General features: G+C 63.0%; 54 protein-coding genes and 2 pseudogenes (1 of these 56 cut by a window edge). 27 read left to right on the top strand and 29 right to left on the bottom strand.

Annotated elements, in window-relative coordinates:
- Positions 1-5: 5 nt before the first annotated feature.
- Entirely contained in the window at positions 6-158 is a 153-nt protein-coding gene (locus tag EJ076_RS07385; protein WP_010913078.1) for a lasso peptide, read from the bottom strand.
- Positions 159-678: 520 nt separating this feature from the next.
- Here EJ076_RS07385 and EJ076_RS07390 point away from each other — a divergent pair.
- From EJ076_RS07390 to EJ076_RS07425, 8 genes are all read left to right on the top strand, one after another.
- On the top strand, positions 679-1,809 hold the full coding sequence (locus EJ076_RS07390; protein WP_126067447.1) for a nucleotidyltransferase family protein: 1,131 nt from the start codon (positions 679-681) through the stop codon (positions 1,807-1,809).
- A 95-nt stretch (positions 1,810-1,904) separates the two neighbouring features.
- On the top strand, positions 1,905-2,927 hold the full coding sequence (locus tag EJ076_RS07395; RefSeq protein WP_126067448.1) for a glycosyltransferase: 1,023 nt from the start codon (positions 1,905-1,907) through the stop codon (positions 2,925-2,927).
- Positions 2,928-3,217: 290 nt separating this feature from the next.
- Positions 3,218-3,613, top strand: a complete 396-nt coding sequence (locus EJ076_RS07400) for a hypothetical protein (protein ID WP_109665949.1) — start codon at positions 3,218-3,220, stop codon at positions 3,611-3,613.
- Between the two features lie 152 nt (positions 3,614-3,765).
- The gene (locus EJ076_RS07405; RefSeq protein ID WP_109665951.1) at positions 3,766-4,629 is read left to right on the top strand and encodes a family 16 glycosylhydrolase; all 864 of its coding nucleotides are present in this window, start codon (positions 3,766-3,768) and stop codon (positions 4,627-4,629) included.
- 67 nt (positions 4,630-4,696) lie between these two features.
- Complete coding sequence (locus tag EJ076_RS07410; protein ID WP_109665954.1) at positions 4,697-6,028, top strand: UDP-glucose/GDP-mannose dehydrogenase family protein; 1,332 nt, start codon at positions 4,697-4,699, stop codon at positions 6,026-6,028.
- A 92-nt stretch (positions 6,029-6,120) separates the two neighbouring features.
- On the top strand, positions 6,121-7,563 hold the full coding sequence (locus EJ076_RS07415) for a GMC family oxidoreductase (protein ID WP_126067449.1): 1,443 nt from the start codon (positions 6,121-6,123) through the stop codon (positions 7,561-7,563).
- 13 nt (positions 7,564-7,576) lie between these two features.
- The gene (locus tag EJ076_RS07420) at positions 7,577-8,026 is read left to right on the top strand and encodes a hypothetical protein (RefSeq protein WP_126067450.1); all 450 of its coding nucleotides are present in this window, start codon (positions 7,577-7,579) and stop codon (positions 8,024-8,026) included.
- A 77-nt stretch (positions 8,027-8,103) separates the two neighbouring features.
- The gene (locus tag EJ076_RS07425) at positions 8,104-9,183 is read left to right on the top strand and encodes a glycosyltransferase (RefSeq protein ID WP_126067451.1); all 1,080 of its coding nucleotides are present in this window, start codon (positions 8,104-8,106) and stop codon (positions 9,181-9,183) included.
- 142 nt (positions 9,184-9,325) lie between these two features.
- Here EJ076_RS07425 and EJ076_RS07430 read toward each other — a convergent pair whose 3' ends face one another.
- Both EJ076_RS07430 and EJ076_RS07435 read right to left on the bottom strand, forming a co-directional pair.
- Complete coding sequence (locus tag EJ076_RS07430) at positions 9,326-10,348, bottom strand: phosphoribosyltransferase family protein (RefSeq protein ID WP_126067452.1); 1,023 nt, start codon at positions 10,346-10,348, stop codon at positions 9,326-9,328.
- Positions 10,349-10,400: 52 nt separating this feature from the next.
- Positions 10,401-11,897: a lipopolysaccharide biosynthesis protein gene (locus EJ076_RS07435; protein WP_109665965.1), complete on the bottom strand. Its 1,497-nt coding sequence runs from the start codon at positions 11,895-11,897 to the stop codon at positions 10,401-10,403.
- Between the two features lie 184 nt (positions 11,898-12,081).
- Here EJ076_RS07435 and EJ076_RS07440 point away from each other — a divergent pair, with 184 nt between their 5' ends.
- The 8 genes and pseudogenes from EJ076_RS07440 (at position 12,082) to EJ076_RS07475 (ending at position 20,882) form a co-directional block, all read left to right on the top strand.
- A complete protein-coding gene (locus EJ076_RS07440; RefSeq protein ID WP_126067453.1) occupies positions 12,082-13,254 on the top strand; it encodes a glycosyltransferase in 1,173 nt (390 codons plus the stop codon).
- Positions 13,255-13,279: 25 nt separating this feature from the next.
- A complete protein-coding gene (locus EJ076_RS07445; protein WP_126067454.1) occupies positions 13,280-14,275 on the top strand; it encodes a glycosyltransferase family 2 protein in 996 nt (331 codons plus the stop codon).
- Positions 14,275-15,225 (top strand): glycosyltransferase family 2 protein, encoded by a 951-nt coding sequence (locus EJ076_RS07450; protein ID WP_126067455.1) that lies wholly within the window; start codon positions 14,275-14,277, stop codon positions 15,223-15,225. The genes EJ076_RS07445 and EJ076_RS07450 overlap by 1 nt, the downstream gene beginning before the upstream one ends.
- Positions 15,182-16,165 (top strand): glycosyltransferase family 2 protein, encoded by a 984-nt coding sequence (locus tag EJ076_RS07455; RefSeq protein WP_126067456.1) that lies wholly within the window; start codon positions 15,182-15,184, stop codon positions 16,163-16,165. Before EJ076_RS07450 ends, EJ076_RS07455 begins: the two co-directional genes overlap by 44 nt.
- Positions 16,166-16,239: 74 nt before the next feature.
- Entirely contained in the window at positions 16,240-17,136 is an 897-nt protein-coding gene (locus EJ076_RS07460; protein ID WP_109665975.1) for a UTP--glucose-1-phosphate uridylyltransferase, read from the top strand.
- Positions 17,137-17,372: 236 nt separating this feature from the next.
- Positions 17,373-19,759, top strand: a pseudogene (locus EJ076_RS07465) (polysaccharide biosynthesis tyrosine autokinase).
- 437 nt (positions 19,760-20,196) lie between these two features.
- Complete coding sequence (locus EJ076_RS07470; RefSeq protein ID WP_126067457.1) at positions 20,197-20,526, top strand: PadR family transcriptional regulator; 330 nt, start codon at positions 20,197-20,199, stop codon at positions 20,524-20,526.
- A gap of 2 nt (positions 20,527-20,528) precedes the next feature.
- A complete protein-coding gene (locus tag EJ076_RS07475; RefSeq protein WP_126067458.1) occupies positions 20,529-20,882 on the top strand; it encodes a DUF1048 domain-containing protein in 354 nt (117 codons plus the stop codon).
- A 47-nt stretch (positions 20,883-20,929) separates the two neighbouring features.
- Here the strand turns inward: EJ076_RS07475 and EJ076_RS07480 are convergent, their stop codons facing one another.
- Together EJ076_RS07480 and EJ076_RS07485 are read right to left on the bottom strand one after the other, a co-directional pair.
- A complete protein-coding gene (locus EJ076_RS07480; protein ID WP_126067459.1) occupies positions 20,930-22,012 on the bottom strand; it encodes an acyltransferase in 1,083 nt (360 codons plus the stop codon).
- Positions 22,013-22,127: 115 nt separating this feature from the next.
- Positions 22,128-24,035 carry a propionyl-CoA synthetase gene (locus EJ076_RS07485; RefSeq protein WP_126067460.1) on the bottom strand — a complete coding sequence of 636 codons (1,908 nt, stop codon included), beginning with the start codon at positions 24,033-24,035 and terminating at the stop codon, positions 22,128-22,130.
- A 62-nt stretch (positions 24,036-24,097) separates the two neighbouring features.
- On the opposite strand from EJ076_RS07485, the gene EJ076_RS07490 reads away from it, so the two are divergent.
- From EJ076_RS07490 to EJ076_RS07505, 4 genes are all read left to right on the top strand, one after another.
- Complete coding sequence (locus tag EJ076_RS07490; protein ID WP_281039071.1) at positions 24,098-24,385, top strand: DUF2259 domain-containing protein; 288 nt, start codon at positions 24,098-24,100, stop codon at positions 24,383-24,385.
- A 452-nt stretch (positions 24,386-24,837) separates the two neighbouring features.
- Positions 24,838-25,122 carry a PqqD family protein gene (locus EJ076_RS07495; RefSeq protein WP_126067461.1) on the top strand — a complete coding sequence of 95 codons (285 nt, stop codon included), beginning with the start codon at positions 24,838-24,840 and terminating at the stop codon, positions 25,120-25,122.
- Positions 25,123-25,141: 19 nt separating this feature from the next.
- Complete coding sequence (locus EJ076_RS07500) at positions 25,142-25,576, top strand: lasso peptide biosynthesis B2 protein (RefSeq protein ID WP_109665988.1); 435 nt, start codon at positions 25,142-25,144, stop codon at positions 25,574-25,576.
- A complete protein-coding gene (locus EJ076_RS07505; protein WP_126067462.1) occupies positions 25,573-26,550 on the top strand; it encodes a serine kinase in 978 nt (325 codons plus the stop codon). Before EJ076_RS07500 ends, EJ076_RS07505 begins: the two co-directional genes overlap by 4 nt.
- A gap of 7 nt (positions 26,551-26,557) precedes the next feature.
- On the opposite strand, the gene EJ076_RS07510 is transcribed toward EJ076_RS07505, so the two are convergent.
- The 15 genes from EJ076_RS07510 to EJ076_RS07580 form a co-directional block, all read right to left on the bottom strand.
- A complete protein-coding gene (locus tag EJ076_RS07510) occupies positions 26,558-27,580 on the bottom strand; it encodes a nucleotidyltransferase family protein (RefSeq protein WP_126067463.1) in 1,023 nt (340 codons plus the stop codon).
- Positions 27,581-27,650: 70 nt separating this feature from the next.
- Positions 27,651-28,637: a dihydroxyacetone kinase subunit DhaK gene (dhaK, locus tag EJ076_RS07515; RefSeq protein ID WP_126067464.1), complete on the bottom strand. Its 987-nt coding sequence runs from the start codon at positions 28,635-28,637 to the stop codon at positions 27,651-27,653.
- Between the two features lie 95 nt (positions 28,638-28,732).
- Positions 28,733-29,155, bottom strand: a complete 423-nt coding sequence (locus EJ076_RS07520) for a hypothetical protein (RefSeq protein ID WP_126067465.1) — start codon at positions 29,153-29,155, stop codon at positions 28,733-28,735.
- A gap of 11 nt (positions 29,156-29,166) precedes the next feature.
- The gene (gene ptsP / locus EJ076_RS07525) at positions 29,167-30,753 is read right to left on the bottom strand and encodes a phosphoenolpyruvate--protein phosphotransferase (RefSeq protein WP_126067466.1); all 1,587 of its coding nucleotides are present in this window, start codon (positions 30,751-30,753) and stop codon (positions 29,167-29,169) included.
- Positions 30,737-31,039: an HPr family phosphocarrier protein gene (locus EJ076_RS07530; protein WP_109666002.1), complete on the bottom strand. Its 303-nt coding sequence runs from the start codon at positions 31,037-31,039 to the stop codon at positions 30,737-30,739. Before EJ076_RS07530 ends, ptsP begins: the two co-directional genes overlap by 17 nt.
- A gap of 21 nt (positions 31,040-31,060) precedes the next feature.
- Positions 31,061-31,450 carry a dihydroxyacetone kinase phosphoryl donor subunit DhaM gene (dhaM, locus tag EJ076_RS07535; RefSeq protein ID WP_013528085.1) on the bottom strand — a complete coding sequence of 130 codons (390 nt, stop codon included), beginning with the start codon at positions 31,448-31,450 and terminating at the stop codon, positions 31,061-31,063.
- On the bottom strand, positions 31,447-32,049 hold the full coding sequence (gene dhaL, locus EJ076_RS07540) for a dihydroxyacetone kinase subunit DhaL (protein ID WP_126067467.1): 603 nt from the start codon (positions 32,047-32,049) through the stop codon (positions 31,447-31,449). The genes dhaM and dhaL overlap by 4 nt, the downstream gene beginning before the upstream one ends.
- Positions 32,050-32,121: 72 nt before the next feature.
- Positions 32,122-33,765: a dihydroxyacetone kinase subunit DhaK gene (locus EJ076_RS07545; RefSeq protein WP_126067468.1), complete on the bottom strand. Its 1,644-nt coding sequence runs from the start codon at positions 33,763-33,765 to the stop codon at positions 32,122-32,124.
- Between the two features lie 90 nt (positions 33,766-33,855).
- Positions 33,856-34,869, bottom strand: a complete 1,014-nt coding sequence (locus EJ076_RS07550) for an ABC transporter ATP-binding protein (protein WP_126067469.1) — start codon at positions 34,867-34,869, stop codon at positions 33,856-33,858.
- Complete coding sequence (locus tag EJ076_RS07555) at positions 34,862-35,974, bottom strand: ABC transporter ATP-binding protein (RefSeq protein WP_126067470.1); 1,113 nt, start codon at positions 35,972-35,974, stop codon at positions 34,862-34,864. Before EJ076_RS07555 ends, EJ076_RS07550 begins: the two co-directional genes overlap by 8 nt.
- Positions 35,975-35,976: 2 nt before the next feature.
- Entirely contained in the window at positions 35,977-36,183 is a 207-nt protein-coding gene (locus EJ076_RS07560; RefSeq protein ID WP_126067471.1) for a hypothetical protein, read from the bottom strand.
- Positions 36,180-37,130, bottom strand: coding sequence for a carbohydrate ABC transporter permease (locus EJ076_RS07565; RefSeq protein ID WP_109666015.1), 951 nt, complete (start codon positions 37,128-37,130; stop codon positions 36,180-36,182). The genes EJ076_RS07560 and EJ076_RS07565 overlap by 4 nt, the downstream gene beginning before the upstream one ends.
- Positions 37,127-38,074 carry a sugar ABC transporter permease gene (locus EJ076_RS07570; protein ID WP_032901495.1) on the bottom strand — a complete coding sequence of 316 codons (948 nt, stop codon included), beginning with the start codon at positions 38,072-38,074 and terminating at the stop codon, positions 37,127-37,129. Before EJ076_RS07570 ends, EJ076_RS07565 begins: the two co-directional genes overlap by 4 nt.
- A gap of 110 nt (positions 38,075-38,184) precedes the next feature.
- Complete coding sequence (locus tag EJ076_RS07575) at positions 38,185-39,516, bottom strand: ABC transporter substrate-binding protein (protein ID WP_109666017.1); 1,332 nt, start codon at positions 39,514-39,516, stop codon at positions 38,185-38,187.
- A gap of 286 nt (positions 39,517-39,802) precedes the next feature.
- The gene (locus EJ076_RS07580; protein WP_109666019.1) at positions 39,803-40,492 is read right to left on the bottom strand and encodes a PIG-L deacetylase family protein; all 690 of its coding nucleotides are present in this window, start codon (positions 40,490-40,492) and stop codon (positions 39,803-39,805) included.
- A gap of 28 nt (positions 40,493-40,520) precedes the next feature.
- On the opposite strand from EJ076_RS07580, the pseudogene EJ076_RS07585 reads away from it, so the two are divergent.
- From EJ076_RS07585 to nhaA, 5 genes and pseudogenes are all read left to right on the top strand, one after another.
- Positions 40,521-41,411: pseudogene (locus EJ076_RS07585) on the top strand (DMT family transporter).
- A gap of 95 nt (positions 41,412-41,506) precedes the next feature.
- Positions 41,507-43,969: an ATP-dependent helicase HrpB gene (gene hrpB, locus EJ076_RS07590; RefSeq protein ID WP_126067472.1), complete on the top strand. Its 2,463-nt coding sequence runs from the start codon at positions 41,507-41,509 to the stop codon at positions 43,967-43,969.
- Positions 43,970-43,995: 26 nt separating this feature from the next.
- The gene (locus EJ076_RS07595) at positions 43,996-45,327 is read left to right on the top strand and encodes an ActS/PrrB/RegB family redox-sensitive histidine kinase (protein WP_109666025.1); all 1,332 of its coding nucleotides are present in this window, start codon (positions 43,996-43,998) and stop codon (positions 45,325-45,327) included.
- Between the two features lie 85 nt (positions 45,328-45,412).
- Positions 45,413-45,976, top strand: coding sequence for an ActR/PrrA/RegA family redox response regulator transcription factor (locus EJ076_RS07600; RefSeq protein ID WP_023762754.1), 564 nt, complete (start codon positions 45,413-45,415; stop codon positions 45,974-45,976).
- A 60-nt stretch (positions 45,977-46,036) separates the two neighbouring features.
- A complete protein-coding gene (gene nhaA / locus EJ076_RS07605; protein WP_126067473.1) occupies positions 46,037-47,233 on the top strand; it encodes a Na+/H+ antiporter NhaA in 1,197 nt (398 codons plus the stop codon).
- Between the two features lie 31 nt (positions 47,234-47,264).
- On the opposite strand, the gene EJ076_RS07610 is transcribed toward nhaA, so the two are convergent.
- Positions 47,265-47,765 (bottom strand): MmcB family DNA repair protein, encoded by a 501-nt coding sequence (locus EJ076_RS07610; RefSeq protein WP_050580417.1) that lies wholly within the window; start codon positions 47,763-47,765, stop codon positions 47,265-47,267.
- A gap of 124 nt (positions 47,766-47,889) precedes the next feature.
- On the opposite strand from EJ076_RS07610, the gene EJ076_RS07615 reads away from it, so the two are divergent.
- Entirely contained in the window at positions 47,890-48,093 is a 204-nt protein-coding gene (locus tag EJ076_RS07615) for a hypothetical protein (protein WP_126067474.1), read from the top strand.
- 613 nt (positions 48,094-48,706) lie between these two features.
- Here the strand turns inward: EJ076_RS07615 and EJ076_RS07620 are convergent.
- From EJ076_RS07620 to cueR, 3 genes are all read right to left on the bottom strand, one after another.
- A complete protein-coding gene (locus EJ076_RS07620) occupies positions 48,707-49,039 on the bottom strand; it encodes an SMR family transporter (RefSeq protein ID WP_109666031.1) in 333 nt (110 codons plus the stop codon).
- 587 nt (positions 49,040-49,626) lie between these two features.
- On the bottom strand, positions 49,627-49,935 hold the full coding sequence (locus EJ076_RS07625) for a protamine-2 (modular protein) (RefSeq protein WP_109666726.1): 309 nt from the start codon (positions 49,933-49,935) through the stop codon (positions 49,627-49,629).
- A 381-nt stretch (positions 49,936-50,316) separates the two neighbouring features.
- Positions 50,317-50,739, bottom strand: a complete 423-nt coding sequence (gene cueR / locus EJ076_RS07630; RefSeq protein ID WP_109666033.1) for a Cu(I)-responsive transcriptional regulator — start codon at positions 50,737-50,739, stop codon at positions 50,317-50,319.
- Between the two features lie 227 nt (positions 50,740-50,966).
- Between cueR and EJ076_RS07635 the strand changes: the two genes are divergently transcribed.
- Positions 50,967-51,584 carry a L,D-transpeptidase gene (locus EJ076_RS07635; RefSeq protein WP_109666035.1) on the top strand — a complete coding sequence of 206 codons (618 nt, stop codon included), beginning with the start codon at positions 50,967-50,969 and terminating at the stop codon, positions 51,582-51,584.
- A 170-nt stretch (positions 51,585-51,754) separates the two neighbouring features.
- On the opposite strand, the gene EJ076_RS07640 is transcribed toward EJ076_RS07635, so the two are convergent.
- The 5 genes from EJ076_RS07640 to EJ076_RS07660 form a co-directional block, all read right to left on the bottom strand.
- Positions 51,755-52,324 carry a NifU family protein gene (locus EJ076_RS07640; protein WP_015314175.1) on the bottom strand — a complete coding sequence of 190 codons (570 nt, stop codon included), beginning with the start codon at positions 52,322-52,324 and terminating at the stop codon, positions 51,755-51,757.
- 144 nt (positions 52,325-52,468) lie between these two features.
- Entirely contained in the window at positions 52,469-52,960 is a 492-nt protein-coding gene (locus EJ076_RS07645; RefSeq protein ID WP_056590042.1) for a universal stress protein, read from the bottom strand.
- Between the two features lie 104 nt (positions 52,961-53,064).
- A complete protein-coding gene (trpS, locus tag EJ076_RS07650; RefSeq protein ID WP_109666728.1) occupies positions 53,065-54,132 on the bottom strand; it encodes a tryptophan--tRNA ligase in 1,068 nt (355 codons plus the stop codon).
- A 117-nt stretch (positions 54,133-54,249) separates the two neighbouring features.
- Entirely contained in the window at positions 54,250-55,857 is a 1,608-nt protein-coding gene (gene murJ, locus EJ076_RS07655; protein WP_109666038.1) for a murein biosynthesis integral membrane protein MurJ, read from the bottom strand.
- A 46-nt stretch (positions 55,858-55,903) separates the two neighbouring features.
- Positions 55,904-55,925 carry the 3' end of a [protein-PII] uridylyltransferase gene (locus tag EJ076_RS07660; protein ID WP_109666040.1) on the bottom strand. The gene runs 2,783 nt beyond the window's last position, so the window shows 22 of its 2,805 coding nt (coding positions 2,784-2,805); the start codon falls outside the window, past its right edge; it ends in the stop codon at positions 55,904-55,906.

Here is a 55,925-nt window from a genome sequence, read left to right on the forward strand (position 1 = left end):
TTGGCTCAGGAGAACGTCAGGTCGCCGATCGGCGTGTGCGCGGGGAACGATGCGTCGATCGCCGTGCTGCCGCCGCCGCCCTGGGTGATGGTTTCAATCGAACCATGCACCGTCAGGCTTGGCGTTTCGTATTCATGCTTTTCAACATTCTGTTCCATTTTACTCTCCGATAAGGACTGGAAACGGCCTGTCGAGTGCCGTCAGCACGTACATGCTGCAGCGCAATAGCTGCATGGCAGCATTTATGAGTCAAGCCTGATTTACCAAGCGTTAATCAATTACGGGTTGCGGGCGTCACCATATGTGTGAGCCATGCCCAAACCCCGACTTCTTTCGAGCCGATTCCTTGTGCACAAGGGCCATGTCGACGTCTATTCTTTAAGCGATTGATTTTGCTTGCATAAAGTGTCCGCTTAGGTGCCTCTTTTTTAGGCATCTCTAATGCGGTAAATCTTGTTTGGAAAATCCTTGCTGAAGATCGGCTGAAACGCCCTGGTAAGGGGGTGTTTCAACTGTGGTTTTCGCCACCCCTTAGCCGATGTCGCTAAACGCGATGGTTGCAAAATTTCGCACTGCAAAAGGAAAAGCTTTACGGCATCAAGGTTTTTGGTGATGCTTGCTTCGCACCTGCAGCATAAGCGTCGCGCAAACCGCTTTCTTTGGGAGACTGTGCGCTAAATGGCCTTGCCGGATGGTTCATACGAACGATTGCGCGCCGCCGACTGTGCCGACGAGGTGGCCTATGTGCGGGCCTGCCTGCGGTTGTATTTCGCCGGGCCGCGTGCCGCCGCCGGCGACGTGTCGATGCCTGGCCTTGCGGGTGCCAACGTTGCCGACATTGCCAGGCTGAACAAGGTCGCGACCTTTGTCCTCAAGGCCCTGTCGCGCGCACCCGCGCATGAAAGGCCGCCCGAGCTTTTCCAGTGGCTCGACACCTACCGCAGGAGAACGGTTTCAATGAACGCGTCCTGCATCATGGATTCGATGGCGATCCATGATGTGCTGCGCGCCAACGAGATCGATTTCGTCTTTCTGAAGGGCCCGTTCCAGCAGCAACTGCTCTATGACGACCACTTCATGAAGCCCTCGGGCGATGTCGACATCCTGGTTTCGCCGGTCGGGTTTTTCAGGGCGCGTGGTGCGCTTCGCACGATCGGCTATGAGGTCGCAGGCAAGTCGCGCTCCGTCTGGTGGGTCCGCTTCCTCGGCGAACAGCACATGACCCGCGGCGACGGCCCGAAACCATCCACGGTCGATCTTCATTACCGCCTCCAGCAACCCGGCTCCCCGAGCCCGCGTGATGCGGACGGGTTTCTGCGGCGCAAGCGACAGGTCGAAATCGCCGGTGCGACCGTACCGTTCACCTCGGTTGCCGATACTTTGCTTTTGTCCTGCATCAGCGTCGCCAAGGCGCTTTTCAACCGGGAACCCTGTGCGGGTTACGTCTGCGATATCAGAGCCAGCGCCAGCCGCCTCGACGAGGCGGATCAGCAACGTGTGCTCGATGCCGCAGCCGCGCAGGGACTGGATGACACGCTGCTGCTTGGCCTGCGCGCCGCCGATGTGCTACTTGGCGCCGCCGGCACGCTGCTGTCGGAGCGCGCAACCCGGATCCTGTCGCGCATCGGCAATGAGGATCTGCTCAGCATGGTCATCGCGCCGTGGCTGCCGTCGCTGCGGTGGCCGCAGCGGCGAACGGTGCTGTGGGAACTGTGCGGCCGCGCGCCGGTTCGCTATCTGGCCGAAGCCGGCTGGGCGGCGTCCGCCGACATAAGCCGCCGCATCTTTGAGCGGCCAGGCAGTCGCTGAATGAAGACAGATTGGACGCTGATGGCAATTCTATAGGGCATTGAACGAGTACGGGGCGAGGGCAAATCGATATCACCTGTACGAGAGGCAAATCCATGTCGATGACGAAATCCGAGGTCTGCGTGATCATCGCGGCAAAAAACGCGGCAGCGACAATCGCTGTCGCCATCGCGTCCGCGTTGCGCGAGCCGGAAGTGGCGGAGGTCGTCGTCGTCGATGACGCCTCCACCGACGACACCGCTGATGTCGCGCGAACCGCCGACGATGGCAGCGGGCGGCTCACCGTGATGCGCCTCGACGTCAATCGCGGCCCCTCCTTTGCCCGCAATGCAGCGATCGCCGACTCGAAATCGCCGTTCATCAGCATTCTCGATGCCGACGATTTTTTCCTCGAAGGCCGGTTTAGCAGCCTGTTTGCTGGCGCCGATTGGGATTTCGCGGCGGACAACATCATGCTGATCAGGGACGATGCGACCGGCGATGCCACGAAAATCGTCGCGCCTAAATTTGCCGCCGATCCGGAATTCCTCGATTTCGAGCGCTTCGTCGAAGGCAACATCTCCAGGCGGCGCGTGCAGAGGGGTGAGCTGGGCTTTTTGAAGCCGGTGATCAGCCGTGCCTTTCTCGACCGCCATGGGTTGCGCTACGACGAGAGCCTGCGGCTGGGCGAGGACTACGAGCTCTACGCCCGCGCGGTCGCCCGCGGGGCGCGGTTCAAGGTCATTCGCTCCTGCGGCTACGGCGCCATCGTCCGCGCCGATTCGCTGAGCGGCCGCCACAAGACGCAGGACCTGAAGCGTCTGGCCGATGCGGATCTGGCGCTGCTGGCGATCGACAGTCTGCCGGAAGGCTCGAAAGCGGTGCTGCGGCGGCACGAGCGGCACGTGCGTGACAAGTATCGGCTGCGCAATTTCCTCGACGTCAAGGCCGAGCGGGGGCTGGCATCGGCCGCGGCTTACGCTTTCGCCAGCCAATCCAACCTCGTCCCCATCGTCCAGGGCGTAGCTTCCGACAAGCTCGAGGCGCTGTTTCGCCGTGTCGGCCTTGTGTCAAGGCAAAAGCATGTGCCGCCGCTGCGTTTTCTGATGGCCGGAACCAGCACGAGCAAGGAACGTTGAGAGCGGTGCCAGGCGCCTGCGGTTTGTCCGCAAAGGCACATTCATCACGCAAACCATTTCGGCCGGATTTATGAGTTTACGAATTGGGTGGTTGCCTCGCGGCTCCGACGATGGCAGTCTATGTTGCGGTGCAGCATATTGGACGACCAGCCGAACTGGCCCCCGATCGGATGGTCTGATGTCTCTCCTTGAGAGGAGCAGGACAATACAACACGAGTTTTTTGAGCCCCGGCTGCGGGGATCGGCCAGAAGCCCGGCCCACAAGCCGGCGATGACAGGAATCTGAGTTCATGGCCTCGATATTCGGTTTCAGATCAAGGGATCCGGCCCGCGACCGGCAGGCCGATGTTTCACGTCTCGATCGTCTGGCAAAGCTGTTCGAGCAGATCGCGTCCGAGATCGAGGCCGAGAGGGTCGGGCTTGAGAATCGCTACCGGACGACGTCGACCAACGCCGCCTTCCTGGTCGAAGCGATGGAAAACGGCTCCGCCTCCGACCGTCGGTCATCCGAAGTCAGCGCACTGACGACGTCGATCCTGAATTGCGAACGCCGCATCGCGGCGCTGTCGCGCCAGGACGGCATGATGAAAGAGCTCCGTCATTCGCTGGATATGGTCTTCGACGAGAAGGCCTCCTCGGCCGCCACGGCCGAATTCGCCCGGCCGGCAGGCACCGGCAGAGGTTGAAAGTGGAGGCCATCGACTGTTGCAACGGATTTGATGCGAGGCAGGAAAAGCAATTCGAGAGGGTCACAGAGGAGGTCAAGGTTGGCCCCGTTCAGGAGCGGTTCGAATGTCGACTTTGGGTTGGGGACGCACGGCGCAAAGGTGAGTTTGGTATGAATTCGAATCCGAGAACTACGTCCACAACTGCAATTGACGCCTCGCCGTTCGCGCACCGGACCGGGCAAGCCGGCCGGCGACGGCTGATTTCGCTCGGTGCGTTGCTGCTGGCCGCTCTTGGCAGTTTCCTGGCAACCCCTTCCTATGCCCAGGACATTCCGACATCGCCGTCCTTTGTCGACGATTTCAAAAGCTTCGATCGTGCGCGCTGGTATGTTTCCGACGGCTGGAACAATGGCAGCCATCAGAATTGCACCTGGTCGAAGGGACTGGTCAGCCTGTCGGACGGGGTGCTGTCGCTCGGCTTCGAGAAGCAGAAGCTGAAAGACCGTGAGTTTGCCTGCGGCGAGATCCAGACCAAGCAGCGCTTCGGCTACGGCACCTATGAGGCGCGGCTGAAGACCGATACCGGCTCCGGCCTCAACGCGGCGTTCTTCACCTATATCGGCCCCACCGACAAGCAGCCCTGGGACGAGATCGACTTCGAGATCCTCACCAAGGACACCTCCAAGGTGCAGGTCAATGCCTACATTGCGGGCAAGGGCAAGAACGAGAAGCTGGTCGACGTGCCCGGTGGCACCGAGAACGCCTTCAACGACTACGCCTTCGTCTGGAAGAAGGACAGCTTGAGCTGGTACGTCAACGGTCAGCTGGTGAACACGATCACCGACCCGGCGAAGTTACCCACCCATGCGCAGAAGATCTTCTTCAGCTTTTGGGGCAGCGATACGATGAAGGGTTGGATGGGAGCCTTCGCCGATCCAGGCCGCAAGCTTTCGCTGCAGGTCAAGCGCGTTGCCTTCACGGCGCTCGGCGAGCCATGCCAGTTTCCGGAATCACTAGCATGCAGCGTAAAGTAGTTGGGAAAGTCGATTTGAACTGGCCGGGCCGAAAACGGTCCGCTGCCTTGCATGGGAATGAAACCGAATGAATTTGACGGTGTTTGGAATTGGCTATGTCGGCCTCGTGCAGGCGGCGGTGCTTGCCGAAGTCGGGCACCAGGTAGTGTGCGTCGACATCGACGCCGCCAAGGTCGAGCGGCTCAACCAGGGCCTGGTTCCCATTTTCGAACCCGGACTGGAGAACCTCGTCAAGGAGAACCATGCCGCCGGCCGCATCAAGTTCACCACCGATGCCGCCGCCGCCGTCAGGCATGGCGAGATCCAGATGATCGCGGTCGGTACGCCGCCCGGTGAGGACGGCTCGGCCGACCTCAAATATGTGCTGGCCGTCGCCGAGACCATCGGTCGCGAGATGGACAAACCCAAGATCGTCGTCGGCAAGTCGACGGTGCCGGTCGGCACCTGCGAAAAGGTGAAGGCCAGGATCGCTGAAACGCTGAAGAAAAGAGGCCGAGAGGACCTGGCCTTCGACGTCGCTTCCAATCCGGAATTCCTCAAGGAAGGCTCCGCGGTCGCCGACTGCATGAAACCGGACCGCATCATCGTCGGCACCGACAGCGAGGACACCGAGGCGGTGATGCGCGAACTCTACGCGCCGTTCAACCGCAACCACGAGAAGATGATCGTGATGGACGTGCGCAGCGCCGAATTCACCAAATACGCCGCCAATTGCATGCTGGCGACCAAGATCAGCTTCATGAACGAGATGGCCAACCTGGCCGAGCAGCTTGGTGCCGACATCGAGGAGGTCCGCAAGGGCATCGGCAGCGATCCGCGCATCGGCTACCATTTCATCTATCCGGGTCTTGGTTATGGCGGCTCGTGCTTCCCAAAGGACGTGCGGGCGCTGATCAAGACCGCCGAAGGCGTCAAGTTCGACGCCAAGCTGCTGCGCGCCGTCGAGGAGCGCAACAACGCACAGAAATCGGTTCTCTTCGACAAGGTGGACCGCTATTTCAAGGGCAATCTCAAAGGCAAGACCTTTGCGCTTTGGGGCCTGGCCTTCAAGCCCAACACCGACGACATGCGTGAGGCTCCGGCGCGTGTGCTGATGGAAGCGCTGTGGAAGGCTGGTGCCAATGTGCAGGCCTATGATCCCGAGGCAATGCAGGAATGCCAGGCCATCTACGGGCTGCGCGACGACCTGCTTCTGTGCGGCACCAAGGAGGCGGCCCTGCGCGGCGCCGATGCGCTGCTGATCGCCACTGAATGGAAGAGTTTTCGCGCGCCCTCCTTCGACGCGATGAAAGACGCGCTCACCACGCCGATCATCTTCGATGGCCGCAACCTCTATGACCCCAAGGTCATCGCCCGCCACGGCATCGAATATCACTCGATCGGCAGAATGGCGGCATGAGACCGGGGAGGGACAGACGGATGCAGGACCGGTCCGTAGACCGCCGACGGGCGCCAGGACTGAGCGCGTATTTCTGTGTGGAGTTGTAGCTGATGGTGCTGGACGTAAAGCCAGAACAAATCACCAAGGATCATTTCGATCTCATCGCGATCGGTTCCGGCTTCGGTTCGGCCTTCTTCCTGCATGAGTTCGCCAAGCGGCGAAAGGCACGCATTCTGGTGCTGGAGTGGGGCCGCCACAACACCCATGAATGGCAGCTCGAGCAGAACGCTAACACGGATATCGACGACGAGACGACCTACAAGACCAACTCCGACAAGCCGTGGAATTACACGATCGGACTGGGCGGCGGGACCAACTGCTGGTTCGCGCAGACGCCAAGGTTCCATCCCAACGACTTCAGGCTGAAAAGCACCTACGGCATCGGCAATGACTGGCCGATCAGCTATGACGATGTCGAGCCGTTCTACTGCGACGCCGAAGACATCATGTCGATCTCCGGCGATCCCGACATGGCGGCGATGCTGCCGCGCTCGAAGCCGTTTCCGCAACCGCCGCATCGCATGTCGACACCGGACCGGATGATGAAGGCGGCGCAGCCCGGCCAGCACTTCGTCATGCCAACCGCGCGGGCGCGGCTGCCGACATCGCAGCGCACCTCGTGCTGTGCCAATCTGCGCTGCTGGCTGTGTCCGGTCGACGCCAAATTCACCGTCAACAACGGGTTGATGCATGTCTTCGAGCACCCCGACATCTCGGTCTGTCTCGGTGCGGAAGTGCGTCGGCTCGATCATGTCGGAGGTGCGGTCCGTTCGGTCACGTTCACGCATGACGGCAAGGAATACGAGGTCAGCGGCGATCTCTTCATTCTCGGCGCCAATGCCATCCAGAGCGCGGCGATCATGCTACGCTCCGGCTTGGGCGGCGAATTCGTCGGCCGCGGCCTGCATGAATCCTACGGCTGGAATTTCGAGGTCTATCTCGACGGCATCGACAATTTCGACGGCAGCACCATCACCACCGGCCTGAATTTCGGCCTCTATGACGGTCCGCACCGATCGGAGCACGCGGCGGCACTCGTCTATTTCGAGAACCGCTGGCAGCACGGAATGCGTGCCGAAAAGGGGCGGCTGCGCCAGGCGTTGCCGCTTGTCGTGGTCACCGAAAACCTGCTCGATCCCGAGAACTTCGTCACGCTTGACGAGGATGAGAATGCCTTCGTCAGCTTCAAGGCGCCATCGGACTACGCGGTGAAGGGCATGGCGCGCGCGCTGGAGAAATTGCCTGACCTTTTGGCGCCGCTGCCGGTCGAAAAGCTTTTCGACCGTGGCATCCGGCCGACCGAATCGCATGTCCAGGGCACGCTGAGGATGGGTACCGGCCCGGCCGATTCGGTGATCGACAGCGGCATGATCCACCACCAGCTCAGAAATCTGGTGGTCGTCGGCACCAGCACCTATCCGAGCTGCTCCTGCGCCAACCCGAGCCTGACCGCGGCAGCGCTGTCCTTGCGGGCGGCGGGCCGGATCGCGTGAAAGGAGGTATCGGATGATCGACATTTCCAGACGCTCCGCCCTGGCCATCATGGCTGGCGGAGTGGTTTCGACAGGGGTCGCCTACGCCGCCGTTTCCTCATTCTCGGACGAGGATCTGGTGCGCGTCACGCTCGAAAAATACCTTGGCAAGTTGAACATCCGCATAGAGCATCTGCAGCAGTTCGTGCTGGAGTTCCGCAACCGGAATCCGTGGAACTTTCCAAGCGAAAAACTGAGCGACGCCGTCACTCTTGTGGAGGAGCTCAAATTGGGCGTCGCGCGCCGTCTGCTGCCTCGGCAGAAGCGGGAGGATCTGGTGCATTTCGACCGCTGGGTCATCGCCGAATTCCATATGCTGACGGACTACGCCTGGCGCAGTTCGCCCAACGACTCGATCCGGTTTACCGGCTGGCAATCCTGTACCAATCCCTTCGCCAATCTGGAGCCGCCGAAACTTGCCTGACGTCGAAAGCGAGGCGGCGGACTTTTGCCTGTTGCCTTTGAGCGAAGAACACGAGATGCGACAAGGAGCCCGATCCCATGAAAGTTCTTTTTGCAGGCGGCAACGGCTACCCACCCGAGTTCAGTGGCGGCGTGCAGTCGAGCACGCACCATCTGGCCGAACAGCTGGTCGAACATGGGCATGAAGCCGCGGTGCTCGCCGCCCTGTTCGGCGATGGTGTCTTCGGCTTCAAGGCGCGCGCCAAGATGAAGCTGTTGCGGCAGCCGGCGGTCATCGACAGCTATCCCGGCTATCCGGTGGTGCGGGCCTGGTTTCCCTGGGAAGCGGCGGCCTTTGCCGTCGACAGGCTGAAGCCGGATGTGGCCGTGGTCCAGTGCCACAAATCGGTGCCGATCGGCAAGGCGCTGCAGGCCGAGGGCGTGCCTCTGGTCGTCTATCTCCGCAATGTCGAGTTCCACGAACTGGGCGGCGATCTGCGCGAATTGCATTCAGCGCTTTACATCGCCAATTCGGACTTCACCGCGCGCACCTACAGACAAGAGTTCGGCATCGAGGCGGCGGTGATCCCGCCGACCATCAACCCGGCGCATTACTCGACGCCGACGACGGGCCAGTTCGTCACGCTGATCAATCCTTACGAGGAAAAGGGGTTTGAGCTCGCGGTGCGCATCGCCGGCGCCTGCCGCGAAATCCCGTTCCTGTTCGTCGAAAGCTGGAAGCTCGAGGAGGATCATCGGGCGCGGATCGAACAGACGATCGCACCATTGGGCAATGTCGTGCTGGAGAGCCGCACCAGCGACATGAAGACGGTCTATGGCCGCACGAAGATCCTGCTTGCTCCCAGCAAGTGGGAAGAGGCCTGGGGCCGCGTCGCGTCGGAGGCCCATTGCAGCGGAATCCCGGTTGTCGGCTCGCGGCGCGGCGGTCTGCCCGAGGCGATCGGCTCGGGGGGCGTGGTACTCGACTATGATGCTCCGGTTGCCGACTGGGTCGCGGCCGTCAGGCGTCTGTGGAACGACAACCAGGAATATGACCGGCTCTCAGGCCTCGCGCGCAGCTTCGCCGGGCGCCCGGAACTCGATCCCGATCGCCAGTTCATCACCTTCTTCTCGATACTCGACAGGGCGGTACAGCAGCGCGCGCGGCAGGCCGCCTAGAGCAATTCCAGGAAAAGTGGGAACCGGTTTTCCCGGGAAAGCGCATAGCGCTTTCCCTTGGGAATTGCGTCAAAACGATGAGATAGAGCGGTTCGGCGTTTCCATGAAACGGTGAATTGCTCTGATATCCTGAGAGTCCGGATCAGGCCGGCCGTTTGACGCGATTTTTCAGCGTCTCGTAGCCGCGGGCGCCAAGCAGGGCGCGGGCAATGGTCTTGGCAGCACTCTTGCGGCCCTCTTGCGACTTGATCTGCCGCAGCCGCGCCGGCAGGTTGCGGGCTGCTTGGCCAAGTGCCGGCAGCGACAGCGTGTCGGGAAAGCTGACCATATGCGTTTCGACGCACAGCACCGGCTTGCCGGACAGTTCGGTGATCCTCAGCGCCTGTTCGTGCTCGCTTTCGATGAACAGGATGGCATCGGATTTGCGGTAGAAATCGGCCTTGAAACTGCCATGCACGCCAAGCCGCTGCCGTTCCGCCTTGCTGGGCAGGTCGAGCATGATCAACTGGTCGTATTTGATCTCGTGCTTGGCGAGCCACGCTTCGGTCAGCGCGCGGTATTTCTCCAGCCGGCTGGTGACCAGCCAGCCGATCCTGTGGGTCGCAACATGGAGCGGCCGGGCTTCGCTGAGGAATTTCTCGTAGGCCGGGCCGTCGTCATTTTCCGCCTCTGTCGGGTCGAGGCACAGCACGCCATCGATGTCGACGCAGCATTGCGCCAGGAATTTGTGGTGCATGAAGTTCCACTGGAACATGCGCGGATGCGGCACGACCTCGAAGACGAGGTCGGTTTCCTGGTGCTGCGGCTCAAGGCCGAACACGGCGGCAAAGGTGAAATCCGCCTCGATGCCGGCCGCTTGGATGCGGGCGCGCGCGTCGCGCATGGCGTTGCCGCCGGCGACGCTGTCATCGATCACCAGCACCTTGCGCATCTCGGAGACCTTGCGATCGAGAGCGGCACGGCGCTTGGTGACGCCTGACGTGTAGATCCGCCCAGCCAGGAAGCTGTCGAGATCGGTCATCGGGATGTTCGCCGCAAGGCTGACCAGCGTTGCCGCCAGCACGCCGCTTCTCGGCACGCCAACGACCAGGTCGATGTCGCGCGGCAGCCGGTGCAGGCCCCTGACAATGGCGTCGTTCATATCGGAGATCGATCGGTAGTGCATGGTTCAGACCTGGTCCTGGAAGGGATGTCCGTAGCTGTCGAAGGCGACCAAATTATTGCGCTTCGCGCGGCGCTGCCGCGGGCAGCCTTGCCGGCAGCATCTTAAGAGCCTCGCGCAAGGCTTCGCGGCCGGAGGCGAATGCCAGGGCGATGACGATGGTGATGAGGTAAGCGAGCACGGCGCCGCTGGCCAGGGCAACGACATGCTGCTGCGGCAGCAGTGGCTTGATGAACCAGATCGCGGCCAGCGCCAGATGGGCGCCAAGCACGAACGGCGCTGCCGCGCGAAACACGTGATGCGCCTGCAGCGGTCCGCTCTTGCCGACATAGAGCCACAGGAACGGTGTCCGCAGATACTCGCTGATCGCATAGGCAATCGCCACGCCCAGCGCCCCATATGGCAGGCCGAGCATGAAGGCCAGCACCGATGTCACGGCCGTTATGATACCCCAGCGCATGAAGTCGCCGGAGCGGCCCTGGCTGACGAAAAGCCACCCGGCCGGATTGTTGAGCGGCTGCAGCAGCCCGGCAAAGCCGAGCGCCAGGAAAATCGAGGCGCTTGCGCGCCATTGCTCACCGAGCACGAAGGGGATCAGCACATCCGACATCGCGGTGGCGAAGGCGACGCCGGGAAGCGCCACCAGCAGGATCAGCGGCATGACGCGCAGATAGGCGCTGCGGTAGCGATCCGGCTCGTCCTTCAGCCTTGAGAGCGCCGGAACCATGACTTTCGACAAGGGATTGGTGATCTGGCTCAGCGGAAACAGAAGCAGCTTGTAGGCGCGATCATAGAGGCCGAGCTGCGCCTCGCCCCAGTATTTGCCGATCAGCACATTGTCGAGGTTGCGGGCAAAGAAATTGGCGAAGTTGAAGCCGGTGATGCCGGCGCCGAAATTTATCAGCTCGCTGATGCCGGCGACCTTGCGCGGCAGGCCCGGACGCCAGCGCGAGCTCGCCCAGTAGCAGAGCGTCGGCAGCACAGCACCGGTCAGCGTGCCGGCAAACAACGCCCAATAGGAGCGGTCGATGAAGGTCCAGGCGATCGACACGGCAAGCCCGGCGATGGCGCTGGCGACGTCGATGACGGCCAGGCGGCCGAACTGCATGCGGCGCGTCAAGAGCGCCAGATGCTGGGCGCCCAGCCCGTAGGCCATGATCTGCAGCCCGAATGCGGCGACAAGACCCGTCACACGCGGCTCGCCATAGAAGGCGGCGACCAGCGGTGCTGCGCCCGCAAGGACGCAAGCCAGGATCGCACTGACGGCGACATTGATCCAGAAGAGGTAGTTCACCTCTTCATGCCGGATGCCGCTTTTCTGGATTGTCGCCTGGGTCAGGCCGAAATCCTGGAACAGCGCGATGAAGGCCAGTACCGGCGCACACATCGCCACGACACCGAAATCCTGTGGCGACAACAGCCGCGACAGCACGATGACGGACAGGATCTGTGTCGCGACCCGCACCGATTGCGCCATGGCGGTGACGACCGCGCCGCGCCCGACCGATTTGCGCAAGGAGCCTTCTGGCGGATCGAATGCATTGGCTTCCAAATTCAGGATTCCTGATTTTTGCACGGATTTCCGAGCTCGAAAATCCACCACCGCCGCCGACCACAAACTACGGCAATAATTTTGCAGTGCAACAGAAAACGTCGATCGATGCAGCAAAAATGTTGCGATGCAGCAAGAGCTGTACTAGCATTCCCATGGGTGGGCCAACAGCGGTCGAGTTTTTATGCTGCATGTCTTGTACCTTGTGCACGACGTTTCCGACTCGGCCGTGCGCCGGCGGATCACGATGCTCAGGGCAGGTGGGGCCCAGGTCACCCTGGCCGGCTTCCGTCGCACCACGAATCCGATCGCGGATGTCGAGGGATTGCGACCGATCGACCTCGGCGCGACGCGTGACGGGCGATTCGGCCAACGCCTCGCGGCGGTCGCCAAGGCTGCCCTATCGATCGGCTCGAAGCTTGGCGGCGTGCCAAGGCCCGATCTCATCATCGCGCGCAACCTGGAAATGCTGGCGCTCGCTCGTCGCGCCAGATCAGCCTTCGGTGCGTCGGTTCCGATCGTTTACGAGTGCCTCGACATTCATCGCCTTGTGCTTCGCAACGATGTCCTGGGCAAGGCGCTGCGCGCCACCGAACGCTTTCTGGCCAGGGACGTGAAGCTGCTGGTGACCAGTTCGCCTGCCTTCATCGCCAATTATTTCGAACCGTTCGGCCAGGTCGCAGCACCCATCGAGCTGGTCGAGAACAAATATTTCGAGGCCGCGGCGATCTTGCCCGGCGCCTCCGAGGTCGAAGAGAGCCCGGTCGGCCCGCCATGGCGGATCGGCTGGTTCGGCGCCTTGCGCTGTCGCCGTTCGCTTGAGTTGCTGGCCGATTTCTCCCGCCGCATGGAGGGGCGCTTCGAGATCGTGCTGCGCGGCCGTCCGGCTTTGTCCGAATTCCCGGATTTCCATGGCTTTGTCGAAGCCGAACCATGGCTGTCGTTTCGCGGGCCCTACCGCAACCCGGAGGACATGGCTGCGATCTATAACGACGTCCATTTTTCCTGGGCGATCGATTTCTTCGAAGCGGGACAGAACTCCGAATGGCTCCTGCCAAACCGGCTCTATGAAGGCTGCCGTTTCGGCGCAGTGCCGATCTCGATGGGCAACACCGAGACCGGGCGGTTCCTCAAACAGCAGGATATCGGCGTGCTGTTGCCGCAGGCCTCGCCCGAGGCGCTCGAAGCCGCGCTCGGCAAGATGGAGGAGCATCGCTTCGCCAGGTTGAAGGGGCGTGTTCTTGCCCGCAACCCGAGGACTTGGAGCTACGACCGCAGCGATTGCCGGGCGCTTGTCGAGCGACTGCGCAGCCTGACCGCCGTGCCCGGCTCCTTCGCAGCCGAGGCGTTGGCATAGCATGGCTGGAGATAGACAGAGGCAGATGACGCAGACTGAAAAACCCTCATCCAGCCTGATCGTTGTCCCGTGCCTGAACGAAGCGGCCCATATCGGTGCGCTGCTCGATCAATTGCGCCCCGCGGCCGCTCGGCTTGGCGCCAGGATCATTGTCGCCGATGGCGGCAGCACCGACGGCACGTTGGCCATCGTAGAGGACATCATTGCCAAGGATTCGCGCGTTATCCTGCTCCACAACAAGCGGCGCATCCAGAGCGCGGCGATCAATCTCGCCGTTGGCACGTTCGGCGAGGGTGCCGACTATCTCATCCGCATCGACGCGCATGGCGGCTATCCCGACGACTATTGCGACCGGCTGGTCGAGGAGGCGTTGGCCACCGGAGCCGATTCGGTTGTCGTTTCGATGCTGACCAGCGGCAGCGGCACCGTGCAGAAGGCGGCCGCCGCGGCGCAGAATTCCAAGCTCGGCACCGGCGGCTCGAAGCATCGGCACCTTTCGGAGGGGGAGTGGATCGACCACGGCCATCATGCGTTGATGCGGATATCGGCCTTCGGTTCTGTCGGCGGTTATGACGAGACGTTCAGCCACAATGAGGATGCAGAACTCGATTACCGCCTCCGCAAGGCCGGCTACAAGATCTGGATGAGCGGCAAGACGCAGATGGTCTATTATCCGCGCGCCTCGCTCAGCGGCCTCTATTTCCAGTATCTCGGCTATGGCCGCGGCCGCGCCAAGAACGTGCTGAAGCACCGCGTCATCCCGAAGGTCCGGCAGATGGTGCCGTTGCTGGTGTTTCCGGTCGTGCTGCTGGCGGCCTTCTCTTTTGTGCATTGGCTGGCGGCGGTGCCGCTGCTGCTGTGGGCGTCGGTGTGCCTGGGTTATGGCCTGTGGACGGCCATCCGCCAGCGCAATGCCAACATCGCGCTTGCCGGTGTCTCGGCCATGGTCATGCATCTTGGCTGGTCGGTGGGCTTCTGGCTGCAGCTTCTCGGTCTCGGGTCGCGGCGCGGGGTGGCGTGATGGCGGTGCCGGCCAAGAACTACAGCATCGACATCGGCGTCTGCACGTTCCGCCGGCCGGAACTGGCCGCCACGCTGCGCTCGCTCGACGCCATGGAGATGCCGACGGGATTCGATGTCCGCATCATCGTCGCCGACAATGACGACACGCCGACCGCAAGCGATCTGGTGACGGCGCTGTCTCGGGAATTGAAGCTGCCGATCCACTATCAGCATGCCCCGGCGCGCAACATCTCGGTCGCCCGCAACGCTTGCCTCGACGCCAGCATTGCGGATTTCGTCGCCTTCATCGACGACGACGAGACGGCCACGCCGTCATGGCTCACCGAGCTGGTCGCGATGGCTGAAGCCAGCGGTGCCACCGCCGTGCTCGGCCCGGTCAGGGCGCGCTACCGCCCGGACGCGCCGGACTGGATGCGGCGCGGCGATTTTCATTCGACCTTGCCCGTCTGGGTGCGCGGCGAGATCCAGACCGGCTACACCTGCAACGTTCTGCTGCGGATGGGATCGGACAGCCTGCGTGGCCGCCGCTTCAGCCTGGCGCGTGGCCAGACCGGCGGCGAGGACACCGAATTCTTCGACCAGATGCACAAGGCCGGCGGCCGCATCGCCTTCGCGCCCGAGGCGTGGGTCGACGAGGTGGTGCCGCGCTCGAGGGCGGCATTCGACTGGCTCGGCCGCCGCCGCTTCCGCGTCGGGCAGACGCACGGCCATCTTCTGGGCAGCAGCGCCAGCGGCGTCGGCCTGGTCAAGCAGGTCGGCCTGGCGTCGGCAAAGGCCATCTATTGCTTCGCCTCGGCACTTCCGGTCGTCGTCAGTCCGGTTCGCAGGAACCGCAGCGTGCTGCGCGGCATCATGCATGTCGGTGTCGTCAGCGGCCTCGTCGGCATCCGCGAAATCCGCCTCTATGGCCAGCCTTCCCCGCAGGAAGGAGGCAAGCGTGCAGCCTGACGTCTCCTTCGTGATTGCCGCCTACAACGCCGAGGCGACCCTCGACCGGGCGATTGCCAGCGCGATTGGCCAGAACAACGTCAGCGTCGAAATCATCGTCGTCGACGACAAGTCGCGCGATGCGACGCTCGATGTGGCGCGGGCCTACCCCGGGGATGTCGTCCGGGTCGTCGCTCTGGCCAGCAACCGCGGCCCTGGCGGCGCCAGGAATGCCGGCCTCGACGCCGCACGCGGCAGATGGATCGCGGTTCTCGATTCCGACGACGCGGTCTTTCCAGATCGGCTCGCCACGATGATCGCACGCGCCGAAACGGCCGGTGCCCAGATCGCCATCGACAATTTGCAGGTCATCCGCGAGGACGGTGTCGTCGAGGACGCGATGTTCCCGCGGCACTATCTGGAAGATTTGCGCGAAATTTCGCTGGCCACCTACATCGCCGGCAACGTCGTCTTCGAATCGAAGTTCAATCTCGGCTATCTCAAGCCGATTTTTCGGCGCGAATTCCTGAACGAGAACGGGCTTCGCTATGATGAGAAACTGAGGATCGGCGAAGACTACATCCTGTTTGCCGAAGCCTTGGCCAAGGGCGGCAAATGCGTGGTCGAGCCCGATATCGGCTATGCCTATCATATTCGCAGCGGCTCCATTTCGCGCGTGCTCGAGCTTCACCACGTCGAAGCGATGAGCAAGGCGGATGCCGTGTTCGCTCAAACCCATCCGATGGATGAGGCCGCGCAGGCCGCGTTTGCCCGGCGCAGCCGCAGCCTGCGCAAGGCCGCGTCATTCCTGTCGATGGTTCAGCACATCAAGGCGCGGTCCCCGCTCAAGGCGATCCGGACAGCGCTCAGCGACCCGGCGGCGGTCAGGCATATGGGCATGCCGATCGCCGTGCGGTTGCGAAGAATGGCGGCACAGTTTGCCGTTGGGGTGGGGAGGTGAAGATGCAGGCACATCGAGGGATTTTTCGTGGCCTGTGAATGGACTGAAGTCGATCTCCTCAGAAGGAATTTGCGATGAAGAAAATCAGGAAGGCCGTGATACCGGTGGCGGGGCTTGGAACACGGTTCCTGCCGGCGACCAAGTCGATGCCAAAGGAAATGCTTCCCGTCGTCGACAGGCCTGTCGTGCAATATGCGGTGGACGAGGCCTTCGAGGCGGGCATCGAGCACATCGTGTTCGTGACCGGTCGCAACAAGGCGGTCATCGAGGACTATTTCGACCTGCATCCGGAATTAATCGGCACCTTGGAGCAGACCGGCAAGAAGACCCAGCTGGAGGCGCTCGAAAGCATGCTGCCTGTGGCCGGCGCCACCAGCTTCATCCGCCAGCAGTCGCCGCAGGGTCTCGGCCATGCCGTCTGGTGTGCGCGCGAGGTTATCGGCAACGAGCCCTTCGCCTTGCTGCTGCCGGACATGGTGTCCTTCGGCGGGCGTGGATGCCTCGCCGAAACCGTCGACCTTTATGAGCGCACTGGCGGCAACGTCATCGCCGTCGAGCGTTGTGAACCGACCGAGACCAACAAATACGGCATCGTTGGTCGTGGCGCCGAGATCGGCGGCGGTTTCGAGGTGACGGCCATGGTCGAAAAGCCGGCGCCGGCCAACGCGCCGTCGAACTTCTACATCAACGGCCGCTACATCCTGCAGCCCGAGATCTTCGCGCTTCTGGGCAATCAGCAGCGCGGCGCCGGCAACGAGATCCAGCTGACGGACGCCATGGTCCGTCTGTCGAAGGATCAGCCGTTCTTCGCCCAACCTTTCAAGGGGCGCATGTTCGACTGCGGTTCCAAGGAAGGGTTCATCCAGGCCAACATCGCCTTCGCGCTGGCGCGCGACGATATGAAGGGCCCGGTTTTCGAGATGCTTCAGGAGTTCGTCCGGTCGCATGAACGCCAGGAAGAAGCCGCATAATGCCCATCTTTCGGGAGCATTGTCGGATGGCTGGTGAAGAGGGGCCGGTAGGCCCTCGCCGTCTGGCACGACGCTTGCGTTGCTTCTGGCGATGCTCCCGATCTTCGAGGCGTCTGCAAGCCAAAGCATGATCCCGGAAAGTGGGTCCCGGTTTCCGGAAAAGATCATGCTCAAACAGTGAGATAGAGCCCATTGCGATCAATCGGAATGGGACCGGCTCTAGAATTGGACCGAAGATGAATTATGCCAACTTTCCTCTCGACAAGAGGATGCCATTGCCGAATTCCAACGCAGGAGACGGCGAAGACTTCATCGATATCGAGCGGCTGCTTGGCATGGCCGCACGGCAGGCCAAGGTGGTTGCCGTGTGTGCTGTCATCGGTGTCTTTCTGGGTCTGCTCTATCTGCAGACGACGCCGCCCAAATATCAGTCGGTCGCGAGTGTGCTGATCGACGAAGGCTTGAACAAGATTGTCGATGATATCTCGGCGGCGTCGACAACCATGCAGACCGATTCCGCCATCCTGAGCCAGATCGAGATCCTGACCTCGACGCGGCTTGCCGCCGTGGTCGTCGACAAGCTGAAGCTCGACCAGAACGATGCGTTCATGAATCCGCCCGTATCGGCTCTGGCGAAGGGCGTCGGCATGGTCAGGAGCGTGATCCAGTATGTCCGCCCCAGCCCTTCCATGCCGGGGGGGCCGACTTCAGCAAGCTCGACCCGGCCGCCCGTGACGCGCTGATCGCCACATCGCGTCGCGACTATGCGATCCTCAAGCTGCAGAACGAGATCCAGGCTGAGCGCACCGGCCGAAGCTATGTCATCGCGCTCGGCTACCAGGCCACGGATCCGGCCTTGGCAAACGCCATCACCAAGGCTTATGCCGACGCCTATCTCGCCGATCAGCTCGACGCCAGCTTCGATGCCACCGAACGGGCTGCGGTCTGGCTGCAGGGCCGGTTGACCGAACTGCGCCAGAGCTCGCAGGCAGCATCGCTGGCGGTCGAGAAATTCAGGGCCGAGCACGGGTTGGCTGCCAACAGCGATGGCCAGTTGATGAGCGACAAGCAGCTCTCCGATCTCAACGCCCAGCTCATCGTGGCGCAGGCCGATACCGCGCGTGCCAGCGCCCGCTACCAGCAGTACAAGGCGATTGTCGACAGCGGCTCCGACAACGCCTTCAAGGATGCCGCCATATCGAGCGACCAGCCGAGCAGTTCGGTCATCGCGGCGCTCAAGACCCGCTATCTCACGGTGGCCAAGCGGCTGCAGGACGTCGAGGCGAATTTCGGCCCCGAGCATCCGCAGGCGGTGGCGCTTGCCAAGGAGAAGGCCGACATATCGACGCAGATTTTCGGCGAACTGAAGCAGCTGACCGAGAGCTATCGCAACGAATATGAGGTAGCGCTGGCGCGCGAGACCGCGCTCAGGGCCAATGTCGCGGCCGCACAAGGCAAGAGTTCCGTTGACAACCAGACGCAAGTCAAGCTGCGTGAACTCGATCAGCAGGCGACGGCGCTCACCACGCTCTATCAGACATTCCTCGGCCGCTACGAAGAAGCTGCGCAGCAGCAATCCTTCCCGGTCGGCAAGATCCGCATCATCTCGGACGCTTCGATGCCGATGGCTGCGTCAAGCCCGCGCACAATCGTCGTGCTCGGACTTTCGCTGGTTCTTGGCATGCTGATGGGCGCCGGCTTCGGCGGCCTGAACGAGTTCAACGAACGGTTCTTCAGGACCGGCGAGGATGTGCGCGACCGCGTCGGCCTGAAATTCCTCGGCTATCTGCCGGCGATCGGCGGCAAGCTCGGCAAGGAAGAAAAGCCTGGTGAGACCCAGGTGGATGCCAAGACCGCCAAATCGCTGTCGGCCGCGGAAAAACGGGCGCGCATGCGGGTCAGCATCGATTCGCCTGCCTCGATGTTCTCCGAAACGCTGCGCAGCGCCAAGATTGCCTTCGACGTCGTCCTGGAGGGGCAAGGCAGCCGCGTCATCGGCGTCATCTCGGTGCTTCCCGGCGAGGGCAAGTCGACGGTCGCGGCCAATCTCGCCGGCCTGCTTGCCGCCAACGGCGCCAAGACGCTGCTGATCGATGGCGACCTGCGCAATCCCGGCCTCAGCCGAGGCCTTGGCATGGAAGCCGAGCAAGGCTTGATGGAAGCGGTGGTCAACGGCCAGACCTGGCAGTCCGTCGGCAAGATCGACCGGCAGACGAAGCTGGCGATCATCCCGGCGGTGCTGCGCGGGCACTTTTCGCATACCAGCGAACTTCTCTCCTCGGCCGGCATGCGGCGTTTCATCGAGAACGCCAAGGAGACGTTCGAATACATCGTCGTCGATCTGCCGCCGCTCGGGCCGGTGGTCGATGCCAAGGCCTTCGCGCCGCTGGTCGACGGTTTTGTGCTGGTCACCGAATGGGGGCGCACGCCGCGCGCGATGGTCAGGTCGATGCTGGAATCCGAACCCTATGTCGCCAACAAGATCGTCGGCGCGGTGCTGAACAAGGTCGATTTGAAGAAGCTGGCCAAATACGGATCGTTCGGCGGCTCCGAGAAATTCTTCGACAAATACTCGAGCTACTATCTGGAAAAGTCGGAAGTGCGCGGCAAGGCGCCGGTCTGATATAGGCCATTGCCCAAGCCCGTAATCGATTTCCGTGCCTGTCGGCGGTTCGGATCGTTGTCGGACAGCCGCTCAGGAAAATAAGGCGCTGTTTTTCCGTCCGCATTGCTGCGACGCCAAGCGGTTCCGCTTGGCAGCAAAAATGCTCTAAGTTCTTGATGTCGCCTGTCTGGCGTGTGAATGCTGGGACCTTGCGGCTTTTGCCGGTCCCGCAAAAGACCAACACCATCAACAAGGTGGCCCCATCGGGTCCTGGTCTTTTATCCCGCCATCGATTTTAGCCCGTCTTCTCTCCGTTCCACCGTCGCTGATGGTCTTGCGGTTCCTGCCGTTTGGGCGAGAGCCGACACCTCTCTCGACGCCGCAGGGTTGACAGCCGCTATTCAGTGTTGCTATATACCAGTAGTTGGCATCGCTAAGTAGATGGAAGGTGTTGCATGAGCAAGCAGATGACGGAGATGCTCAAGGGCACGCTGGAGGGCATCATTCTGGCGATCCTGTCCGTGCAGCCGGCGTACGGCTATGAGATCACGGCACGGTTGCGGGAGCAGGGTTTCTCCGACATTGCCGAGGGCACGGTCTACGCCCTGCTCGTCAGGAACGAGCAAAAGGGCCTCGTCGATGTGGAGAAGATCCCGTCCCAGATGGGGCCGCCGCGCAAGGTGTATTCGCTCAACGCTCGGGGGCAGGGATATCTCGAAGAGTTCTGGAGGACGTGGAGCTTCCTCGCGGAACGGCTGGAACAGCTCCACAAAGGAAGGAAATAGACATGACCACAGGGTGGATCGAGCAGATCGCAGGGTCGATCGAGCACAAGAGGCGCTACCGGCAGTACAAGGCGCGCACGCAACAGCTTCCCGCGACCTATCGCGCAGCGATCGAGGCGCTGGATCGGTACCTGATGTACTTCGGGGCGATAACGAAAGGAGACACCCTGGTGTCGATGCTGGAGGATCTCGCGGATCTCTTCGAGCAGAGCGCGGCGAACGGAACCCCGATCCGCGCTGTCGTCGGGGAGAACCCTGTGGAGTTCGCCGAGGCGTTTCTCCAAAACTACTCGGAGGGTCAGTGGATCAACAAGGAGCGGAAACGGTTAGCCGACGCCATCGATCATGTCGCCTGAGGCAATCGCGGCAGGGCATCGCAGCTTGCCGTTGCGATGCTTCGCGGCTACGCCGCCTTGAGCCGATAGCGGAAAACGGTGTGGTCGAGCAGAAGCCGGATGCGTGGCTCGGCCTCGGTCGCCACCAGCCAGCTTGCCGCGATCATCGTCGCGCCGACGACCACCATCGAGACGAGATGCGGCAGCCCGGCGCGGACCAGGACGCCGAGCAGGGCCGCGCCGACGACATCGTGGAGCAGGTAGAGCGGATAGGTCATCAGTCCGATCCGGCGCCAGCCGCTCCAGGACAGGTCGAGCCGCAGCGACCACGCCATCAGCGCGATGGCGGCGAGGAAGATGAGGATCGGCGGTGCGAACGGCATCTCTCGCCCGACCTTCAGGATATGAACGTCGACCGAACTGGCGATCTGCAGCACGCCGCCGCAAAGGAACAGGGCGCAGAAGGCAAGGCGAGCCGTCGTCATCGCCTTGAAGCGCATCAGCCACAGCATGACGCCGGTGGCGAAGAAAACGCCATGATGCACCAGAAGCAGGTCGAGCGTGCGTGTTTCGGCGAGATCGGCCCAGTCGAGCGGGTAATACAGGCACCAGAACAGCGTGCTGACCAAACCGATGGCGATGGCCACCATTTCCATCTGATGGAAGCGGCCAAGCCTGAGCAGGATCCAGACGATGGCATAGAAGGCGATCTCGATGCCGAGCGTCCAGTAGACGCTGTCCACCCACGGCGCATAGGGGGCGAACAGGCCGGTGCGGACGAGCCTGATGACGGCATCTGTCGGCCAGCTGAGGCCGACGATCAAAAGCACGACAGCGGTGACCGGTGCACAGATCCACACCGCCGGCGCCAGCCGTTTCACCCTTGCTTCGAAAAACCGCAAAGGCGTCGACCTTTCGGCGCTGAAGGCGATGACGAAGCCGCTGATGACGAAGAAAATCTGGACGCCGACCCAGCCGGATTCGACCCAGGCGCCTATTGCCGGCTGCGGAGGAACGCCGCCCGTGGCGCGCGCCGAAACGCCGTCCGGATACGCCCACACCCAGAAGCCATAGTGGTAAACCATGACCATGACGGCGGCGAGAAACCGCAGGATGTCGACGCCGCCAAATGTAATCTTCTGCTGAGCCATGCGACCTTGTCGATGGCCCCCCGCGAAAGACTGTAGGGTGCATTGCTGCGTTGCACAATAAAAGATTGCTCGTCGATCCGAAAAGCCGCCTCGGCAAGCCAATCCCTTCAGCGGCTCAAGGGCCGATTCCGCGCTCCTTCAGGACCGCGGTGATCTCGTCGAGGATGATCGGATCGTCGATCGTCGCCGGCATTGCCCATTCTTCCTTGTCGGCGATCTTCTGCATGGTGCCGCGCAGGATCTTGCCCGAGCGTGTCTTGGGCAGGCGTTTGATCGTCACCACCATCTTGAAGGCGGCGACCGGGCCGATGCGTTCGCGCACCAGGCCGACCACTTCGTTCTCGATCAGGCCGACGTCGCGCGTTACACCCGCATTCAGCACCACGAAGCCAAGCGGAACCTGGCCCTTCATGGCGTCGGCAATGCCGATGACCGCGCATTCGGCGACATCGGGATGGGCTGAAAGCACCTCCTCCATGGCGCCGGTCGACAGCCGGTGCCCGGCGACATTGATGATGTCGTCGGTGCGGGCCATGACGTAGAGATAGCCGTCCTCGTCGACCATGCCGGCATCCGCCGTTTTGTAGAAACCGGGGAACTCGTCGAGATAGGCTTGGCGGAACCGCGCATCGGCATTCCATAGCGTCGGCAGGCAGCCGGCCGGCAGCGGCAGCTTGACCACCACATTGCCCAGCGTGCCGCGCGGCTGTTCGTGGCCGGCATCGTCGAGCACGCGGATGTCGTAGCCGGGCATCGGCACGCCGGGCGAGCCGTATTTCACCGGCAGCAGGCCAAGGCCGGCGGGATTGATCGTCATCGGCGAGCCGGTCTCTGTCTGCCACCAATGGTCGACCACCGGCACATCAAGCTTCTGCTCCGCCCATTTGATGGTTTCCGGGTCGGCGCGCTCGCCGGCAAGGAACAGCGTGCGGAATTTCGACAAATCGTATTTCGCAATGAACTCGCCCTTCGGGTCCTGCCCCTTGATGGCGCGGAACGCGGTCGGTGCGGTGAACAGGGCGACGACGCCATGCTCCGATATCACCCGCCAATAGGTGCCGGCATCGGGCGTGCCAACAGGCTTGCCCTCGAACAGGATGCTGGTGCAGCCATGCAGCAGCGGCCCGTAGACGATGTAGGAATGGCCGACCACCCAGCCGACATCGGATGCCGCCCAGAACACCTCGCCCGGCTTGACGCCGAACTCGTTTTCCATCGTCCATTTCAGCGCGACCATGTGGCCGCCATTGTCGCGCACGATGCCCTTGGGCTGGCCGGTCGTGCCCGATGTGTAGATGATGTAGAGCGGGTCGGTGGCAAGCACCGGCACGCAGTCGACATTGGCGCCGGCCGCCCGTTCACGGGCGACGGCATCGGCGTAGTCGATGTCGAAACGCTCCTTCAGTTCGCAGCGCAACTGGTCGCGTTGCAGGATCAGGCAGGCGTCCGGCTTGTGCCGGGAGATCTCGATCGCCTTGTCGAGCAGCGGCTTGTAGGCGACGACGCGGCCCGGCTCGAGGCCGCAGGATGCCGAAATGATCAACTTCGGCTTGGCGTCGTCGATGCGGGTGGCAAGCTCATGCGAGGCAAAGCCGCCGAAGACCACCGAATGCACGGCGCCGATGCGGGCGCAGGCCAGCATGGCGATGGCCGCCTCTGCCACCATCGGCATGTAGATGATCACGCGGTCGCCCTTGCCGATGCCGCGGTTCTTCAGCACCGAGGTGAGTGCAACCACCTCGCGCTTGAGTTCGGCATAGGTGAATTTCCTGACCGCTCCGGTGATGGCGCTGTCATGGATCAGCGCGATCTGGTCGGCGCGCCCGCCGGCGACGTGGCGGTCGATGGCATTGTAGCAGGTGTTGCAGGTGGCGCCGGTAAACCAGCGGCCATAGACACCGGCCGTGGTATCGAACACCTTGTCCCAGGGCGAATACCAGTCGATGGCGCCGGCCGCGTCCGCCCAGAATTGTTCCGGGTCGCGTTTCCAGCTGTCATAGACTTCGTGATAGCGTGAAGCCATCCGTATCCTCCCCAGGAATGATTTTCCTCCCTCCAGATAGCGCGCTCTAACCTTGGCCGCAAATAGACGCCAGCACGAGTGATTGTTCGGCGAGTTTCGATACGACGCAGCAAGGCGTTACATCCGGCAAGGCGCTCGGCTTTCGGCTGACGCTGCAAGGGCAGGGCCAGCACGAGGACAAGACGGTGCCGGGCTCAAGAAACTGCCCGACCTCCTATAGCCTGTCGGAATCCTACGAGTTCACCCTGGCCGGCAAGCCGGCGGTGATTGTCGTGCTGGTGCAGCGTTTCAGTCAGGGCTTTGAGGGGCGCGATCGCTGCTTCCTTGCCGTCACCGGGCAGCCGCGCTGACAGGGGCACGCCAGGCGCCCTGACAGCCAGCATCGGTTCGATCTGCAGCTTGTCTAGATCGGCAGGGCCACAAGCATGAGGCCAATGCCGCCAGCGATCAAAATAGCTGTCGCCAGCGCTTTTCTGTGACGTTCGAAGCTCGTCGGAGCCCGTTCCCAATTGTAACGCATACGCTATCTCCCCAACACCCAGGCAGGTTTTACCTTACTTAAGGGAAGAAAAGCAACGGCCCAGCCGACCCGCTCAGTTGCTTGCCTCCTCGCGCTGACGACTATTTCTGGGACGATTCCGGCTGGGAACAGCCAGCCGTGCTGTTTTTCGCGACTTGGCGAGGGCGTATCGGAACGCATCGCCGCACGAGCCTGCCGCCGGTCCCATGATCGGCTGATAGACAGCGTTCCCTCACCGCGCTATCTGAATTCCGGGTTTTGCATGGCTTGGTGGGGTTCGTGATGGAAATTGCCTCTGGAACGGTTCTGCGGTTGGCGGAAGACGCTTCGGTCCAGCATGTCGGCGATGGCGCCGTCGTGCTTTTGGCGCGCAGCGGCCAGCTTTACACGTGCAACGGCACGACCGAAGCCTTTCTCGACAAGGTGGACGGCGCGCGCAACCTCGACCAGATCGTCGACCTGCTTTGCGAGGAGTTCGAGGTCGACAAGGGCACGCTCGACCAGGACATCGCGGCACTGGCCACGGATCTGGTCTCGGAAGGTATCCTCGCCACGCCAGGTGCTTGATGGCTAAAGGTATCGCCTGATGGCCGACGGTCCTCTCCTGCGCGCTTTGTTTCGCTGCCATCTCTGGGCAAGCGCGCGGCTGATGCCGGTCCTGGTCGCCAACCGCAGCTTCGAGGACGTGCTCAAATGGGCGCCACTCACCTCGTCGACGCCCTATCGCGGCTTGCCGTCCCCCTACATCGTCGCCGCCCTCAACCGCACCGTGCGTCATCCCTGGCTGATGCGCGACCGCAGGTGCCTGAGAGAGGGGCTGCTCGGTCATCGTTTCCTGCGCCTTGCTGGTTTCGACCCGGACCTGCGCTTCGGCGTCGACCCGAAGTCGATGCAGGCGCCACGCATGTCGGCGCATTGCTGGGTCTGCCTCGATGGCAGGCCGGTGGTCAGCGACAGCCTTCCCGGCATGGTCGAGATCTACCGTCACCATGCCGATGCCACAAAGGTGCGCCCCGCTTGACCAGACCTTCAGCGTGCTATGGCCTCAACGGCCAGATCCTCGGCATATCAGCCGAGCGCCCCGAGCTATGGCGGGATTTCGACAGGATGCTGGCCGGCTTGCGTATCGCGGAACCGGTCGAGCCGGACTTTCGTCTTGGCATCACCGAAACAGAGACCCTGGACGAGACACCCCACGGATCGCTCGTCTTCGATGGCGATGTACCGGAGGATGGCTCCTGCCGGATGATCGAGGACGGCGGCACCATCCATCTCGTCTTTCCCGGGCGTCAGACCGTTGCGATCAATGGCAGGGAGGGTTCGGCCGAACTCCGGGTCCGCCCCGGTGCGAAAGCCGCCTGGACGCCGTCGATGCTGGTCCTCGACGCCGCGCTCGACGCCGGTGGCCAGCATATGCTGCACACCGCGGGCCTGACGTTGCCGGACAGCGACGCGGTGGTGCTGATCCATGCCCCGAGCGGCACCGGCAAGACCACGACGTCGCTGGCGCTGGCAACACAAGGCTTTGGCCTCTGCTCCGACGATGCCATGATCGTGAATGTCGCTTCGGGCAAGGTCGTGGCCTGGGGTTTGCCGCGCGCCGTCAAGATCCATCAGAAGACTGCGCAGATGATCCCGCGGGTGGCTCCATGCCTTGGCCAGACCTGGGATCGCAACGGCGAGCAGCCCGTCTCGCTTGAAAAGCTGGCCGGGATCATGCGGGTCGAAAACGCGTCCGCCCGGCCGGTGGCGGCCCTTCTGCACCTGGCACGCTCCGCCGACAGCCAGACACGGCTCGTCGCCATGGCCAGGACCGACGCAATGGTGGCGCTGGCAGTGGACAATGTCCGCACGGGCATGACGGGACTGCTGCCGATGCAAAAACGCAGGTTGGCGACCATCGCCGGGCTGGTCAATTCGGTGCCGACATTCCGGTTGGAGGTGGGCGCGCGCCCGGCCGACGCGGCGGCGCTGATCCGCGCCGCTCTGGATTGAAGTCAAGTCAAGCAATCTGCGGCCTGGCCCTAGCCAATCTCTGGATCCACCGGAAGGCGTCGCGGCGCAGGCGCGAACCAAGCTTGTCCCTGGAATTGACGCTGAGCAGCGTATTCGTGGTGATCAACCGCCTGGCCAGCCGTATCGAGAGATCGGGTTTGATCCGGCTGGCGAGTTGAAGCGCGCGGCTCTCGTCGAACAACTGGCCGGTCACGTTTAGCACAACAGCCAGTTCGAGCTCGATGCCGGCCATGCGGGCAGCCTCGAGCAGGCGTCTTTCCGCTTCGGGTGACTGCAGCGCCCGCACCCCTTGCAGCACGTCGACGCAAAGCTGCAATCGGTGGAATTTATGGCCGCCGGCGGCGTGCACGATGGCGATCGTCAGAAGGGCTGCCGGCGTGTCTGTCGCTTCGCCGTCGATGGCGCGTAATTCCTGGAAACCCAGCGACAGGCGCCGCCGCATGCCGGTGTCATGCACCAGATCCCCGTGCAGTTCGACCAGCAGGCTCGAATTCTCCTTTTCGAGCCATTTGAACTCCTGCAGTTCGTAGGATTCGGCCTCGTTGCTGCCAAGTTCGAAGCCGCATGCCGCGATCACCCGGTTGGCCCGCGCCAGATTGGCGGGCTCGACCAGGATGTCGATGTCGGTGAACGGCCTGTCGGCGACGTTGCGGTAGAGCTTTCGCGCGAAGACCGGTCCCTTGACGATCCGCGCTGGAACATTGTCCGCCGCCAGTCCCTTCATGATGCGGTCGCCATGGTACTGCAGCAGCATCGACTGGCCGGTGGCGATCGTCGCTTTCTGGCGCAGATATTCCAGTCTGTTCCGCAGCCCTGCGCCCCTCGGCAGCTGCGTGTCGCCGCGCTCCTGCAGCTTGCGCAGCATGATCGGCAGGATGCCGTGAAATTCGGCATTGTCCAGCAGCGCCGACAAGGTCTTTGCCGACAAATCTTCCCCGACTGCCGCCGCCTCGGGATCGGCATAGTGCAGCAGCAGTCTTTCTTCAGCGTTGGTGAGAGATGGCAGCATCAACCCGGACAAACGTTTTGGATAAGGGATTGTCAGGGATGGTTGCAGAAAAGCCGGGTGTAAGCCAGCTTTACATGCCCCAGCGCAGCGCCGCCGTGTGTACCGGCGCGTCCCAGTATGCGGTCGTCTCGTCGTCGAGCATGGTGAGTGTGATCGAGCAGCCGGCCATGTCGAGCGAGGTGACGTAGGAGCCGACCAGCGAACGGGTCACCGTCACGCCGTGCGTCTCGAAGATCGCCCGGGCGCTGTTGTACATCAGATAGAGTTCCATCAGCGGCGTGCCGCCGAAGCCATTGACGAACAGCAGTGCCGGGCCTTTTGCCTTGTCGCCGAGATCGCCCAGGATCGCGGCGCAGATCTCCTGCGCGATAGCATCGGCGCTTTTCAACGTGTCGCGTCGGCGGCCGGGCTCGCCATGGATGCCGACGCCGAACTCCATCTCGCCGTCGCCGATGTCGAAAGTCGGCTTGCCCGCCGCTGGCACGGTACAACTGGTCAGCGCCACGCCCATCGAGCGGGTAGCCGTGTTGACGCGGTCGCCCAGCGCCTTCAAAGGCGCCAGCGCCAGGCCATGTTCTGCCGCCGCGCCGACGATCTTTTCCACCACCAGCGTTCCGGCGACGCCGCGCCGGCCCGTCGTATAGGAAGAATTCTCGACGGCGACATCGTCATTGGTCACAATCTGCTGGACGCCTTCTGACATCTCGGCCGCCATGTCGAAATTCATCACGTCGCCCTCATAGTTCTTGACGATGAACAGGCTGCCGGCCCCGGTGTCGACGGCTTCCGCCGCTGCCAGCATCTGGTCCGGCGTCGGCGAGGTGAACACCTGGCCGGGGCAGGCGGCATCCAGCATGCCGTGGCCGACAAAGCCGCCATGCAGCGGCTCGTGACCGGAGCCGCCGCCGGAGATCAGCGCCACCTTGCCCGGCCGTAAGGTCTTGCGGCGGATGAATTTGTGCTCGTCGCCAAGCACGAGGATGTCGGCATGGGCAGCCACGAAACCGTCGAGGCTCTCCGTCAGCACCGTGTCCACCGAGTTCATAAATTTCTTCACGGCCGTCTCCTCCCGAAATAGGCCTGACATCGAAGCAATTCCAGGAAAGGTGTGTAACGGTTTTCCGTCCGGAATTGCGTACAAACTCCAAAGGGTCAGCCACCCTTGCCGGTTATGCTGGTGATCTTCTGGATGAAGTCGTTCACCGCCCTGTCGAGCGCGGCGTTCTGTTTGTCGTCGCCGAAATCCGGCACGATCAGCGAGACATGCCGCGTCTTGCGCATGCCTGATGCGATCGACATCTTGCCTGGATGCGCCTGGTGATAGGCAGCGAGAAACTGGTCGCGCTCGGCCGGGCTGAAATGGCACACCGAAAAGATAGCCGGCAAATGTTTTGACGGAATCGGGATCGAATAGGCCGGGCTGGAAATCTGCGTGACGAAGCTGCGGTGCTTGCCGAGCGCATCGGCCAGGCGCTGGCGCATGCCGGATGGGCGCTGGTCGATGACGTGCGACAGGATCGTCTTGTAGGCGCGGATCGCCTCTTCGGAACCGGGTTCGGGTGTCCTGTCGACCATGCCAGCCGCGCCTAGACGGAAATGTCCGCGATGGCCGCCTTGGCCATGGCGAGTTGCGCCGGCGCGACGGAAAGATCACGCAGGCCGGCCTCGAGCAGTGACGGGATCGAGGCTGGATCGCCGCCGGCATCGCCGCACAGGCTGACCGGGATCTCTTCCCGCTGGCCAAACGCGGTCACGGCAGCGATCAGCCGCAGCACAGCCGGATGACGGACCGAATTGAGATGGGCCACGGCAGCGTTGTCGCGGGCTGCCGCCATGACATACTGGGTGAGGTCATTGGAGCCGATCGAGAAGAAGGCGGCCTCGGCAAAGGCTTCCGGCACGATCGCCACCGAAGGCACCTCGACCATGATGCCAAGCGGCGGCATCTTGTGAACGATGCCGCGCGTGGCAAGCACCGCCTGCTCCTCGGCGAACATCGCCGCTGCCTGTCTGTATTCCTCCACAACGGCGATCATCGGAAACATCACTTTCAGACTGCCGGAGACGGCGGCGCGCAGCAGCGCCCGGATCTGTACACGAAACACCTCCGGTCTTGCCAGCGACAGCCTGATCCCGCGCAGGCCGAGGAACGGATTGCCTTCCGCGACCGTGAAGCCCGGCACCGGCTTGTCGCCGCCGGCATCGACGGTGCGGATCGTCACCGGCTTGTCGCCGGCCCACTCCAGCACCTTGCGATAGGCGCGATACTGCGTCTCTTCGTCAGGCAGCGTCTTGCCGAACAGGAATTCGGTACGCATCAGCCCGACACCGTCGCAGGTCGCGATGTCGATGCCGTCGACGTCGGACGGGTCGGCGATGTTGACCTGCACGCGCACCGCCGTGCCGGCCTTGGTCACTGCCGGCCGCGCCAGGAACGTTCCAGCCCGGTCGCGGCGCGCCCAGAATGATGAGGACGATTGGCGAAAGGCAGCGATTTCGACCTTGGAGGGGGACAGCACGATGCCGCCATGTTCGGCGTCGAGCAGCGCTGTGCCGGCTAGATGAGCCAGCGAAGCGCCCAACCCGACAACCATCGGCACGCCGCGCGAACGCGCCAGCATCGCGACGTGGCTCGCCGTGCTGCCCGCCTTCAGCGCGATGCCTCCACCACAACTCCAGTCGGTTTCGAAAAAGCGCGTCGGCGCGATGTCCTCGCCATAGAGGATGGCACCGGGTGGCGCCTGGACGTCGCTATCTTCGGACAGCGCCCGCAGCACCTGGTCCCTGATGTCGCGGATGTCGGCGGCACGCGCGCGGAAATAATCCTGCTCCGAAGCATCGTAGCCGGCGATTTCAGCGTCAAGCGCCTGCCGCCAGGCCTTGTCGGCTGGCAGGCCGGTGCGGATCGCGGCAAAGGCCGGGTTGCTTAGCGCATTATCCCCCAGCATGGCGATCTGGAACTCGAGAATGTCGGCGGCATCGCCGACAGCCATTTCGATCAATACGGTGAGGCGGCTCGCCGCGACGGCGATTGCGGTTTCGAGCGCGGCCTTCTCGTCGTCGGCTGTTCCTTTGCCGACATAGGGTACGGCAGTCTGGTCGAGGTCGAACAGCGGACCCTCGGCATAGCCGGCCGAGGCCGAAATGCCTTGCAGCCTAAGCGGTCCGGACATGGTCCGCGCCTTCGTCGAAATCGCGCCGCACCAGCTCGACCAGCGCGTCGACGGCATCGTTGGCACCGTCGCCGCTGGCCCTGATGTGCAGCACCGTACCTTTCGGCGCCTTGGCCGCCATCACCTTGACGATGCTTTTGGCGTCGAACCATGGTCCGTTGGCGGCAAGCGCGATTTCCACCTCGGCGGCAAAGGTCTTGGCCAGCTTGGTGAACTTCACCGAAGGACGCGCGTGCAGGCCCACATCGTGGGTGATCACAACGGTCGCTTCGGCGGATGCGGACATGTCTTCAACGTTCCCGTTCGTTCACGACGGCGACAATTCATGCGCCGTCGCCACCACTTCCCTGAGCGAGGCGCCGCCGGAGGCCTCGGTTGCCGCCATCACCGCGCCTTCGACGATCGGCGCGTTGCAGACGATGATCTTGTGCGACCGTGGCTCGCCGATCATTTCTACCGCCATTTCGCTGTTGGTCTCGGCGCCGCCGAGGTCTACCAGTATGGCGACACCGGCTTCCGACCAGGCCTTGTCGATGGCGCCCATGATCGCCTCGACATTGGTGCCAAGCCCGCCATGGCCGTTTCCGCCGCACCATGCAAGTGGCACTTCGTCGCCCACCATCTGCCGCACCATGTCGGCCGTGCCCTCGGCGACCAGCGGCGAATGCGAAACGATGACGATGCCGACATTGCTCATGCACTTTCCCCGATGGTTTGCGCCACAGTCCGCACAAGAAGCGCGGTCGAACGTGCGCCGGCATCCATGTGGCCGATCGAACGGTCGCCGAGGAACGACGCACGGCCGCGCAGTGCTTTCATCGGCACGGTCGCCTCGGCCGCCGCGTCGGCGATATCGGCGATTTCCGGCGCCGTCTTTCCCTGCAGCAACGCGTCATGCACCGGCTGCAGCACGTCGAGCATGGTCTTTTGTCCAGCCTGCGACTTGCCACGCGCGGCTACCGCTTCGATGGCCTTGCCAAAAGCAGCCGTCAGATTGGCGCGATCGGGCTCCGCCGAAATCTCCTTGCCGAGCGCCAGGAACAGGGTGCCGAACAGCGGGCCGGAGGCGCCACCGACCGTCATCACCAGCTTGGTGCCGATCGCCTTCAGGGCTTCGGGCAGCGGCTTGGCCGAAAACGCCTCGGCTTCGGCGCGCACAGCCTCAAAGCCGCGCTTCATGTTCAGCCCGTGATCGCCATCGCCGATCGCTTGGTCGAGCGCCGTCAACTCTTCGGCATGAGTGGCAACCACATCCGCGGCAGCTGTAATCAGCCCGGCAAGGTTCAACGCCGCCATATTAGCCAAATTCCCGGTTTCCACCCCGCCGGCAGTATCGAAAGAACGCTCATTCGACAACTGGAGCATGCGTCAGGCCGCTTCATGCAGCGCGGCGGCGGCCGCGAAGACCTCGGCCACCGCATAGGCGCCGGGGTCGACCACACCCTGCAATTTGCTGCCGACATAGGCGGACCGTCCGGCTTTCGCCTTCTCCATGGCAGCGGTGGCCTCGGCACCATGGTGAGCCGCCGCCGCCGCTTCCTCCAGGCCGCTGGCGTCGAGCGCTTTCAGGGCCGGTTCCAGGGCATCGACCATGGTGCGATCGCCGATGCTCGCGCCGCCATAAAATGTCATCCGCTCAAGGCCGGCAAGCAGCGCCTTGGCCAGGTTCGCTCCGCCGTCCAGGGCATGCGCCGCCGCGGTGAAAAAGATCGAAAGCAGCACGCCGCTGGAGCCGCCCATCGACGCGCTCAGAATGTCGCCTATCGCGCCAAGGGTCGCTGCAGGTTCGGCAAGCGGCAGCGTATCAAGCCGCTCGAGAATACTGCGCGCGCCGGTCGCCACCGTCGAGCCGGTGTCGCCGTCGCCCGCCTTGGCGTCGAGCCCGTTCAAAGTGGCTTCGAGCGCGATCAGCCTTTCGCATACGGTGACGACAAGACGCCTGCTGCGGGCATCCTGACTGGGCTTGCGTGCCGCGCTTTGTCCGGCCGCTTTCGCCATCGGCACGACGGAAGGCGGCACAACGGGCTTTGCCGGCATCCAGGCATGCGGGCCAACCGGCGCCAACAGGGCTGTCTCGCGGGCGGCGTCGAGCCGGATCAGCGACAGCGAGAAGCCGTTCATGTTAAGCGCCGTCATTAGTGGACCCGGGCCGATCGCCAGCTTGATGGTTTTGGCCAGCGGCGAGGCAAGCACCGCGTTGGCGATAACAGACATTTCGAGCGGCGGCACCGAACCGAGATTGTTGATCAGCAGGGCATGGTCGGCTGAAAGGTCGAGCCGTGCCAAGAGGCGTTCCGCCATAATCACGACCAGCCTGTCGGCGCTTTGCACCGCAATCCGCTCGACGCCCGGCTCGCCATGAATGCCGAGGCCGAGCTCGCCATCGTTCTCGCCAAACCTGTCTTCGTGCGGCTGGCCGGGGATCGAGCAGGAAGACAACGACATGCCGAGCGAAACGATATCCTTCGCCGCCGCGCGAGCGGCTGCGGCAACGGCTGCCAGATCATGGCCGGTCTCCGACAGGTGGCCTGATATCTTGTGCACGAACAAGGTGCCGGCAACACCGCGCGGCTGGGCAATATCGGGGAGTGCGATGTCGTCGGCGACGATCACCATCTCGACACGAAACCCTTCGGCGCGCGCCTTCTCGGCGGCCAGGCCGAAATTGAGACGGTCGCCGGTGTAATTCTTCACGATGAGGAGGCAGCCGGCCGGCCCGGTGACCGCGCGGATGGCCGCCAGCACGGCTTCGACGCTCGGCGAGGCAAAGATCTCGCCCGAAACCGCCGCCGTCAGCATGCCCTTGCCGACGAAGCCGGCATGCGACGGTTCGTGTCCGGCGCCACCGCCCGAGACGACGCTGACTTTCGTCTTGTCCCAGTCGGCGCGCAAAATGACCTTGATCTCGGGATAGCCGTCCAGACGCGCGAGATCGCTCGAGCCAATGGTCCGCAACAGGCCATCCAGCGCCTCGGTGACGATCGTTTCCCTGCGATTGAAAAAGTGCTTCATCGAATTCGTCCCGTACTCGCAATCGTCAATCAGAAGCCGGTGCTGAACCCCAGCGAGGGAAACACCGGAAACCGTTCACATCAGCCCCATTCACGTCAGTCGGTGTCCGTCGGCGCCGAAATACAGCGGCGACCGGTAGCGGATCGCCACCCTGTCGCCCTGCGCCAGATCCGTGTCCGGATCGGTCAGCGTCACGAGTTTCTTTGAACCCACCGTCACATGCAGGTGGTTCTGGTCGCCGAGATGCTCGACCCAGTCGACGACGCCGTCGGCATGGCCGTTAGCGGCCTTCTCGATCGTCAGATGCTCGGTGCGCGCGCCGATCGTCTTGGTTCCGTTCGGTGCGCCGCCGTCAGGCAGCAGCCCGGTGGGTAGAAGATTGATCGCCGGCTGGCCGAGCCTTGCCGCGACATGCAGGTTTGCCGGCTCGGAATAGATGGTGCGCGGCGAGCCGATCTGCACCAGCACGCCCTCCGCGAGGATGCCGATGCGATCTGCCATCGTCATCGCCTCGATCTGGTCGTGGGTGACGTAGAGCATGGTGGCGCCGAGCTCAGTCTGGATGCGCTTCAGCTCAAGCCGCAGATCCGCCCGCAATTTGGCATCGAGCGACGACAGCGGCTCGTCCATCAGATAGATCGAAGGCTTGCGCACCAGCGCGCGGCCGATGGCGACGCGCTGCATTTCGCCGCCCGAAAGCTTGGTCGAGCGGTTGGCGAGCTTGTGATGGATGCGCACCATCTTCGCCACCTCCTCGACCCGGCGGCGAATCTGGTCTTCCGGCATCTTCCGGGCCGGCGAGCGCAGCGGAAAGGCGAGATTGTCGAACACCGACAAATGCGGATAGAGCGAGTACTGCTGGAAGACGAAGGCGGTGTCGCGTTCGGCCGGCGACAGTGTCGTGGCATTGTGGCCGCCGATCTCGATCATGCCGGCATCCGGCCGTTCCAAACCGGCAATGAGCCGCAGCGTCGTCGTCTTGCCGGCCCCGGTCGGCCCGAGCAGCACGACGAATTCACCATCTGATATATGCAGGTCGAGACCGTTGACGGCGACATGGTCGCCAAAACTCTTGGTCACGTTCTTGATGCGCACATCAGCCATGCTGGGCCCTCCGTTCCGAGGCCACATCGTGGATCGCGGTTCTCACCGCGCGGCCGGATCCCTTCTCGAACAGGGACAGCCGTGCGCTACTCAGCGTCAGGCCGACATGGTCGCCGGTGGAGAGCCGGATTTCGGCCGGCACGCGTGCCTTGATGATGCCGTCCGCCGTTTCGACCGCGACGATCTGCGTCGTGCCGAGATATTCGGTGCCGTAGATGGCGCCGCGCAGCTTGGAGGCATCGTCGAAGCGTATGTGTTCGGGCCTGATACCAAGTGCCATCTCGCTAGGTGCGATATCCTCACGCACCTCCGGCACCGCCACCTTGGCGCCCTGCACGACGATCTCCTTCGCGCCCTTGGCGACCCCGCCGCCAAAGCCCAAAAAGTTCATCGGCGGCGAGCCGATGAAGTCGGCGACGAACATGGTCGCCGGGCGGTCGTAGATTTCGCGTGGGCTTCCGAACTGTTCGATGACGCCATGGTTCATCACCGCGATCTTGTCGGCCATCGACATCGCTTCCATCTGGTCGTGCGTGACATAGACTGTCGTGGCGTGGATGCGGTTGTGCAGCTCGCGCAGCTCGTGGACCATCAGATCGCGGAATTCGGTGTCGAGCGTGCCTAGCGGCTCATCCATCAGGAAGCATTTTGGCCGCCGCACGATGGCGCGGCCGAGCGCCACCCGCTGGCGGTCGCCGCCGGCAAGGCCGGAGACGGATTTGTTAAGCAGATGGTCGATGCGCAGCAGCTTCGCCGTCTCCTCGACCCGCGTGCGGATTTCGGCCGATGGCATGCCTTGCGCCAAGAGCGGGAAGCCGATGTTCTTGCGCACATTCATGTGCGGATAGAGCGCGAAGAGCTGGAAGACGAAGGCGATGTCGCGCTCGCGGGCCCGCAGCATGGTGACGTCGTCGCCGCCGAGCAGGATCTGGCCGCCGGTCGGCAGCTCAAGCCCCGCGATCATGCGCAAGGTCGTCGTCTTGCCGCAGCCCGACGGGCCGAGCATGACGAAGAACTCGCCATCCTCGACGACGAAGTTGGAATCCTGCACGGCGACGAAATCGCCGAAGGCCTTTCTCAGGTGCTGGACGCGAATTTCGGCCATGATTATTCCGGGAATTTCGAGACGATGATGAACATCACGGTGCCGGCGAGCATGGTGATGAAGGAGTATGTGTAGAGCGACAGCGCGAAGGGCTGGAACAGCATCAGGAAGCCGATGGCGATCAATGCCGTGGCGATGTTTTCCATCAGCCCGCGCCTGGCCCAGACCGGCCAGCGCGATTTGCGTTTCTGAGGGTTGGTCATGCTCATTTGCGCACCGCGCCGAAGGTGATACCGCGCAGCAATTGCTTGCGAAGCAGGATGGTGAAAACCAGGATCGGCACCAGGAAGATCGTCGTGCCGGCCGCTACCGCCGGCCAGTCCTGGCCGCCTTCGCCGATGATGGTCGGGATGAACGGGGGGGCGGTCTGCGCCGTGCCGGAGGTGAGGAGTGCTGCGAACGCATACTCGTTCCAGGCGAAGATCAGGCAGAAGATGGCGGTCGCGGCAATGCCGGTGGTCGCCTGCGGCAAAACGGTACGCCAGAAGGCCTGCAGCCGCGTATAGCCGTCGATCATCGCCGCTTCCTCATATTCGCGCGGGATCTCGTCGATGAAGCCTTTCAGCAGCCATACGGCCAGCGACACGTTGACCGCCGTGTAGAGCAGGATCATGCCGAGCGCCGTGTCCGACAGGCCAAGCTCGCGGTACATCAGGTAGATCGGGATGGCGACGGCGATCGGCGGCATGAAGCGCGTCGACAGGATGAAGAACAGAAGGTCGTCCGCCAGCGGCACCTTGAAGCGCGAGAAGCCATAGGCCGACAGCGTGCCGAGGAACACTGCGCAGAAGGTCGAGCCGAAGGCGATGATCAGCGAATTGACGAAGCGCGGCAGGAAGTTGGACGGGCCGGCGATCACCATGTTGCGCTTGCGCGTGGTCTCGTCGCAGAAGCCCGTCGCGGGACCCAGCGAGTTGATGTATTCCGGCGTCTGCCGCGTCCGCGTCGTGAACAGATTGCAGTAGCCTTCGAGGCTCGGCTGGAACAGGATCTTGGGCGGATAGGCGATCGAGTCCGGCGGCGTCTTGAAGCTGGTGGCGAAGATCCACAGCAGCGGCACGATCGAGATCAGCGCGTAGAGCACGATGATCGTGCCGGCGATGCGCTTCGAGTTGGCCGAGGGTGCGACGACCGAATGGGCTGTGGTCAGGCTCATCTCTGCTTCACCTTGTTGAGCGCCTTGACGTAGATGTTGGCCAGCCCGAACACCGCAACGAACAGGATGATGGCGAAGGCCGAGGAGTAGCCGGTACGCCAGCTCTCGAAGGCCTGCCGCTTCAGGGTGATCGAGGCGACCTCGGTGGTCGAACCTGGCCCGCCGCCGGTCAACAGATTGACCATGTCGAACATCTTGAAGTTCTCGATGCCGCGAAACAGCACCGCCAGCATGATGAAGGGCAGCGCCATCGGCAGCGTGATCGACCAGAATTGCCGCCAGTTGGAGGCGCGGTCGACCTCGGCCGCCTCATAGATGTATTCGGGGATGGAGCGTAAGCCCGCGAGGCAGATCAGCATCACGTAGGGCGTCCACATCCAGGTGTCGACGATGATGATCGACCACGGCGCCAGCGAGACGTTGGAGAGCATCTGGATATCGGTCGGCGGGATCCTCGTGACGAAGGAAATTGCGTAGGCGAACAGGCCGATCTGTGGCTCGTAGAGGAAGCGCCAGAAATTGCCGACCACCGCCGGCGACAGCATCATCGGCACCAGGATCAGCGTCGTCCAGAAGGCATGGCCACGGAACTTCCTGTCGATCAGCCAGGCCAGCGTGAAGCCGATCAGCGTCTGCAACAGGATGGTCCAGAACACGAAATGCGCCGTCGTCTGCATGGCGATCCAGATATCCTTGTCGCCGAGGATGCGCTGGTAGTTGGCGAAACCGAGATTCTTCACCACCTCGTTTGGGCGGTTGGCGCGGTAGTTGGTGAACGACAGATAGATCGCCCAGAACAGCGGGAAGATGTTGATGGCCAGCAGCAACAGGATCGTCGGCGAGATGAACAGCCAGGCGAGGCCCTTGTCGCTGATGCCCCGGACTTTGCGGGCCAACGGTTCCGGGGTCGCCCGGGCAACGTTCTCCGCGGTCCGATTGAGCATGGTGAGTCCTGCTTCGGTCACTTGGTCGTCTCTGTCATGGAATTTATCTGAACTGCGTCCCGTGCCAAGAGCGGCACGGGACGCTTGGGCCTAGCTCGGGAGGAGCCGGGTTACATCTTGCCATCGTCCTGGAAGACCTGCGTCCAGTCCTTGACCAGGCCGTCCAGCGCATCCTTGGCCGAGCCCTGGCCGGCGACGACATAGTCGTGGAAACGCTTCTGCGAGGCCTGCAGCAGCGGGGCGTAGCTCGGCTCGGCCCAGAAGTCCTTCACGATGGCCATCGAGTCGAGGAAGGTCTGCGCGTAGGGCTGGCTGGCCGGGAACTTAGGATCCTTGACCACCGCGTTGAGGCAGGAATAGCCGCCGAGCGACCACCACTTGGCCTGCACATCCTTGTTGGCGAACCACTTGATGTATTTCAGCGCCGATTCCTGCTTGTCGGAATAGGACACCACCGAGATACCCTGGCCGCCGAGCTGGGCGAACTGCTCGCCGTCAGGTCCCTTCGGGTTGACGAAGTAGCCGATCTTGTCGCCGCCGACATTCTCGTCCTTCTGCAGGCCCGGCCACGTGAAAGCGAAGTTCATGTGCATCGCTACCTGGCCGGATTTGAAGGCATCGACGCCTTCGCCCATGTAGCTGTTCGAGGCGCCCGGAGGCGTGCAGCAATCATAGAGCGCCTTGTAGAACTCCAGCCCCTTCACCGATTTGTCGGAATTGACGAAGCCTTCCATTTCATAGGGCTTCTTGGGGTTCTCGTACTGGAAGCCGTAGCTGTAGAGCACGTCCATGGCGCCCATGGTGATGCCTTCAGAGCCACGCTCGGTGTAGATCGAGGCGCCGTAGACGGTCTTGCCGTCGATCTCGCGCTTCTGGAAGAACTCGGCGATCTGCTTCAGCTGGTCGAAGGTGGTCGGCGGGCCGAGATCCCAGCCGTACTTCTCCTTGAATTCCTTCTGCAGCTCCGGCTTGGAGAACCAGTCCTTGCGATAGGTCCAGCCGACGACGTCGCCCATGGCCGGCAGCGCCCAGTAGTTCGGCGTGTTCTTCGGCCATTCCGAATAGCCGACGACGGTTGCGGGCACGAAGTCGTCCATGCTGATCTTCTCCTTGTCGAAGAAGTCGTTCAGCTTGACATAGTGGCCGTTCTCGGCGGCGCCGCCGATCCACTGGCTGTCGCCGATGATCAGGTCGCACAGCTTGCCGTGCGAATTCAACTCGTTGAGGAAACGGTCGGCATAGTTGGTCCACGGCACGAACTCGAATTTCATGCCGATGCCGGTTTCCTTGGTAAAATCCTTGGACAGTTCGACAAGCGCGTTTGCCGGGTCCCAGGCGGCCCAGCACAGCGTCAGGTCTTCAGCGTGCGCGACGTTCGAGACGGCTGTCGACGCTGTAATCGCCGAGGTCAGTCCCAACGCCAGTTTCAAGCTCGATTTCATGCCTTCCTCCCATTTGCGAAACGCGCCCGGATGACGGTTTCAAGAGCCTTCAACCCCTCTCCTCAGGGGCCTAAACATGGCGGCGCAACAGCACCGCAGATGTTTAGTAATTTGTTTAGTGATGCAATTTTTACTAAACAAGGCAAGCGAATTCGTTGCTGCGCCGCAGCATGCCTATGCCGGTGTCTGAAAACGTTGGGAAAAGTGCGGATCGCTGGCCGGGCCCGCGCGGATTGTCGAAGCTGCGCGGGCCGACCCCGACCAGATCTGAGGGCCTTCCCGACTCTCAGTCGACCCGTTTGGTGCTCACCATGACCTTCCGGATCGGCGGCGCCGGCGGCAGCAGTTCGCGGATGTCGGCGAAGGGGAACGTCGGTTCGAAGCGGAAGGCTTCGGCCAACGAGCCCTGCGCGCCGTTGCACTGGCCGGCGCGAAAAAGGTTCTGCATTCGCGCGCCATCGACGAAGCGGTCGGGATCCTGCGACTGATGCATGCGGATCGCCCTGGCCTTGATCTCGGCATGGGCGGAAATGTCGACATAGTGCGTCGGCGAAAAACCGGTGCCGCCCATCGTGTCGGCATGCAGCACTGGAACCCCGAACGAGGCCGCGATGCGCACGCCATCCGACAGCGCGCGGTGGTCGGCATGATAGTCGTTGGGCGCATGCGTGATCGCCAGATCTGGTCCGGTCTCGCGAATCAGTGCTTTCAGCGCCCCGATCAGCGCTGCATCGGCCACCAGCTCGCCGTCGGGAAAGTCGAGGAAGCGCAGCGCCGCCCCGAGCAGCGCGGCCGCGGCCGTTGCTTCCTCGCGACGGACGCGAGCGAGAACAACGGGATCACTCTTGCCGCCCTTGGCACCATCCGTGGCTATGGCAAAAGTGAGTTCTGCGCCTTGCGCGGCATAGGCGGCCATCGTACCGAACATGAAGATCTCGATGTCGTCCGGATGCGCACCGAGCGCCAGGATTTTCAAACCACTCTCTCCCCGGAAATGGAACAACGTGACGAACGGAATTCTGCTCGCCCTGATCGCCTACGCAAGCTATTCGGGCAGCGATGCCGTTGTCAAAAGCCTGGGTGGACAATTCACGGTCTTCGAGATCGGCTTCTTCACGACGCTGTTTGCCGGCTGTTTTCTCTTCTTCACGCGCCCGGCGGACGAGCGCTGGCGTGATTTCTGGCGCACCAAGAGGCCTTGGGCTGTGCAGGCGCGTGCCTAGGCCGGCATCGCGTCCGGCGTGCTCAGCGTCTACGCCTTCACCACCATTCCACTGGCCGAGTCCTACGCGCTGATCTTCCTGGCGCCGCTCTGCGTCACCATCCTCTCCACGCTGATCCTCAAGGAGAAGGTCGGCCCCTGGCGCTGGCTGGCGGTGGTTGCCGGTTTTGCCGGCGTCATGCTGGTGGTGCGGCCGGGCTTTCGCGAACTCAATCTCGGCCACCTTGCCGCTTTCGGAGTTGCATTCCTCGCCGCCACCAGCGTCATCCTGATGCGCTCGCTGGCCCAGCAGGAAAAGCGCACCACCATGCTGGGCGTGCTGATCGGCTATGGTCTGCTGTTCAACGGCATCGGCGCCGCGGCCACCGCATTCACCGTTCCCAGCGGGAAACAGTTGCTGTGGCTGGTGATGGCGGGTGCCTTCACTGCCTGCGGCCAGCTGTTGCAGCTGCTGGCCATGAAATACGCACCCGCCAACCGGGTCGCGCCGACGCATTATTCGCAAATCGTCTGGGCGGTGATCCTCGGCGCGCTGTTCTTCCAGGAATACCCCGACTGGCTGTCGCTGGTCGGCCTGGCGGTCGTCGGTGGAGCCGGCCTGCTGACCATGGTGCGCGAGGAAGCGCGGCTGGGCACGGTGCGCTGGAACCCGTTTTCGCGCACCCGGCTTTGAACCGGCTCCGTTCCATGAGTTGCACCACGGACGCGACCGCTGATATGCGGACGTAAGCGCGCTTGCCACGATTGGACGAACGCATTCCTGGACCGATGATCACAAAACCCCTGCCGGAGCTTCCAGTATCCGCCGTGCTGCCGGCGCTGAGCGAAGCGCTCGGCCATGGCAACAGCGCCGTGCTGGTGGCGCCGCCCGGCGCCGGCAAGACAACGCTGGTGCCGCTGGCGCTGCTCGATGCGTCCTGGCTGGGTGCCGGCAAGATCGTTCTGCTCGAACCGCGCCGGCTCGCCGCCCGCGCCGCCGCCCGTCGTATGGCCGAGTTGCTTGATGAGGAACCCGGCGCCACCGTCGGCTATGCCATGCGCATGGAAAACCGCACCTCGGCAAAGACCAGGATATTGGTCGTCACCGAAGGTGTGCTGGCGCGGATGATCCTCGACGATCCCGAACTGTCTGGAATCTCGGCTGTCATTTTCGACGAATTCCACGAGCGTTCGCTCGATGGTGATTTCGGTCTCGCTCTGGCGCTCGACGTGCAAGGCGCGCTGCGGCCGGATCTGCGCGTGCTGGTGATGTCGGCGACGCTCGATGGCGCGCGTGTCGCGAGGCTGCTGTCGGGCGCGCAGGTGATCGAGAGTGAAGGCCGCGCCTTTCCTGTCGATATCCGCTATGATGAGCGCCCCGCTGGCACCACCATCGAGGACGCCATGGCCAAGGCGATCCGCGCAGCCCTTGCCGATGAGAGCGGCAGCGTGCTGGCCTTCCTGCCCGGCCAGCGCGAGATCGAGCGCACCGCCGAGCGGCTGGCCGGCAAGGTCGGCACTGAAACCGACATCGTGCCGCTCTACGGCATGCTCGACGGCAAGGCGCAAGACGCGGCGATCAAGCCGCCGCCGACAGGCCGCCGCAAGGTGGTGCTGGCGACCTCGATCGCCGAAACGTCCATCACCATCGACGGCGTGCGCGTCGTCATCGATTCCGGCCTGTCGCGGCTGCCGCGCTACGAGCCGGCCAGCGGCTTGACCCGGCTGGAAACGGTGCGCGTCAGCAAGGCGTCCGCCGACCAGCGCGCCGGCCGTGCCGGGCGCACGCAAGCTGGCGTCGCCATCCGGTTGTGGCGGGCCGAGCAGACGGCTGCACTTCCCGCCTTCACGCCACCCGAAATCTTGGAGGCCGACCTGTCCGGCCTGCTGCTCGATTGCGCCGCCTTCGGCGTTGCCGATCCGGCAGGGCTCGCCTTTCTCGATCCGCCACCCGCTCCGGCGCTCAATGAGGCAAGGGCGCTGCTGCGCGCGCTGGATGCCATCGACGAGGCAGGGCGCCTGACGGATGCGGGTGCTTCGATGCGCAAGCTCGCTCTGCCGGTGCGGTTGGCGCATATGGTCGCCGAGGCAGCGAAAAGCGGCCATGCCTTCGAGGCGGCGATGCTTGCCGTGCTGCTCACCGAGCGCGGCCTTGGTGGCGACGGCGCCGATCTGGAGCGACGGCTGATGCGCTTTCGCGGGGAAAGATCGCCGCGCGCTACCGCCGCGAAGCAGCTCGCCGAACGGCTGGCGAGGCAGGCCGGCGGGGCGAAGGGCAGCGAAGCCGCCGCCGCCGGTCCCCTGCTCGTCCACGCCTGGCCGGATCGGGTGGCCAAGGCGCGCGGCGAGCGCGGCCGTTTCGTGCTGGCCAATGGCTCCGGCGCCATGCTCGACGCCACCGACCCGCTGGCGGGCGAGCCGTTTCTGGTCGTCGCCGACCTGCACGGCAAGGCGCAGAATGCGCGCATCACAGCGGCAGCGGCCATTAGTGAGGACGATGTCCGCGCCGCGCTCGCGGAGAGGATCGAGGTCCGCCGTGAAACGAGCTTCGACCGCGACAAGCGCGCTGTGCGCGTGCGCGAAACCGTGCGCCTTGGCGCCATCACGCTTGCCGAGCGCATGCTGCCGCCGCCAACCGGTGCTGACGCCGATCGCGCCATAACAGATGCGGTCCGCGAGCATGGGCTCTCGCTGCTGACCTGGAGCAAGGAGGCGCAAACGCTGCGCCAGCGGCTTGGCTGGCTGCATCGCGGCCTTGGCGCGCCCTGGCCCGATATGGCGGATGCCGCGCTCATCGAACGCCTCGACGACTGGCTGTTGCCGTTCCTGTCCGGCGCGGCATCGTTTGCCGCCATCGATGCGGGCGTTGTCTCGGCCGGACTGGCCACACTCGTGCCGCATGATCTGCAGCGCAGGATCGATACGCTGGCGCCAACCCATTTCGATGCCCCGTCGGGCAGCCATGTGCCGATCCGCTATGACGGCGAATGGCCGGTACTGGCAGTTCGCGTGCAGGAGCTGTTCGGCCTCGACCGGCATCCTTCGATCGCCAATGGCAGCGTGCCGCTGACACTCGAACTCCTGTCGCCGGCGCACCGGCCCATCCAGACGACGCGCGACCTGCCCGGCTTCTGGCGCGGCTCCTGGGCCGATGTGCGCGCCGACATGCGTGGCCGCTATCCCAAGCATGTCTGGCCGGAAAACCCGCTGCTCGCCACTGCCACCGCCCGCGCAAAACCCAGAGGTACCTAGCCTTCAGCGCTTCACGGCTGTAATCCATGGCCATGATCAACGTTTTGCGTTCGCCCGATTTCCAGCAGAGCCAGAGACTGCGCCTCAACACGCTAATCCGGTTGCGTTGGCTTGCCATTGTCGGTCAGAGCCTGACGGTGCTCGTTGTCGCCTATGGCCTGAAGTTTCCGCTGCCGGTCAGCCTCTGCTTTGCGCTGATTGCCTGTTCGGCCTGGATGAACCTGTTTCTCGCCTTCCGGTTTCCGGCGGCGCACCGGCTCACCCCGCTGGCGGCCTTCGGCATCCTCATCTTCGACAGCCTGCAGCTTGCCGGCCTGCTCTACATGACCGGCGGCCTCACCAACCCGTTCTCGCTGCTGATGACCGTGCCTGTCGTCATTTCGGCGACATCGCTGCCCCTGCGCCTGACCGCCATCCTCGGCGGGCTGGTTATGTCGGCGGCGACCTTTCTGGTCTTTGTCCATCTGCCGCTGCCCTGGCATGAGGACGCACCGCTGGCGATGCCCTTCATCTATGTCGCCGGCATATGGATGGCGGTGCTGTCCTCGATCGCCTTCACCGCCATATACGCCTTCCGGGTGGCCGCCGAAGCCCGGCTTCTGGCCAATGCGCTTGCCGCCACCGAACTGGTGCTGCAGCGCGAGCAGCACCTCTCGGCGCTCGACGGGCTGGCTGCCGCGGCCGCGCACGAGCTTGGCACCCCGCTTGCCACCATCGCGCTTGTCGCCAAGGAGATGGAAAAGGCACTCGGCAAGGATCCGAAATACGGGGAAGACGTGACGCTGTTGCGCTCGCAGAGCGAGCGCTGCCGCGAGATCCTCAAGCGGCTGACCAGCCTGTCCTCCGAGGGCGAGGCGCATCTTTCGCGGCTGCCATTGACCTCGCTGGTCGAGGAGGTCACCGCACCGCACCGCGACTTCGGCATCTCGATCAAGCTTCGGCCCGGCGAACGCATCGGGCCCGAGCCGGTCGGGCGCCGCAATCCGGGCGTTATCTACGGCCTCGGCAATCTGGTCGAGAATGCCGTCGATTTCGCACGCAAGAGCGTCACCGTGCGCTGGAGCTGGGATGACGCCGCTGTCACCTTCTCGATCATCGACGACGGACCCGGCTTTCCGGCCGAGATCATCGACCGCATCGGCGAGCCCTATATGTCGACGCGCCAGGGCAATGAAGCCGGCGGCGGCCTGGGGCTAGGCCTGTTCATCGCCAAGACCCTGCTCGAACGCTCGGGCGCGACGCTCGATTTTCGCAATTCGAGCGGCCTGGGCGAGGGCGCCGTGGTACAGATATCGTGGCCGCGTGGTGTGTTCCTCAATCCGGAAATCACTTCGGCCAGCATGTTCGACACCGCCTGAGAGCCTTGAAGGAGCTCTAAAAATTGGACAATGAGGCTCAGGAACTATATCTGCGTAAAATTAAGGCAGCAGGAATTTTGAGACTATGACAGGCGACGAAAATATTGGCGCAATGGTTGAAGGCGAGGACACCTCTTTGCTCATCGTCGATGACGACAAGCCGTTCCTCACGCGTCTGGCCCGCGCCATGGAAACCAGGGGTTTCGTGGTCGAGACGGCCGAGAGCGTCGAGGAGGCGGTTGCCAAGGCGCGCGCCAATCCGCCTGCCTATGCCGTAGTGGACATGCGGCTCGGCGACGGCAACGGCCTCGACGTGGTCGCGGCCATCCGCGAAAAGCGCGACGATTCCCGCGCCATCATCCTGACCGGCTACGGCAACATCGCCACTGCGGTGACGGCGGTGAAGCTCGGTGCCGTCGACTATCTCTCCAAGCCCGCCGACGCCGACGATATCTTCGCCGCACTCACCCGCACCGCCGGCGAGCGCGCGGCACCGCCGGAAAACCCGATGTCGGCCGACCGCGTCCGCTGGGAGCATATCCAGCGTGTCTATGAAATGTGCGAGCGCAATGTCTCCGAGACGGCGCGCCGGCTCAACATGCATCGCCGCACCTTGCAGCGGATATTGGCCAAGCGCGCGCCGCGCTGAGGCGCGGTTTGCGCATCTTGCGGAATGACGCCGGCCGACAGGCGGCATGACGGAGGCGACATGCAAGACTTGAAACAGCGGCCGGTTTCCGTCTTCCGCGAATTCCTCGATGGCGAAGCGGCAGGCGGCATCATTCTGATGGTGGCCGCCGCCCTGGCGCTGATTGTTGCCAATTCGCCGCTCGCCGAAACCTACTTTTCCGTGCTCCATGCCTATCTCGGCCCGCTCAGCGTCTCGCACTGGGTTAATGACGGGTTGATGGCCGTGTTTTTCCTGCTCGTCGGGCTGGAGATTAAGCGCGAGGTTCTGGACGGCCAGCTCTCGACCTGGCCGCGACGCGTACTGCCCGGCATCGCCGCCGCCGGCGGCATGCTGGTGCCGGCACTCGTCTATGTCGCCATCAACCGCAACAATACGGCAGCACTGTCCGGCTGGGCGATCCCAACCGCTACCGACATCGCTTTCGCGCTCGGCGTGCTGTCGCTGCTCGGCAGCCGCGTGCCGGCTTCGCTGAAGGTCTTCCTTACCGCGCTTGCCATCATCGACGACCTCGGCGCCGTCATCATCATCGCTATCTTCTACACCAGCGGCCTTTCGCTCGCTTATCTGGGTGCCGCCTTCGCCGTCATTGCCGTGCTCGTCGTGCTCAATCGCATGCGGGTGATGACGCTGCTTCCCTATCTCTTGCTCGGCGTCATCCTGTGGGTGCTGGTGCTGAAATCCGGCGTCCATGCCACGCTTGCCGGCGTAGCGCTGGCGCTGACCATCCCGCTCGAACGCTCCGCCGGAATTGGCCACGACCTCGACCATTCGCCGTTGCATCGGCTCGAGCACGGTTTGCACAAGATAGTGCCCTTTGTCGTCATTCCGATCTTCGGCTTTGCCAATGCCGGCGTGTCGCTCGCCGGCCTGAGCTTTGGCGCACTGATCGAGCCGTTGACGCTGGGTGTCGCCGCCGGCCTGGTGGTGGGCAAGCTGGTTGGCGTGTTCGGCTCCTCGGCACTTGCCATCCGGTTCGGCGTTGCCGACCTGCCTGCCAATGCCGGTTGGTCGCATATGATCGGCATCTCGCTGCTGTGCGGCATCGGCTTTACCATGAGCCTGTTCATCGGCCTGCTCGCCTTCGCCAGTGATGTGGCGCTGCAGGACGCGGTCAAGGTCGGCATCCTCGCCGGTTCCTTCATCGCCGCCATCCTGGGTGCTGCCGTGCTTCTGATGGCGCCGCCGGTTGGTGAGGTGGAAGAGGGCGAAGAGTAGGGCGAAAACCCACTCGGAGTAAGGCGAAAACCTACTCGCTCTCACCCTCCAGCGCTGGCACCGACACGCCGGCAAGTTCCGCCGCCAGCAGCCGAGAGGCACCGGCCCGCGCGATCCGCAGCATCAGCGCCTTGCGCGTTGCCGCCGCCATGCGGTGTTCGGGCGCATCGCGCAGGATTTCGGCGCCGTAGCCGTCGGAGAGGATGAAGCCGCACTCCTGGGGAAAGATCTCGGAGGGCACGCCGGGATGGGTGGCGAAGAAGAAGCGGTCGGAGTGCAGCCGGTAGTCCGGCCATTTGCGGTCGACCCGGAAATCCTCGATCGAGGATTTGATCTCGATGATCCAGATATCGCCCTGCCGGGTCAACGCGACGAGGTCGGCACGACGGCCGGTGGCCAGCGACAGCTCGGGCAGCACATGCGCGCCCATGTCCATCAGCAGCCGCTGCACGCCGCGCCGGACCAGCATGGCGCGTTCGGACTGGCGACCGTCGATGAGAGGGTTGATCGGGATGGGGGAGATGATCGGCATGGCAGGCACCATGCCAGATTTTGTTCACGGTTTGAACCTGTTTTTATGTGGCGATTATATATTTGACATACCCGGATATACCCAAAAGAAGTCAGGCATTGATCCTTGAAAGATTGAACTTGCGGTGCATACCATCGTTTCCATGGGGACGGGCGACGCAAAATCGAACAGCACCGAAGGCGAACAAATGTGGGCCTTTGACCTTGACGCTCTGCGCAAGGCTTTCGGAAAGTCCGTTCAGGAGCACAAAGTCACGGCGGCTGATTGGGCGGAACACGCCAAGCTGTTCCTCGAAAAACAAAGGGATCGTCAGCGCAAATCGACTTGATGTGTCGCGCCGATCAACTTCCGTTCTTAATTATAAGACAGCAGGGACCAAAGCCCTGCGCCTCACCAACCAAGGTCTGACGTTTGCGCGAATGTCCACTGGACGTTCCGTTATGTCAACCAATCTCAAATATGCCCAAAAGGATGGCCGGTGCTGGGGTTTACTAGGAGTTGAGTGGGCACCGGCCATCGCGGGATTAGGCTTTTGGCGATTGGGATCGTCCCCCGCATTGCCCAATGCTATAGATACATTAGAGATTACTCAATTAAGACTGAAGTCCCTATCCAGGCGTAGATATAAACGGCCTTGACCCCGTGGAGGCCAGCCTTGTGTAGCGCCGTAACGTCCGCTCCAAAATATAAGACAGCAGGACTAAAGTCTTGTCTTCCGCACGCAAAGGTCTGAGAGGCCTGTAAAGGTTCCACAAATGTTTGTTGGACGTTCCGCACTTTAGTCAGTCATCATATATTGGTTGCCGTGACGTAATGGCCTATCGCCTTGCCTTGCGCCAGCCTGCGGCGCGAGCTTCCGCCTCCGAACAAAACCAGCGCTCACCATACAGCGGGCTTAGCGGCGCGCCCGGCAATGCGCGCACCTGACAAACCCGGCCCAATTAATGGGCGCTCGCTTTGGACAGTAGGTTTAGAACCAATACGCCGGCCAGGATCAGGCCCATGCCGACGAAGCCTGCCAGGTCGGGTCTTTGCCCATAGACAATCCAGGCGACCAACGCGACCAGAACAATGCCGCCGCCCGCCCATACTGCATAGGCGACGCCAACCGGTATCCGATCCAGGACCTGGGACAGAAAGAAAAATGCCGCTGCGTAACCGAGCAGCACCAATATCGACGGGCCAGGCCTGGTGAAGCCCTCTGAGGCTTTCATAGCGCTCGTTGCGACAACCTCACCGATAATAGCCAAAGCAAGAATGGCATAAGCAGGCATGGGGGACCTCCTTCAATGGGAGGCATCCAATGATCAGAACTCCACAGCGACGTCACGTTCACTTTCCCGTGATGGGTGCAGCCGGTTACCGGGTCGCGCGTAGTTCCCATTAAATTAGCTAGAGCGCATATAAAGAGAAAGTGGTATTTCGGGAGGCAGCCGGAGCTCCCCCACTACACCCCGCTCCGGTCAGGCCCGGTAGCAAGTCCACCCAAAGGAAAGGCTGCCGGGCCGCTTCTTTCCATCTATACCTGGAAAGTAAGGGTCAGGTCTGAGTTTTACATGAAAAGACCTGACAGTTTTGAAAATGTCCATTGGGCGCTCCGCTACTTTATTTGATCGAATATTAAGGCGCGCCGAACCGCCTCCAGCCCTGCGACTTGGTTAAAAACGCTCAGTCGGCCTGCGTGCCGCTTGCAACCAACCCGTGGCTCGCTCGTTGACCAATTGCTGGGTTGATCCCCTGGCACTCCAGAATCTGCCCGCTGCCTGATGGTGGCGGGCCTTTTTCCTTGGCTGGAAGTCTAGCCAATATCGACAACGAGAGCCCCGGCGGATGCCGAGAGCTTCGCGTCTGCCGGCTTTCGTCAGAAGCGGATCCAGAAGGATCTGCGGAAACATCTGCGGCGCCAGTAACCGTGACGCCAATAGCGACGGCAAACCCGTCTCCAGCCGCGGCGGCGCCTCCTGCGATACCAGCGCACGGGCTCGATGCCGTCTTGGACATCAGGACCATCCTGGTCGAGGATGGCGTCGGACGGTTTGTCGAGTTCATCGAGAATGCCGGGTCCCTTATTCGGAATGCCGGCCAACGCGATGGCAGGACGCGCAATAGCGATCACGGTCGCAGCCCCGGCCAGTCCAAGCATTCCAGTTAGAAGCAATCGCCGATCCATGCCAATCTCCATCCTTGATCATTGCGACAAGGAAGACATAGAGCGGCAGATTGACGCGCCCAGATGCCGAAGAGAATTGTGCCGATTGAACTGCGTGCCGGCTGTGGCAGGCCTTCTTTAGCGTCGACTTGACAATCCGTGTGCCCAAATGCCCCACTTCTCCGGGGCATTGGGGGACATCTCATGAAGAAGACTTATGAACGACCGACGCTGGTGAAGCGCGAAAAGCTCACGACGGTTACGGCCATCGTGTGTGTTTCAGGCTGCCCCGTTTGACCGAAGCCGCAGGCCTCAACAGGTCCGCTATTCCGCTATCTCGTGTCAGGGCACGTCGTGGCTGATGACAAACACGGTCGACGGCCGGCTTTCGGCAGTTTCTTCCTAAGGTCTCGCTGAAGCGGCCTTGTCGTCGAGCATGGCGGCGCCCGCCATGTCATCAAGGATCGGACAATCCGGCCTTTCGTCGCCGTGGCAGGCATGGATCAGTTTCTGCAGGGTCGAGCGCATCGACTGCAGCTCGCGCACCTTCTCCTCGATCGCCGTGACATGGGCGGCGGCGATCTCGCGCACGTCGTGGCTGGCGCGGCTGCGGTCCTGGTAGAGCGCCATCAGCTGGCGACAATCGTCGATGGAAAAGCCGAGATTGCGGGCGCGACGCAGAAAGGCCAGCCGGTGGATGTCGTCTCCGGAATAGTCGCGGTAGCCGTTGGCGGCGCGCGCCGGGGCGATCAGGCCGATCTCCTCATAGTAGCGGATGGTCTTGGCCGGCAGGCCGGAGCGGTGGGCGGCGTCACCGACGTTCATGACGATTCTCCTCGATTCTCAGGAGCCCGTGGACTTGGCCCCTTGAATTTCCTTCACAATCCTGTGAGGGCTGTTGCCGAAATGCCATAGTGATACGCTTACCAGCACGTCAACTCCGGCATATAGGCATCGCGCGCTTGGCAAGCAAAGCAAATGCCAGCATGAATGATGGTGAGAAAGCGGCCGACTCGTGCCGCCGAAGTTGGGGCGGGGCACCGGATCACCTGATGCGCATGAAGTCGTTTGCAATTGTCGCCGCACTGGCGCTTTCCACTGCTATCGCCGGTTGCAGCACCATCGGCTCGCAGATATTCTCCAACGACTACGGCGCGGTCACCGACGCCGGTTACCAGTTGCCACGCATCCCGATCGAGAAAGTGCCGATGAAGTACCATCGGCAGGAAGTGAACTACGACAGCCCGGAAAAGCCGGGCACCATCATCGTCGATACGCAGAACAAGTTCCTCTACTTCATCGAGGGTGATGGAAGGGCAATTCGCTACGGCATCGGCGTTGGCCGCGAGGGTTTCGAGTGGCACGGCACCGCCCATATCGCGCTGAAGCGCGAGTGGCCGACCTGGACGCCGCCGAGGCAGATGATCCAGCGCCAGCCCGAACTGGAAAAGTTTGCCGGCGGCATGGAGCCGGGCCTGAAGAACCCGCTTGGTGCGCGCGCCATGTACCTGTTCAACAAGGGCGGTGATTCGGGCTATCGCCTGCACGGCAGCCCGGAATGGAATTCGATCGGCAAGGCAATGTCGTCAGGCTGCATTCGCCTGATGAATCAGGATATTATCGACCTCTATGACCGCGCCTCGGTCGGCGCCAAGGTCATTGTTCTTTAGGTCATGATGCCGAGAAACCAGTACCGGTTCTCGTGAAAATCATGATCAGATAGAGGTAGCTTTCGTACGCGGACCGTCTAGGCAACAACGGACGTCCCAAACAGAAAACCGGGCAATTCGGCCCGGTTTTTTGTTGTTTGCGATGGAAGTGTCTGCCGGCAGGAGAGCGGTCAGGAGACCTGCTCGACCTGCTGCACTTCCGGCACGAAGTGGCGCAGTAGGTTCTGGATGCCGTGCTTCAGCGTCGCCGTCGATGACGGGCAGCCGGCGCAGGCGCCTTTCATGTGCAGGAATACCGTGCCGTTCTCGAAGCCGCGGAAGGTGATGTCGCCACCATCCTGGGCGACCGCCGGGCGCACCCGCGTGTCGAGCAGTTCCTTGATGGTGATGACCAACTCCTCGTCGGCCTTGTCATAGAACTCACCGGTCTGGCTGGTCTCGGCGGCTGGGCCGGCCTTGGCCATGACAGGCGCGCCGGACATGAAATGCTCCATGATGGCACCAAGGATAGCCGGCTTCAGATGCTGCCAGTCGGGGCCGTCCTTGGACACGGTGATGAAGTCATAGCCAAAGAAAACACCGGTGACGCCGGGAATCTCGAACAGCCGGCCAGCCAGCGGCGAGGCAATTGCGGCGCTGTCGGCATCGCGGAAATCGGCGGTGCCTTCCAGAAGCACTTCCTTGCCGGGCAGGAATTTCAGCGTCGCCGGGTTTGGCGTCGATTCGGTCTGGATGAACATGGCCATCTCCGTGCCCGTTGCGGGCAGCTAGTTTGGAATAATTCTAAATAGGCTCAATTGGCTGGACATTCAAGCGAAACGCATCGCCGGAAGGGCTGGCTGGCGGAATGTTTTTGCGCGCCCCGGGACGCACTCGAAGCAGCCTCATGCGAGGCTGTCGATCTCCTCGTCCGACAGATTCTGCGGCACCACGGTCACCGGGATCGGGAAGGCCGCACCCTTGCCGGCCACAGCGCCGACCAGCGGCCCCGGGCCTTCCTTGCCCGCACCGGCGGCCAGCACCAGGATGGCGATGTCCTGGTCTTCTTCGATCAGCTTGTGGATCTCTTCCGTCGGCTTGCCTTCGCGCACCACCATCTCAGGCTCGATGCCAAGCTTCTGGCGCACCTTGTTGGCATAAGTGTCGAGTGCTGCGCGCGCCGTGGCGGTCGCCTCCTCGCGCATGATCTTCTCGACGCCCAGCCAGTGCTGGAAATCATCCGGCTCGATGACATAGAGCAGCACCAGCGTGCCGCTGGTGCTCTGCGCCCGCTTCGAGGCATAGGCGACGGCGCGCTCACACTCCGGCGTGTCGTCGATGATCGCCAGGAACTTGCGTCGATGGCCGGCTTCGCGGCTGAGGCGTTTGGAGACCATGTCTATCTACTCGATGCTTTATCGGCCGCAATCTGCCACTGCGGCGGACCGGCGGCAAGCCGCCGGCCTTGGGCCAATATTGTGCAGTGCGCTGACTGTGGGAATTAGGCCTGCAGCAGCCCGATGATGTCGCGCACCGTCTTCATCGTCGCTTCGGCCAGCACGCCGGCACGCTCGCCGCCGTCCTTGAGCACCGCGTCGACATAGGCACGGTCGTCGGAAATGCGGCGCATCTCGCTGGCGATCGGCGCCAGCTTTTCCACCGCAAGGTCGGCCAGTGCCGGCTTGAACACCGAAAACTGCTGGCCGGCGAACTCTTTCAGCACGTCCGCCTTCGACATCTCGGCGAGACCCGCATAGATGCCGACAAGGTTTTCCGCCTCCGGCCGGCTAGCCAGACCGTCCAGCTCGCTCGGCAGCGCTTCCGGGTCGGTCTTGGCCTTGCGGATCTTCTTCGAGATGGCATCGGCGTCGTCGGTCAGGTTGATGCGCGACAGATCCGACGGGTCCGACTTCGACATCTTCTTGGAACCGTCGCGCAACGACATGATGCGCGCCGCCGGCCCGCCGATGACCGGTTCGGTCAGCGGGAAATAGCCGTTCACGGTCTCCTCGCCGACCTGCATCTCGACGCCGACGCCAAGGGCGGCGATGCGGTCGGAGAAGTCGTTGTTGAACTTCTGCGCGATGTCGCGGGTCAGCTCCAGGTGCTGCTTCTGGTCCTCACCCACGGGCACGTGGGTGGCACGGTAGAGCAGAATGTCCGCAGCCATCAGGGAGGGATAGGCTAGCAGGCCGAGCGATGCGTTCTCGCGGTCCTTGCCGGCCTTGTCCTTGAACTGCGTCATACGGTTCATCCAGCCGATGCGCGCCACGCAATTGAAGATCCAGGCGAGCTCCGCATGCTGCATGACCCGCGACTGGTTGAAGACGATATGCTTCTTCGGGTCGATGCCCGAAGCCAGGAACGCCGCGGTGATCGACCGCGTCTGGTCGGCGAGGTCTTCATAGACGAGTTGGGCTGTCAGCGAATGCAGGTCGACGACGCAATAGATGCAGTCGGATGTGTCCTGCAGGGCGACGAATTTCTTGATGGCGCCGAGATAGTTGCCGAGATGCAGATTGCCGGTCGGCTGGACCCCGGAAAAGACGAGTGGCTTGAAGGCGGTCATGATTGTCCTCATGGCTTGTGGAGGGCCGTTTCGCGCGCGGCGAAAGTCTTTCGACGGCGCGCTTATGGACGAAGACGGCGCCGCGATCAAGACGGCGCTGCAGGTGGATCTGGCGCTCTACTCGTCCAGTTCGGTCTCTGCGACCGGTGGCGCCGACTTGCCCGATCCGCGTTTGACATTGCGCCGGATCATGCCGAAATCGGCGCCGCCGGTGGCAAACGCGGTTATGAAGTAGAGCAGCGCTCCGCCGGCAACCAGTGACAGCAGCGTCGTCGCCTTGACGACCAGCGGCGAGCCCAGGCCGAGCCTGACGGCGAACCAGTGTTCGGCAAAATAGAGCGCCGTTCCCATCACCACCGCCGACAGCACCAGACGTGGAATGCGTTTCATCAGCGGCACGTCGCGGCCCCAATGGCCGCGCCGGATCAGGACGCCGAGCAGCATCAGCGCGTTGACCCAGCCGGCGACTGCGGAGGCCACCGCAATGCCGGGCGCCCCCATCCTTGGAAACAGCGTCAGCGCCGTGGTGACGTTCACCGCCACCGAGATGGCGGCAAACATCATTGGCGTGCGTGTGTCCTCGCGGGCGAAGTAACCCGGCGTGAAGGCCTTGATCAGCACGAAGGCCGGCAGGCCGAGGCCGAAGATCGCCAGGATCGCCGCCACTGTCGGCGTCGAGCCGTTGGCGGCAAACGCGCCGCGCTCATAGACCAGCCGCACGATCGGCTCCGACATCACCCAGAGCGCGGCGGCTGCCGGCAGCGTCAGGAACAGCGTGAATTCGACCGAGCGGTTCTGCAGATTGGCCGCTTCGATCAGATTGCCCGACTTCAGCGCCCGCGACAGTTCGGGCAACAGCACGATCGCCACCGCCACGCCGACCACGCCGAGCGGCAACTGGTAGATGCGGTCGGCATAGGCGAGCGAGGACACCGCGCTGTTCTGCGCAGAGGCGATTGCCGTGCCGATCAGCTGGTTGATCTGGGTGATGCCGCCGGTGATTGCCGCCGGCAGCGCCAGGATCAACAGCCGCTTGACAGCGGGCGTCATTTTCGGCCGGCGGAAGCCGATCGAGATGCCGGCATGGCGCACCGCCACCCAGACGATCGCCAGTTGCACCAGCCCGGCGGCAAGCACGCCCCAGGACAGCCCATAGCCGACGGTGAGTGCGTCGGAGCCCTTGTACCAAGCATAACCGAGCACGCCGATCAGGATGATGTTGAGGAAGACCGGTGCCACTGCGGCGGCGAAATAGCGGCGCAGCGAATTCAGCATGCCCGCCATCATGGCGCCCAGCGACATGCAGATCAGGTAGGGGAACATGATCGTCGCCAGCGTCACCGTGGTGTCGAACTTCCCCGGCGTGCCGGCAAAACCCGGCGCCACCAAATAGCGCACGATCAGCGGCATCGACAGTTCCATGACGATGGTCAGCGCCAGCAGCGCCGTGAACAGCACGCCGAACACTTCCTCGGAGAAGCGCTTGGCGCCATCGGTGCCGTGGGTCTCGATCTCCTTGGCGAACAGCGGCACGAAGGCGGCGTTGAAGGCGCCCTCGGCAAACAGCCGGCGAAAGGTGTTGGGAAACTGGAAGGCGGCGTTGAAGGCGTCGGCGACCGGTCCGGTGCCGAGTGCGGCCGCCATCAGCATCTCGCGGCCGAAACCGAGCGCGCGGCTCATCAGCGTGCCGGAAGCGACCGTTGCGAATTTCTTGACGAGGCTCATGCGTTTGGAGACTGCCTACAGGATAAGGACAAAGTGATGGTGGCGGTCACTCGGCGGCCGCCGCCCTG

Source organism: Mesorhizobium sp. M7D.F.Ca.US.005.01.1.1, from assembly GCF_003952545.1.
Taxonomy (GTDB): domain Bacteria; phylum Pseudomonadota; class Alphaproteobacteria; order Rhizobiales; family Rhizobiaceae; genus Mesorhizobium; species Mesorhizobium loti.

What these genes read in the sequence shown, in the direction of transcription:
- EJ076_RS07385 (WP_010913078.1), bottom strand. Translation starts at nt 158, where the DNA reads ATGGAACAGAATGTTGAAAAGCATGAATACGAAACGCCAAGCCTGACG.
- EJ076_RS07390 (WP_126067447.1), top strand. Translation starts at nt 679, where the DNA reads ATGGCCTTGCCGGATGGTTCATACGAACGATTGCGCGCCGCCGACTGT.
- EJ076_RS07395 (WP_126067448.1), top strand. Translation starts at nt 1,905, where the DNA reads ATGTCGATGACGAAATCCGAGGTCTGCGTGATCATCGCGGCAAAAAAC.
- EJ076_RS07400 (WP_109665949.1), top strand. Translation starts at nt 3,218, where the DNA reads ATGGCCTCGATATTCGGTTTCAGATCAAGGGATCCGGCCCGCGACCGG.
- EJ076_RS07405 (WP_109665951.1), top strand. Translation starts at nt 3,766, where the DNA reads ATGAATTCGAATCCGAGAACTACGTCCACAACTGCAATTGACGCCTCG.
- EJ076_RS07410 (WP_109665954.1), top strand. Translation starts at nt 4,697, where the DNA reads ATGAATTTGACGGTGTTTGGAATTGGCTATGTCGGCCTCGTGCAGGCG.
- EJ076_RS07415 (WP_126067449.1), top strand. Translation starts at nt 6,121, where the DNA reads ATGGTGCTGGACGTAAAGCCAGAACAAATCACCAAGGATCATTTCGAT.
- EJ076_RS07420 (WP_126067450.1), top strand. Translation starts at nt 7,577, where the DNA reads ATGATCGACATTTCCAGACGCTCCGCCCTGGCCATCATGGCTGGCGGA.
- EJ076_RS07425 (WP_126067451.1), top strand. Translation starts at nt 8,104, where the DNA reads ATGAAAGTTCTTTTTGCAGGCGGCAACGGCTACCCACCCGAGTTCAGT.
- EJ076_RS07430 (WP_126067452.1), bottom strand. Translation starts at nt 10,348, where the DNA reads ATGCACTACCGATCGATCTCCGATATGAACGACGCCATTGTCAGGGGC.
- EJ076_RS07440 (WP_126067453.1), top strand. Translation starts at nt 12,082, where the DNA reads ATGCTGCATGTCTTGTACCTTGTGCACGACGTTTCCGACTCGGCCGTG.
- EJ076_RS07445 (WP_126067454.1), top strand. Translation starts at nt 13,280, where the DNA reads ATGACGCAGACTGAAAAACCCTCATCCAGCCTGATCGTTGTCCCGTGC.
- EJ076_RS07450 (WP_126067455.1), top strand. Translation starts at nt 14,275, where the DNA reads ATGGCGGTGCCGGCCAAGAACTACAGCATCGACATCGGCGTCTGCACG.
- EJ076_RS07455 (WP_126067456.1), top strand. Translation starts at nt 15,182, where the DNA reads ATGGCCAGCCTTCCCCGCAGGAAGGAGGCAAGCGTGCAGCCTGACGTC.
- EJ076_RS07460 (WP_109665975.1), top strand. Translation starts at nt 16,240, where the DNA reads ATGAAGAAAATCAGGAAGGCCGTGATACCGGTGGCGGGGCTTGGAACA.
- EJ076_RS07470 (WP_126067457.1), top strand. Translation starts at nt 20,197, where the DNA reads ATGAGCAAGCAGATGACGGAGATGCTCAAGGGCACGCTGGAGGGCATC.
- EJ076_RS07475 (WP_126067458.1), top strand. Translation starts at nt 20,529, where the DNA reads ATGACCACAGGGTGGATCGAGCAGATCGCAGGGTCGATCGAGCACAAG.
- EJ076_RS07480 (WP_126067459.1), bottom strand. Translation starts at nt 22,012, where the DNA reads ATGGCTCAGCAGAAGATTACATTTGGCGGCGTCGACATCCTGCGGTTT.
- EJ076_RS07485 (WP_126067460.1), bottom strand. Translation starts at nt 24,035, where the DNA reads ATGGCTTCACGCTATCACGAAGTCTATGACAGCTGGAAACGCGACCCG.
- EJ076_RS07495 (WP_126067461.1), top strand. Translation starts at nt 24,838, where the DNA reads ATGGAAATTGCCTCTGGAACGGTTCTGCGGTTGGCGGAAGACGCTTCG.
- EJ076_RS07500 (WP_109665988.1), top strand. Translation starts at nt 25,142, where the DNA reads ATGGCCGACGGTCCTCTCCTGCGCGCTTTGTTTCGCTGCCATCTCTGG.
- EJ076_RS07510 (WP_126067463.1), bottom strand. Translation starts at nt 27,580, where the DNA reads ATGCTGCCATCTCTCACCAACGCTGAAGAAAGACTGCTGCTGCACTAT.
- EJ076_RS07520 (WP_126067465.1), bottom strand. Translation starts at nt 29,155, where the DNA reads ATGGTCGACAGGACACCCGAACCCGGTTCCGAAGAGGCGATCCGCGCC.
- ptsP (WP_126067466.1), bottom strand. Translation starts at nt 30,753, where the DNA reads ATGTCCGGACCGCTTAGGCTGCAAGGCATTTCGGCCTCGGCCGGCTAT.
- EJ076_RS07530 (WP_109666002.1), bottom strand. Translation starts at nt 31,039, where the DNA reads ATGTCCGCATCCGCCGAAGCGACCGTTGTGATCACCCACGATGTGGGC.
- dhaM (WP_013528085.1), bottom strand. Translation starts at nt 31,450, where the DNA reads ATGAGCAATGTCGGCATCGTCATCGTTTCGCATTCGCCGCTGGTCGCC.
- dhaL (WP_126067467.1), bottom strand. Translation starts at nt 32,049, where the DNA reads ATGGCGGCGTTGAACCTTGCCGGGCTGATTACAGCTGCCGCGGATGTG.
- EJ076_RS07545 (WP_126067468.1), bottom strand. Translation starts at nt 33,765, where the DNA reads ATGAAGCACTTTTTCAATCGCAGGGAAACGATCGTCACCGAGGCGCTG.
- EJ076_RS07550 (WP_126067469.1), bottom strand. Translation starts at nt 34,869, where the DNA reads ATGGCTGATGTGCGCATCAAGAACGTGACCAAGAGTTTTGGCGACCAT.
- EJ076_RS07555 (WP_126067470.1), bottom strand. Translation starts at nt 35,974, where the DNA reads ATGGCCGAAATTCGCGTCCAGCACCTGAGAAAGGCCTTCGGCGATTTC.
- EJ076_RS07560 (WP_126067471.1), bottom strand. Translation starts at nt 36,183, where the DNA reads ATGAGCATGACCAACCCTCAGAAACGCAAATCGCGCTGGCCGGTCTGG.
- EJ076_RS07565 (WP_109666015.1), bottom strand. Translation starts at nt 37,130, where the DNA reads ATGAGCCTGACCACAGCCCATTCGGTCGTCGCACCCTCGGCCAACTCG.
- EJ076_RS07570 (WP_032901495.1), bottom strand. Translation starts at nt 38,074, where the DNA reads ATGCTCAATCGGACCGCGGAGAACGTTGCCCGGGCGACCCCGGAACCG.
- EJ076_RS07575 (WP_109666017.1), bottom strand. Translation starts at nt 39,516, where the DNA reads ATGAAATCGAGCTTGAAACTGGCGTTGGGACTGACCTCGGCGATTACA.
- hrpB (WP_126067472.1), top strand. Translation starts at nt 41,507, where the DNA reads ATGATCACAAAACCCCTGCCGGAGCTTCCAGTATCCGCCGTGCTGCCG.
- EJ076_RS07595 (WP_109666025.1), top strand. Translation starts at nt 43,996, where the DNA reads ATGGCCATGATCAACGTTTTGCGTTCGCCCGATTTCCAGCAGAGCCAG.
- EJ076_RS07600 (WP_023762754.1), top strand. Translation starts at nt 45,413, where the DNA reads ATGACAGGCGACGAAAATATTGGCGCAATGGTTGAAGGCGAGGACACC.
- nhaA (WP_126067473.1), top strand. Translation starts at nt 46,037, where the DNA reads ATGCAAGACTTGAAACAGCGGCCGGTTTCCGTCTTCCGCGAATTCCTC.
- EJ076_RS07610 (WP_050580417.1), bottom strand. Translation starts at nt 47,765, where the DNA reads ATGCCGATCATCTCCCCCATCCCGATCAACCCTCTCATCGACGGTCGC.
- EJ076_RS07620 (WP_109666031.1), bottom strand. Translation starts at nt 49,039, where the DNA reads ATGCCTGCTTATGCCATTCTTGCTTTGGCTATTATCGGTGAGGTTGTC.
- EJ076_RS07625 (WP_109666726.1), bottom strand. Translation starts at nt 49,935, where the DNA reads ATGGATCGGCGATTGCTTCTAACTGGAATGCTTGGACTGGCCGGGGCT.
- cueR (WP_109666033.1), bottom strand. Translation starts at nt 50,739, where the DNA reads ATGAACGTCGGTGACGCCGCCCACCGCTCCGGCCTGCCGGCCAAGACC.
- EJ076_RS07635 (WP_109666035.1), top strand. Translation starts at nt 50,967, where the DNA reads ATGCGCATGAAGTCGTTTGCAATTGTCGCCGCACTGGCGCTTTCCACT.
- EJ076_RS07640 (WP_015314175.1), bottom strand. Translation starts at nt 52,324, where the DNA reads ATGTTCATCCAGACCGAATCGACGCCAAACCCGGCGACGCTGAAATTC.
- EJ076_RS07645 (WP_056590042.1), bottom strand. Translation starts at nt 52,960, where the DNA reads ATGGTCTCCAAACGCCTCAGCCGCGAAGCCGGCCATCGACGCAAGTTC.
- trpS (WP_109666728.1), bottom strand. Translation starts at nt 54,132, where the DNA reads ATGACCGCCTTCAAGCCACTCGTCTTTTCCGGGGTCCAGCCGACCGGC.
- murJ (WP_109666038.1), bottom strand. Translation starts at nt 55,857, where the DNA reads ATGAGCCTCGTCAAGAAATTCGCAACGGTCGCTTCCGGCACGCTGATG.